Source organism: Aeromonas sp. A600620, assembly GCF_029479985.1.
Lineage (GTDB): Bacteria > Pseudomonadota > Gammaproteobacteria > Enterobacterales > Aeromonadaceae > Aeromonas > Aeromonas veronii_A.
The window spans coordinates 402335-457909 of sequence record NZ_JAAKXB010000002.1 but is presented as its reverse complement, the minus strand read 5'-3'; the positions used below and the strand labels follow the sequence as shown (position 1 = coordinate 457909).

Below are 55575 nucleotides of genomic sequence, written 5' to 3'. Positions count from 1 at the left end.
GATCTTGTTGACCACGTCCATACCGGCAGTCACTTCACCGAATACGCAGTAGCCGAAACCCTGGGTGGTAGCGGATTTGAAGTCGAGGAAGTCGTTGTTGTTCACGTTGATGAAGAACTGGGCGCTGGCAGAGTGCGGCTCCATGGTGCGGGCCATGGCGATGGTGCCGATCTTGTTGGAGAGACCGTTGGCCGCTTCGTTCTTGATGGGAGCGCGAGTGTCTTTCTCTTCAAAGCCCGGGGCATAGCCGCCGCCCTGGATCATGAAGCCGTCGATGACGCGGTGGAAAATGGTGTTGTCGTAGTGACCGTCACGGCAGTATTGCAGGAAGTTGGCCACGGTTTCCGGGGCTTTTTCAGCGTTCAGGGTGAGGGTGATGTCGCCGTGATTGGTGTGCAGAGTGACCATGATATGTCCTTTCATTTGATGCGGACGACGAAGTGCCCGCAGGTGTATGGCATAAAGTGGTGGCAATTCTAGCCCATCAGGGGCTGGCGGCATAGTCTCTCTGGCGCCGTAACCGTGCTGGCAGGCGGGATTGGCTACGTTTTCTGCCTCGTTTTCTGCCCCTGAACGGGGTATTATGACCAACCATTTTACTCACAGGCAGTGGTTAGAAGATGCTGAAGATATACAACACACTCACTCGTCAAAAAGAAGAATTCAAACCTATCCACCCGGGCAAGGTGGGCATGTATGTGTGTGGTGTCACCATCTACGATCACTGTCATATCGGCCACGGCCGCACCTTCGTCGCCTTTGATGTGGTCGCTCGCTACCTGCGTTACGCCGGTTATGACCTCACCTACGTGCGCAACATCACCGACGTGGATGACAAGATCATCAAGCGTGCCGCTGAAACCCGCGTCACCTGCGACGAGCTGACCGAGCGTCTGATTGGCGACATGCACGCCGACTTCGACGCCCTCGGCATGGTGCGCCCGGATATCGAACCGCGTGCCACCCAGCACATCGAAGAGATCATCGAGCTGGTGCAATCCCTGCTGGATAAAGAGCACGCCTATGTGGCCGATAACGGCGACGTGATGTTTATCGTCGAATCCTACGCCGACTACGGCAAGCTCTCCGGTCAGGATCTGGAGCAACTGCAAGCCGGTGCCCGCGTTGACGTGGTCGATGCCAAGCGCAACCCGCTCGACTTCGTGCTGTGGAAGATGTCCAAACCGGGCGAGCCGACCTGGGAAAGCCCCTGGGGTCCGGGCCGTCCTGGCTGGCACATCGAGTGCTCCGCCATGAACTCCAAGCACCTTGGCAACCACTTCGACATCCACGGCGGCGGCTCCGATCTGCAGTTCCCGCACCACGAGAACGAGATCGCCCAGTCCTGCTGCGCCCACGGTGGCGACTACGTCAACACCTGGATGCACAGCGGCATGGTGATGGTGGATAAAGAGAAGATGTCCAAATCCCTTGGCAACTTCTTCACCATCCGCGATGTGCTGGCCCACTACGACGCCGAAACCGTCCGTTACTTCCTGATGTCTGGCCACTACCGCAGCCAGCTCAACTACTCGGAAGATAACCTGAAGCAAGCCCGCGCCGCGCTGGAGCGCATGTACACCGCTCTGCGCGATCTGCCGGTAGCCGCTGCTGCCGGTGGTGACGAGCAGGTGGCTCGCTTCGTTGATGCGATGGACGACGACTTCAACACCCCGGAAGCCTACTCCGCCCTGTTCGATCTGGTGCGCGAGATCAACCGCCAGAAGGGCGAGGACATGGCCGTTGCCGCCGCGCTGGGCGCCCGTCTGCGCGAGCTGGGCGCCGTGCTCGGCATCCTGCAGCAAGACCCTGAGGCTTTCTTGAAGGGTGATGAAGCGGACGAAGAGGTTGCCGAGATCGAGCGCCTGATCGCCGAGCGCAATCAGGCCCGTGCCGACAAGAACTGGGCTGCGGCGGATGCCGCCCGCAACCGTCTCACCGAGATGGGCATAGTGCTGGAAGACAGCGCCGGCAAGACCAGCTGGCGCCGTGCCTAAGGGCCGCCGGTTGACGATCTGACGCAGAGCGCAGCCCTTGGGCTGCGCTCTTTTTTTCAGGGCCCGGCGCGTTGTCCAAGGCGCGGCCCATGCAAGCGAACATAAGGAAGATGGCATCATGAAGATATCCAGCTGGCCCGTGCTGGCACTGGCCCTCTCTGCGGCGGCCCTGATCGCCCCGGCCCATGCGGGCACCACCACCAGCGGCAAACTCGATCCGGCCGCCAGTGCCCGCGCCAAGGCCAAGGTGGCCCAGTTTCTCGACTGGGAGCGCCAAGTCAAACCGAGTGGCCTCTATCAGAGCGATCTCGGCGGCGCGCTGCCCACTATCGTCTCCCCCGAGCTGCTCTGCCTGCTCAATGCCGCCTCCAAGGCGCGCGAAATAGCCACCCGCGAGGCCCCCGACGAGAAGCCCCCCTTTGTCGAGGGCAACCCCTTCCTGCCCAACGCCTGGGATAACCTGCTGGGCTCGGAGATCCTCTCGTCGCGCGCCATCGCCGGCAGTCGGGATCGCAGCGAGGTCAAGGTGCGCTTCACCTTTGGCGAGCCGGGCACCCCGCTCGACGCCCCCAGCGGCACCTACCGTTTTGTCAGCACCTATCTGGTACAGGACGGGCCGCAAGGCGCCCGCATCACCGATATCGACGCCGGCGGCAGTTGCGACTTCTGCCAATCCGGCAGCCTGCGCGCCGCCCTCTATGAGACGCTCACCGCCTATCCCGCCGCAGGAGGAGAGCAGTGCAAGGGGTTGGGGAAATAGTTTTTTAGTTGGGATAGCAGTGTGTTTGGGGAATAGAAATAAAAACCGCAGCTTAAGGCTGCGGTTTTTTTGTGGTTTGCAGGGGGAACCAATACCGTGCCCGCCCGTGTTTTCATTTATCAGCAGTGCAAGGCGCTGACAAAAATATGTTTATAGAAAATATGACGAAATCATGCTGATTCAGTCAATTTATGATAGCAAGACCGCGGCGAATATTAAGTAAATAGACATCTTTTGTATTCGTTTTATGGCTTAGTTTACTAAGTATTTTTTGCTGTGTTTCGGGCGTCCAAAATATTTTAAGGCAACATCTCGTTCTAGTTATCGCAGTATAAAATATATTGTGTGAAATGTATTCCTCATTTGAGTCAGTAATTACTATTTTCACAGAATTGTATTCCAGTCCTTGGGCTTTGTGGATTGAAACAGCATAGGCCACTTGAAAAGGAACGGTTGTATTCAATGAATCATCGTCATCATCAATACTATTGGGGAAATCATAAACCTTGAATCGTACTGTCGACTCAGAAACCCATTTAAGATCATTGACTTTCAATACATCAAATGCACTTAGTGACCTGTCTAGTTTCACATCAAACTGAATCCAGCCAAGATCTTGAGCAATGCCTACGATCCATCCTTTTAGGTTGTTGAAAATTACTGGACGAAATCTCTCTGTGTCAGAAAATAGTATAGGGTCTCCTACTTTATAAGTGGACTCTTGCCAAATATGTGCTGTATTAATATTTCTGCTTTGAAGAAATCTGTTAACATTATTTATGCCATATAAACCATCATAATTAAGGCACAAGATAATTTCATCATCAGATTGTTTTTCAAATAGAGAATTGTTTAATAATGCTGAATACCCATTCTTAGCTATTACTTCTGCTATATCATCTTCATTTTTCCTGACCTCTTCCCAAAAGTATAGTAATTCTTTGTTTTTTGTTCTATATGGCGTGGTGAGCTCAAATATCGAACTTCTATTTATAAAGTGTCTAATAATCCCGAACCAATTTCCGAATTGTATAGACTCAATCTGAAAAACGTCACCTACTAATACTATTAACTTGAAAGAAGTTTTTTCTAGAACTTGTAAAAAATCGGAGTTACTGACCGTACTACACTCATCAATTATCAGTAGGTCATACTCTTTGTTAATTCTGCTTTTTGATATCTGACTGTTAATTGTGCGAAAATCGGAATTTTGCGCTGTTATTTTTCGCTGCAAGTTATCTATTGCTGGGTTGGTGTGTGCTAGAAATAATTTTTCGTTACTATTAAAGCAGCGAGCAATATGATCTAACATTGTTAATTTACCTGTGCCTGCTGCACCATAAATCAGAGCTACACATGAGAATTCAAATAGTTTCTTGAGTGCATCAGATTTCATTGGATCATCTATTCCTCGAGGTGCTTCATTGATCCATGCCTCGACATACTTCGTATAACCATCAATTCCATTAGCGGCTTTATTTTGGAGGAAATTAATTATTGACACAGTGTCATCTTCATACCCTCGGAAAAATATATTTTTTTTATCAAGTACCATGTGGCGTTCTTGGTGTTTGAAATAAACTTTTTTGTTATGTATTTTTATTAGCTCATCTAAATCTCCGAATATGGAACATTCACTTTCTGGTGTGTATAAAATTCCATTATTTTCTACATTGTTTCTGACCTGTCTTGCTAAAAGCTCATGTTTTCTGTCAGATGTATCTAAACTCTCAACTAGATCCCAATAACGAGGGTTGTGCCCGGGAAGGGAGGAGCAAAATGGCATGTCATCAAATGGGATACAACCAAACTTAAGTTTTAAGTTAGATAAACGATAGCATCTATCTCGGTGCGACTGTAACTTTATTATATTGTTGTTCATGCGGTACATAAGATAGCGGATGACACAATGTCCGGCAGATAAAGACGTTATTATTTTCCGCGAAACATCCAATATTTTGAATATATGAGGGGTTGGAGTGTTCTGAGTAACTATGTTTTTTATTGTGGTATAGACGTGATCTGGCAGAGTTACAATATCAAGTAAGCTATCACCCCTACTTGTTAGAACATTCATTAAGAGTTTGTATTCATCAGAGCTAGGTTTAACATGTGAATCTATACCAAAAATAGCTGAAAAATTATTGATTTCACATGGTCTAATAGATACTTCCCAATGCCTAATGATTGTTATTGGCATTGTTTGATCAATTACATTTATTGAGTCGCGCTGCAATTTCAACATCACCGCGTGATTATCGGAAAGTTCTAGTTCTGTAAATGCAATAATTCTCTCGGATTTATTTGCTCTGTTAATTGCTCTATAAAATGTAACTTCATAAAGGACAATGCCATTACAAAAAAATGGCACTATTTTATGAATGTAATAACGACCAGAGATGAGTTTAACATTGTCATTTACAGGTTTAAAATGGATTCTTTCCGCTATTTTATCATGATACTCACGTAGTGAGGGGTCAAGGTTGATTGGGAATTTTTCTAGATTTGTTAAGGTGTTGATCCCTAAGCTAGTTTTGATGATATGTCTAGTTTTATGAAGGTATTCATAATACTTGATCATTAAACGTTCTGAATTATCGCTATCTAGTGTATAGTGGGATGCAACCTTTTGAATAAGTTTATGGAATTTACCAAGGAAATTTAACTTTCCTTGGCTTTTAATAAATTCTAGGGCAGGGGTGATGCTGTCATAATTAAACTGGGTGTCTAGTGAGTTTTTGTGTAATCCTACTGCTACTCCCTCAATTAAATTGCGTAATTGAGATAGTATATTTTGTGATAAAAGCCCTCTTTGCTCTGTAAGTAGGTCAATATTAGTGCATATAGCTTGGTTTGTGCTAGTTATTTGATCGCGAACGGTAGTCATGCTAAAAACACTCCTTGTTAAAGCTGTAGGTTCGATTAGCGAAGCGTAATCGGACGTTCGAGAAATAAGATGTTATTACGGTGAAGTACTCACAGTCGGGCATTCGATATAAAGCCGTTTCCCGATAGAGATGTCTGCCACTTGCAGCTGTACCCGCCATGATTTTTTCACCTATGCAATCATCCTGATGAAGTCTGTTGCATAGGTGCGACAATCTGCTCTCGCCATGGGATGGGCGAGGGGTTGGCTGTGAGCTAACAACCCGTCCGATCTTTGCCCCGAATAGGCTGGGGAGTGTTACCGCGGTGCAATGCGCTGCGCTTGGTGCACCCTACGCCTGTTAACCGGCCTCGGTGTCGCGGGTTGGGTGTTGCCCCCTGTTGTTTGCCGGGGTGATCCCGTTTGTCCCATACCGTAGGGTGCAATGAACGAAGTGAATTGCACCTCAATTCGACGCGGGGTTGCTTGTGGCAACAGGCTTTGCAGATTGCGCCATGGGGTTCACCTGTAAGGGGAGCGGTTAGCACGGACGATTACGCTGCGCTAATCGACCCTACCGACCCTGCTGGTGAAGTCATGCCAACGGGGTTGATGATCCCTCACCCTCTCCCGCAGAGAGAAGGGACGGTTACCTTGGTGCAATGCGCTGCGCTTATTGCACCCTACCGCTCACCCGCAGGGTAGAGGGGACGGTTACCTTGGCGCAGGGGCGGGAGACCGGCTGGTCTCCGTGAAAGACGCTACCGCCCCTGACTGTCGCTGCCACATTGCGCCGTTGACCTTGGTTTGGGAAAAGGGGCCAACAGGCGCCGCCAAATATCTTACGGATTCATTGAGCGCTTAACTATGGCGGCCATCACGCAACTATCAGAAACCAGAGGTTTTTTTGCGCTGGCACAAGCTTTTGTTAATTACTGATTGATTAATTGCAGGGCAAAGCTTACGCGGTTGGTCGTCTTGGGCAATCCGTTGCTATCACCTTGATTCAAAATGGCGATCACAGACTTTTTGCGCCGTATGCCTAGACTGGGTTGGCCGCGGTCGCTGAACCGCCGCCTCTGGATCAGCAGACAGGGTATAACTGAGCTGGCTCACCCCTATGCGTCACTGATGGAGGAGTCGGCCATGTCCGCTACCCGTATCTGGATTAAAAACCCCCTTGCCACTTTTACCCCCGAAGCTGTCGATGGCCGCGGCGGGCTGGTGATTGAAAACGGCCTGATAAGCGAGGTGCTGGCGGCAGGCCAGCAGCCTGCCCGGCCGTGTGATCAGCTGTTTGATGCCCGCGACCATTTGGTGCTGCCGGGCCTTATCAACACCCACCACCACTTCTACCAGACCCTGACCCGCGCCTGGGGGCCGGTGGTCAATCAGCCGCTCTTCCCTTGGCTCAAGACTCTCTATCCGGTCTGGGCCAGATTGACGCCCGACGCGCTGGCGCTGGCGAGCAAGGTGGCGATGGCGGAGCTGCTGCTCTCGGGTTGCACCACGGCGGCCGATCACCACTACCTCTTCCCGCGCGGGATGGAGGAGTCCATCGATATTCAGGTGGCGGCGGTGCGTGAGCTGGGGATGCGCGCCATGCTGACCCGCGGCTCCATGAGCCTTGGCGAGGATGAGGGGGGCTTGCCGCCGCGCCACACGGTGCAGGGGCAGCAGCAGATCCTCGATGACAGTCTGCGGCTGGTGCGCCAGTATCACGAGCGCGGCGCCGGGGCGCAGATCCAGATTGCGCTGGCCCCTTGCTCCCCCTTCTCGGTGACCGAGGAGATCATGGTGGAAAGCGCCAGACTCGCGGCCGAGCTCGATGTGCGGCTGCACACCCATCTGGCGGAGACGCTGGATGAGGAGGCGTTCTGCCTTGCACGCTTTGGCCTGCGCACCGTCGATTATCTCGAAAAGGTGGGCTGGCTTGGCGATCGCACCTGGCTGGCCCACGGCATCCACTTCAATCCGGACGAGATTGCGCGGCTGGGGGCGGCAGGCACCGGGGTGTGCCACTGTCCGGTCTCCAATATGCGGCTCGCCTCCGGCATCTGCCCGACCCTGGATCTGGAGGCGGCCGGTGCGCCGGTGGGGCTCGGGGTGGATGGCTCGGCCTCCAACGATGCCTCGAACCTGATGCAGGAGGCCCGTCAGGCGCTCTATCTGCAGCGGCTGCGCTACGGCGCCGAGCGCATCACTCCGCGCAAGGTGCTGGAGTGGGCGACCGTAGGCTCGGCCCGGCTGCTCGGGCGCGGCGATCTCGGTGAGCTGCTGCCCGGCAAGCAGGCAGATCTGGCGCTGTTCAAGCTCGATGATCTGCGCTTTAGCGGCAGTCACGACCCCATCGCGGCCCTCATCTTGTGCGGCGCCGAGCGGGCCGATCGGGTGATGGTGGGTGGCAAGTGGCGGGTGGTGGATGGTGCCATCGAGGGGCTGGATATCGAGCAGCTTATTGCCCGTCACAAGGTGGCCGCCGCCGCGCTGGTGCATGGCTAGCCGACTCTGGTGCCACTCCCTGGCTGTATGGAGTTGGTATTCACCTGACAGTTGTCCACAAAAGGGAGTGGTCATATGGCTTCAAACCGGATAACAAAACAGTGCCCCCTACTGTGTTATCTGGAGTCACCGTAGACCTGCAACGAGAAAAACTCAGCCTGCCAGAGCTCGCCAAAGAGCTCAATGACGAGTAACTTCGCCTGTTCGAGCGTCTCAGCCCAGAGTTTCGAGAACGTCAGATTGAGGTCCACTACACCGGAGAACTGGTGGCTGTCGGCACCTTCTTCGTCGGCGCGATCCAAGGGGTTGGCAGGTGTATCTGCAAACCGTGCTGGACTGCTACAGCCGCCACGCCTGGGGACGGCTCTACACCAGCAAGCTGCCGGTGACCTCGGTCTATGTGCTCAATGAAACGGTACAGTCGTTTTTCGAGGCCCACGAGGCACGGGTCTATACCATCCTGTCGGATAACGGGCGCGAGTTCTGTGGGCGCCCAGACCATCATCCCTACGAGCTGTTCCTGCAACTGGAGGGGATTGAGCACCGGACAACCAAGGTACGCAGGCCGCAGAGCAACGGCTTTATCGAACGGCTGCATCGCACACTGCTGGATGAACACTTCCGTATCAAGGGGAGGACGACTTGGTATGAGTCGGTAGAGCAGATGCAGACAGACCTGGGTAGCTACCTGGCGCACTACAACACCCAGCGGCCGCATCAGGGCAGGATGATGGAGGGACTGACGCCCTACAGCATGTTCAAGAAGGGTCTGAAATTGATACCGAAGGAAGTGCGCTCTAAAGTAGCGTAAACAAGACACCGGCTTGAGGCCGGTGTCAGGTGATAACTAGATCTGTACAGCAGCTTAATAGACTTAATTTAAATGACTAACGGCCACTTCATTATTAACTCTACAGTCATTTTTTTTGATAATAAAGTAGCCAGCCAATTTTTTACCAACTCGTTGGGATGGCTTTTCCACTAGCTTATGTAAAACCCAAGATAAAAATATGCACCCACCAGTCACAATCAACAGTGAAACCCAAGCTTTCATGCCAAGATCGAGTAAGATTCTAAGCGCTACATAGCCAGCGACACCATGTATCACATAAAGTGGGTAGCTTATATCTGCCAGGAAATCGAAGAACTTGTTTGACCTGAAAAAATCCTGATACGTAAATGCAAAAATGAAGGTCAGCAATGCAAATGCATAGCTCCATGCTACCGTTATTCCGGCAGCTGCGGGGCCAATATACCATTGCAAACAGAAAAGGCAAAAAATCACTCCAATTAAAAGATATGCTTTGTCTCTTTCAATACGACCACGTTGGACATAGTGAAACACCACCCCAATGAACATATATATAATATATTGCGACACTGTCATAAAGGTCATTGCCAATTGCCACAACCTTGCATCCGTATTACCCCAACCGGGAATATACTTATTAATAACAATCGATGCTATGAAGATAAATATCGGGGCTAAAAAAACCATGGTTGATTGCTTTCGAAATAGCACAATCAATAACGCACAGACAAAATAAAACTTCATTTCTATCTCTAGCGTCCACACTATTCCATCAATACCTCTTGACCATAAGACATCTCTAATACCAGGTATGTAATGAATCAATACCTCTTGAGTAGTGAATGGCCACTCCCTTGAAAAATAATGCGAGCTAATTAAAATGGCAACCAACGTAATACTAAAACCTACAATATATGTTGGCACAATTCGCAGCATTCGATTGATAGTAAAACCAAACCAACTTGTTTTTTGCAAAGAAAATGGAATTACGAAGCCACTAATGATAAAAAATAATGCTACACCATATGCCCCCCAATTAAATAATGAAAATGCGTTTAATAATGAAACATAAATAGGAATTGCATGCGTTTCAAAGGGAAGCATTGGCGCATTTGTTAACACCTCTACAGCTGCACGGCTTGACCAAAAAACGCCATAGTAATGTGAAATAACTACAGCTAATGCAGCAAAGCCTCTTAGAGTGTTTGCGAAATCAATCCTATTGCTTTTCTGGTTTTGCATATGGTTGACGTAGATAGTGAAAGATTGACAAATTGTAACATGAACTCAAGCACAGTCTGTAGTGGTCAACTAAATCCTGACTCTTGATTAGGCGGATCCTCGGCTTTTGCTGGCGTGACCCCGTAATTGTGTTGATGTGGATGCCGCCAGTTGTAGTAATCGGCGTTGTTGCCCAAATCCCCCAGCAAGTCATGACTTCCCCAGCCCCTGGTGACCGCAACACTCGGGGTTTTCTGACAGGTAGACCCAGGGTATTGAGTTTGTTTATGGCGCTTACATACGCCATGACTTCTCCCACTTGGCCGTTTAGTTACGCAGACTGATTTTCCCCGCCAACAACTGCTTGAACCGATACATCACCGTCTCGGCCAGCGAGCGACGGTGATACCCCGATATCTTCTTCCAGTCCGCTAGCCCTTCCTTGCGCATCACAACACAGCATCATTTCTCGGGTGTCCCTTTTCCATAACGCCGTGCTTTCGCTAGTCAGGATACAGGCTGTCGCCCCCTGTGCGCTAGATAAGCTGATGGCTGGCTTTACTGTCGTCGGCGCCATCCGCATAAACATGTCCCAGCGAGACTTCCGCCGCCACGATATCGTGGCTCACCGGATCTACCGCCAGATGCAACTTGCGCCACACTCGCCGTTTTTCGGCGCAGTGTTTGCTGACCTTTCACTCACCTTCACCAAACACCTTCAGCCCGGTTGAGTCGATAACCAAGTCGGTAACGCGTCCCCTTGGGGGGAGCGATAAGCCACTTTCACCATACGGGCTCGCTTGCAGACACAGCTATAGTCCGGTGCGCACAACGCCAGATTCCTCAACTCGAGCAGGGAGTCGAGTAGTCCCCGAGTGGCCCGCGGGGTGAAGTTGAAAATTCCCTTGAGCATCAGGAAGGTACAGATGGTCTGGTTGGTGTAGAACTGGCTGCGGCCTTGCCGTCCGTGATAGTCGTGGTGAAACCAGTTGCTCATGGCCTCGGCATCAACCCAGAAAGTGGGTGAACCACGGTGAATCAAAGACTTGTTGTATTTAGGCCAGTTGGTGATGGGGTGCAGCGAAATGCCCATGATGCAAACTTGAAGAGGATGGTGATGAGCAGATCACCGAGTCCTCAGCTAGTTCCATTCAAGCTGCATCGATTTGGGCAACAACGCCTAGCAATCCATCAGGTAATAGCTGATATCCAGCTTCGCTTCCCGCAGGTTCAGGTATCCCGTTGCTGGGAGCCACTGTGACTTCAAGCTTCTGAACAGCAACTCCATCGGGACGTTATCCCAGCAGTTACCACCATGATTCATGCTCCAGGCCATGCGATAGCGCCACTGTCGTTGCCGAAATGCCCGACTGCCCTATTGGCTGCCCTGGTCGGAGTGAAACAGCACACCCTGATTGACAAGCCCGCTGCTGATAGGGCATCTCCAGAGCTTTGATGGCCAGATCTACATCAGGCTTACCAGAGATCGTCCAGCCCACAACTCGCTGGGTATGCAGGTCGAGCATCACAACCAGATAATGCCAACTAGCCCCTGCCCAAACCTAGGTGATATAGCCACACCTGATTGAGTTGCTGGACATCAAATTTGCGGGCCAGCAGATCGGGAATATCCGGTCGTGCAGACCGGGCACCTTATAACGGTGTGCGCCCGGCTGTTTGGATGCCAACCCGGATTCCTTCATCAGGTTACGGACTTTGAATCGGCCAATCTGATACCCCAGCGTTCGCATCATCGACATCAAGGCGCGACTGCCTGCGGAATCCCGGCTCTCTTTGAACAAACGGCGCAACTAACGGCACTGTTGCATGCACTCACGGTTAATTACTCTCCTACGAACCAGATAATCATAAAAACAGAACGAGGGAGCATCGCAAGCGCAGCAGACCAAAGTGATGAGGGCTTTCCTCCAAGTCCTGTCAGGGATATCTAACGGGCTAAATGATCTGAGAGTAGTAACCAAAGCGAAAACAGGGACCGTAGAGCAGGACGGAGCCTCTCAGACCACCAGTAAGAGAACATTGAGCACAACACTGCGCTTTCATGGCCATGAATACCCGGTTGGAGAATGGAATAACTTACCAAGCAAGGAGTGGTGGAAGTAATCGGCCATACCCTAACCCACGCGGTAAATTCCTCGGCTATATACAGACCCGATAAAAGCCTGCCTTCAGCAGGCTTTGTTGTTATGAAGCTGTGGACTCAGCACAATCGCTGTCGCCACTTTGTCGCCATTTAGGCAAAACAAAAAGGCCGCTATTGCTAGCGGCCTTTTGTAACTATTTGATTTTAATGGTGCCCGAGGCCGGAATCGAACCGGCACGACGCGAACGCCGAGGGATTTTAAATGCCTGCGCCCAGCCTTTAAAATCAAATAGTTAAATAAATACAGTCACTTATAGACACGTCATTATGCGGAAAAATGCGGTGTTCTGCGAGCTGTGTGGATCAAATGTGGACACTAGCGCAGGTTGTTTACCGTCAGCGGATTGAGCCGCAACGCATCTTCAAGGTGGTCTGGGGCAAAGTGGGCATAGCGCATTGTCATGGTGATGGTCGAATGCCCGAGTATCTTTTGCAGCACCAGAATGTTACCACCGTTCATCATAAAATGGCTGGCAAAGGTGTGACGCAGCACATGGGTACTCTGCCCTGCTGGTAGCTGGATCCCCGCCTTGTGGATGGCGGATTCAAAGTGGTGGTAGCACTCACTGAACAACTTGCCCCGGCGCTTGGGGATGATGTCGATCAGCTCTTGGTTGATGGGCACGGTTCGGCGCTTTCCGCCTTTGGTGTGAGTGAAGGTCAACCGGTTCTGTGACACCTGCGACTGGGTCAGGTCCTGGATTTCTCCCCAACGCGCCCCTGTGGCCAAACAGAGTCGCACAACAATGCCAAGATCTGGATTACTGGCTGCGTCACAGGCATCAAGTAACGCCTTAATCTCATCAGGGTATAAGAACGCCAGCTCTGATTCGGAAACCCGGTAAAGCCGCATCCCGGCCAACGGATTCTCTGCCGTCCACTCACCCAACCGCTTTAGTTCATTGAACACTGCTCGCAGGTAAGCGTGATCGCGGTTCACCGTCGATGCGCTCACCCCCTTCCCTTCTTGCGTTGCCGCCCGCCGATCGCTAACAGCACCAGAGAGACGCGCCTCCCGATACTTGGCAAAATCATTACCGGTGAATTCGCTGGCCAGCGGATTACCCAGGCTTTCGCAGATCAGCAACAGCTTGGAGCGCCGCTGCTCACCATCACGCAAACTCTGGCCATGCAGGCCATACCAACGTTCGACCAAATCAGACAAACGCCGGGTATCTGCTGCAGGTTCAACGGTTTGCTCATCATTCCCCTGCCAAGGCTTCTCGGCGAACTGCTCAAGCTGCCACAGCTCCCACGCTGCCGCCTCGCCTTTGGTGGCAAATCGCTTGCGCCTACGCGGCCCATTGCGACCAACTGGGCGAATATCAGCAAGCCAGGGAAGCGGCTTGCCATCATCAAGTTTGCGGACGGTCATCAGATGTAGGCAAAACGTTTAGATTACTTGCCTGCTGGGAAAAACCGTAAGAGTGTGAACAAGAGGCCACATCCGGTAAACACGGCACCAAATAGCCAAAGATACATTTTGTTAAATCGAGCTTCCAAGTCGACTTTGGTCGCAAATTTCTCATCAAGCTTCGATAACTTTTCCAAGGCTGTTAGCTGGTTGGTTTTCATCCCTTCCAACAGAACTCGAATATCTTGAACTGTGGTTTCGATAGATCTCACAGAGCCTTTTAATTCAGTAATATCACGCTTGATAAACTCAACATCAGACTCAAGTTTCGCTACACGAGACTCCATGCCACCACCTCCGTTATCGCCCCCTCCACTTTTGAAATGAGTCTCACTAGCATCCTCAAAGGAAACCCTTTTGAGAGGGGGAGCACTAGTTCTCATAGCTCACCTCCATCAGGAGAAGAGGAATCATCCATATCTGACTTTGTTACCCAGTCAATGATCTCATCAACCATAAACTGATGTACACCTGAACACTTAGGACACACCATGGGGATAGTGTAAAGCATAAAACCCATCCCAGTTCTTGTCTCAATGATATGAACGTAAGGCTCGCTAGGTTCGACTGTTTGCCAATTAACAGGATTGTCTGTACCAACCTCATTCCCTAGGGCATGGGGTGCAGGATCAGGAACTTTTACTAATGGACCATCATGAAGTTCAGCCTGTTCATCATCGATTTCTGTTGGTGTCAGGCGTGTGGTAGGCATTCTGAGCCCTTCATTACCACAAAATGGGCATTTAACCGTGATTTTCTTTGCGCCGAAGTATCGACGTACATCCTTCGATTTTACCAGAGGACCCTCATAGATATGAGGTGAAGAACTACTGGTTGTTGCCATTGAACATTACCTTTAAAAAACAAAGAAGATAGCTCCAATGTTAAGGTGCATTGCTTTCCATTAGATACAACGCAGCCTCACTCGAAACCATTTGACTTGGTAGATTGATACAGTAACAACCTTTTCTATTGTATCAAAGTACGACTTAACTCTATCTAGATGAGCCAATGGGACTCGCTGTGCACCTCTGTCCATTTTCTGGACTCAATCACCCCAGCCAAGCCAAGCCAAGCCGTACATCACTCACCAACAGTCTTTCGCTATGTACATAAACAGAGCGCACTGGCGCCAAATGTACATCATTATGTGATAGATAGTGCATCAAATTCCTATCGTTTCCTAAAAATCCGGTGTTCTACCATCACGCCGATGATCTCGATGTGTTGCCGGTCGGAGTGCATGGAAGGGTAATCGTCATTTAGTGGGACAAGCTCAAACACCTCTTGCCCGTTTTCATCGATTCCGCGGGGTCGGAACTTCTTGAAAGTAGCACCTTCACTACCGTTCTTGGCAACGACATAATCGCCAGGGCGAGGTGACTCATCAGGGTCAACGATCACCAAATCCCCTTCATTGAAGAGCGGTGTCATAGAATTGCCGCGTAGCCAGAGACCAAACCCGCGAGGGCCAATATCGATACTCGCAGACACATACTCGACATTGCCATCAAACCCGCTGGCCTGTTCGCACATCTCGCGCCAGTGGCCAGCCTGTACATAACTCAGGATCGGCACTCGCCGTCCGACTGGGATCTCCGTCGGTTCGACATTGCTAAATCTCACATCATCTTCATTCCCCCCAGAAGCCGTCTTGCTCAAAGGCTCGCCTGAGAAGGCAATAAGGCTCTTGCTCTTTGCCCATTCGTCAAAAAGCTTATTCACATATTCCGAAACATCGCGTTCCGCAACATCGTGGGAATTGCCAACTCTAGCAGCCTGGTGAGCCTCATCCGTCAAGACAACTGAAGGATTCGGGGACCCCTTTCCTGTCGAAAGCCAGTGAGCAGAGACACCAAACACTTTCGCAAGGGCAATTAGATAATCACCACTCGGCGAATGCTCGCCACTTTCCCATTGAGAGACCGACGCCCGACTAGCGCCAACCAGCTCACCTAGTTTTTGCTGGGTAAGCCCATGTTTTTTCCTGAGTTCTTTGATGCGTTCACTTTTCATGTTTAGCACTCTAAACAAAATGAAGTTAAAAGTGCTTGCGCGCAATGTTAAGCGATCTTACCATCATCAATGGCAAGCACTTTTAACATTGTTAAGCAGTCTGACTGCGGGAGGTTCTGTGAAAAAGAATGATGTCCTTGAGTATTTCGGGGGTGTGAGCAAAGCAGCTAACGCTCTTGGGATTACCAGGTCTGCAGTGTCCCAATGGGACGAGATCATCCCGGAAAGTAGCGCTTACAAAATTGAGTCGCTGACCGGCGGCAAGCTGAAAGCCGAACCATCAGCACAATCATCACATCCGGCGCAGTAAGGAGATAGCTATGACGATAGAAAACCATCCTGTCGAGCCCATCACCGAGGTACTGCGTGAACTGGCAGCCATCAAGCAAGGGCTGGCCTTGCAAGCCCTGCCGGCCATTCCGCTCGATGCCTTTTTGGACATGCTGCTCGACGTCTACAAGTTCAAGCTCCCCAAGCGCACCGCCCAGGACATGATTGCCGATGGCCGCATTCCCATCATTCCCAAGCTACGCGCCGGCGATCAGCCCTGGGTCAATCTGGTGCGCTGGCGCGATATGGCCAGCGAGCCGGAGCAGTATTTCAAGCTGGTCAATGAGAACTCCGGACGGCGGTTGGCAAGCCGTGCGCTGACCAAGAAGCCCACGTCCCGCTCTGTGGCTTGATCACACAGTAGCGACTGCGAACAGGAGCTGAAAGTGTCTAACTGTCAACAAAACATACACCGCCATTTCGCCAGTGCCTGCGACCGCTTCAAGCAGGTGCACAACCTTGCCGACCTGGCTGCGCAGATCGGCATGAGTGCCGATGTGCTGCGCAACAAGTTCAACCCGGCTCAGGCGCGGCACAAGTTGACTGCGACTGACCTTATCGACCTTTACCGCGTCACCGGTGACGACACCTTGTTCGACGGGTTGCTGTTTGATTGCCAATTGACGGCCGTGCGCTTGCCGGCGGCTGCGGCTGCTGCACCAGAAGCACGTGCCCAGCAGGCACTCAATGCGGGGGCCCAGATCCTGGGCGTCACCGCTCAGGCGACCACGCTGCTTGCCGGTGACCGCGTCACCAAATCCAACCGAAACACCGTCGTCACCGGCATCTGGGCTGGCATTGAGCACCTTGTGCTGCTGGCTACCGAGGTCGAAGACCGCTTTCACGCCGTCCCTGGTCTTGCGTGTGCCGCTGATATGGCGCGTGCAGCACTGGGCGCATAGGAGAAGCCATGAGACTGATTTGCCCCCACTGTGGTGCCCGCGCCAGCACTCGCACATCCATCCGGATGAGCCCGCTTTGCGGCATCGCCACTTATCAATGCAGCAATGTGGATTGCGGCCACACCTTCAAGGCGGGGTTCGAAATCATCGCAACCATCAGCCCCAGTGCCATGCCCAATCCGGCCATTGTGCTGCCCATCGTCCCGCGCAGGGTGAAAGAGGTGGCCCAGTGACCCCCTCACTGGCCGCCAAATTCTGCGCACAGGTGAAGGAGAAACCAGCATGCAACACACCCAACTAGAGCCCCGCAACATCGCCGGTCTGACCGCCGAGGAGCAGGTGCTGATGAATACCGCAGGCATTGCGCTGTTGCGGGAGCACCTCAACCGAGCGGGTTCAAACCTCGACGGTGATTGGCTTAATGCGCCCAAGACCAAGCGCGTCGCCATTTGCACCATCGCCCGCCAGCCGTGGGATTCGCTGATGATGGCGACCCTCTCTGCCCTGCCCTATCAGCAGCGTGAGGCGATCCGCCTTGCGGTGATTGCGCTGGATTATCAGCCGCTGTTTCACAGCGGGTGTGACCCCAAGGTGTGGCACCCGTCGGTGAAGGTGATGCCAGCAGAACTGGCCGAGCGGAAGAAGAGAGAACAGGCCAAGCGCCAGCAACTGGATCATGCGGTGCATGTCGCTGGCCAGATTGGCCAAGAAGGCCCGCGACCTATCGGGCACTAAAAAGCCCGCTTAACGGAGCTGCAACTCCAAGCGGGCCTTTATCAACAACGTATGAGGAAGTCGACATGGCAACTTTAGCGATCCCCTGCGCACTGCGCAACCTTCGCATCCAGCAACGCAAGCTGACGGGCCGCTATGGCGCCCGTCTTAGCCAGCACCCTGACGGGGTGGCGCTGCTCGAGCGTTCCACCGCACTGGCTTGGGCTTCTCTGTTCAGCCGCATCAACCCCTGCACACCTCAACAAGGAGCCTGACCATGACCGCACAACCGACCCAAATCAATCTGCTCAACCACCATGCCGCCAAGCGACTTCGCCAGTTGCGGGAACAGTTGAAGCTGAGCCGCCCGAAGTTTGCCGACCTGCTGGGTATTCCACCCACCACGCTCAAGAACTACGAGCTGGGTTACCGCGAGATTGGCGGCGGTTTGTTCCTGCTGATTGCCAACCACCCGGAGCTGAAACGGCACATCGACTGGCTGCTGACTGGCATCGCCACACCGGAGGTGCAGGCATGAGCAAAATCTTCCACCCCATATCCGAACAAGAGGCGTTGGCAGAGTTGCCGCGCCTTCAGCAACGGCTGACCGCCAAAGCTCGCCCTGCTTCTTTTACCTATCGGGGGTCAGAGGGCAAATCCCTGTTAGTCCAGGCGCAGCAGTCATTGCGCTGGCATCAGTTGTTTCACCACCTCAACCGGAGGGCCCGCCCATGAGTGATGCCATCAAGATTGCCAGCCAGGCGCCCAAGGTGATCGAGGGTCTGCTGGCCGAGATGTTTGCCGCACGCGCCGAGGATAACCGCATCGCCCTGGGCGCACTCTACTCGGGGAATGAATACATCCAGGTGCAACTGGTGGTGACCAGCAAGCCTGCGGATCTGCTCGATGACGATTTGGTGATGGGGGATGAGGCATGAGTACCACGCTGTTCACCCTGGCCAGCCTGAAAGAGTGGCTAGCCCAGAACGAATCGAAACTGCTGCCGACAGCCCCGCTTTGCTGTGGTGGTGAACTCGGTATCTCGATCCGCATCGAGGCGGGCCATATCGCCATCGATGCGCCGGACTTTCAGGCAATAGATGAGGCATGCGATGAGCAACTTCGATCTGTTTGAGCTGGACGCCCAACAAGAGCAGAGCGAAGCCGGCCCTGCACATATGCAACCCACCACACCGGTCAGCCAGCTGACCACCCACTGGTTTGCCGCCCGCGCCGAGTTTATCGCTGCGGGCAGCGATGCCAGAGGCAACCGGGATCAGGTAGCCGAGCTGCTGGCGCTGGGCGCAATGCGCACCGTCTACTGGTTGGCCGCTGCAAATCTGGAGTTGGCACTAGCCCGGGAAATTGCCGAGTGGTGGGCCGAGTGCGCACCACTGCATGGACAGGGGGAGATCATCAAATGAGCCATGGACTGCAATGGGAGCTCACGCTCCTGCAAGATCGCTGGCAAGCCACCTACCGGGAAGACGCGGCACGGCTGCGCCTTTATCAGCGAGAGCTGGCCCATGCGCGCCGGCTACCTGCCCGCCCCCGCGCCAGCATCAAGCAGTTGCTGCGCCAGTGTGCGGCCGCTCGCCGATTAAAAGAGCAAGCCCTCATGAGCGTTCGCGGCTACCAATCCCACATCAAACAGCTATCCGGTTATCTCTCTGCATGACCAGCAAGACCAAACGCCTGCCGCTGTCGAAAAGAACACTGCGGCAGCGCATCGATACCCTTTGCAACTCTCTGCCCGGCGTCAACTTTGACGCCGCTTTTGCTGGTGACCGCGGCCAGTACGACCTGATCTGGGCCATGCAACTGCTCGATGGGCTCTCCACCGAGTTGACCAAGAACCTGTTGAAGCAGTACATCCGCCGCCGCAAGGATTGCAGCTTTACCCATTGCCGCTCTGCCAACATCTGGTTGAGGGAGCGAACCAAGTGGGTGCGGATGCAGCTCCAGACCATCCCGGTCGACCCGAAACAGATGCGCGATGAAGACGGCCGCAAGAAAGTGGCCCACCAGTTCGCCAACCAGACCGCGGCCATTTACAAGAACATCGAGCAGGGCATCAAAGAGGGCGCTAAGCCGGATCTGCTGCAGACCTGGGAGCTGATGCGCCAGCCTGCCGACCAGTGGGGGTTTATCGGCGATCTGCCGAAGTTCAAAACCGACGAGATGCGGGATAACTGGATCCTGAGCGTGCTGGTGCGCCTGCTCTCAGCCAAGTGGTGGGAGAAGCGCGTCAACCGCTGCTGGGACAGGCTACAAGAGCACATCAATATCCTGCTCGGCAAAGTGCGCAAGGGCGTATCTGCTTATGTATCGAACGCCACCATGAAGGTGGTGCGCGAACGCAAGCGGGCCATGATGCGCTGGCTGGCCGAGTCGGAAGTGGTGAACGAGCGTTATGACCTGGTCGTGTCGATGAAGGATTGCTGGGAGGCCAGCAACGCCAACCCGGTGAACCGCCGCAACGAAATGATGGTGCGTGCGCGGGGGTTCAATGACTATGCCGAGGAGCAGGGTCATGTGGGGGTCTTCTTCACCTGGACCGCCCCGAGCCGCTTTCATGCCTGGACACAAAAGCACAACGGCAAAGCGGTAGAGAACAAACGATATCAAGGGGCCACGCCGCGGGAGACCTGCGCCTATCTAGCCAAACTATGGAGCCGAGCCAGGGCAGCCCTCAAACGGTGGAACGCCCCCGTTTATGGATTTCGTGTTTGCGAGGCTCACCATGACGGCACCCCGCACTGGCACCTGCTGCTATTTATGCGCCCGGAAGATCGCAACCGGGTGATCGGTATCCTGCAACGCTATGCCCTGACCGATGACCATGACGAGCTGGTACGGGATATCAAGGGCGCCCCACCCTTTACCGACTTTACTCCCCGATTCGACTGGAAAGAGATAGACCCGGCCAAGGGGGATGCAGCCGGCTATCTCGCCAAATACATTGCCAAGAACATCGACGGCGCCTACCTGGACGATGACGAGGAGGCCGGTACCGCCGCCGATGAGGGTGCCCTGCATGCCGTGGCCTGGGCCAGTTGGTGGGGTATTCGCACCTTCCAGCAGATCGGCGGCGCCCCGGTAGGGGTATGGCGCGAGCTGCGCCGCATCAGCAACGCCAAGAAGCATGCCGATCTGGTGGGCCCACCCAAGCCAGTACTGCAAGACCCGCGCTTTGAGGCAGCCCGATTTGCCGCTGATAACGGCATTTTCCGCTGCTACCTGCACGCCATGGGCGGCGCACTGGCGACCCGTGCCGAACACCCCATCAAGCTGGCCCACCTCATCGAGGAGCAGGCCAACAGCTATGGCGAAGACATCAAGCGACTGATGGGCATCACCTCCGCTCGCCTTGGCATCAAAACCCGCCTGCAAGGGTGGGAAGTGGTGCCTGCAGGTACCTATGTTGCTAATAGAGCCGCCGAGGCTGCAGCGAGGGGGGTTGGGGTTAAGCCGGGCGACAGCCCGGCACCTTGGAGCTCTGACAATAACTGTACGCGGCCCGATCCTGATGCCTTCGCAGACCAGATCATGAGGGAACAATGGGGGTTATCGCCCTTCTCCATTGACCGATTACGGGCTGGTGCCAATGTCACGGTGGACGGTTTCACCCTCTGGTTGGAGAACGGCCAGGTGCAGTCGAGTCGCTTGACCCCATCGGGCAATGACGACCCACTTATCGAGTTAGAATGGCTACGGGCCATGGTTGGTGTACCAGAGCCGGACGAACAGCCCGACACCATTACCTCCGATGATGAGCATTGGCCGACACTGGTGATGGATTGCTACGAGCTGTTCAACACTTGCGGATTTGCAGCATGCCATCAGTGGATCTCCGCGCTGCCCAATCCATATCGATGCGAACTCTGGAGAGTGCTTGATAAATTAGACTGGGCAGAGCGGCACGAAGTGGAAAACCCGTGGTTTAACGAACTGATGAGCGAGGTAGAGTTTGACTGACCTATTTTCCAAGCAGGAAGCACTGCAGGGCGAACGGCTCACCACATCCCATACCTACATACCATTGACGGTGTTGCAGTTCCAAACACTGGAGAGCCAGTTAAACCGGATGGGGCCCCAGATCGATGGTACCCCAGCATGGTCGCCTGAGCAGATGCTTGAATAGCTACAACAACTACGGCCGCATATCAGAGGGGTGGCCATAGATAGCCATGATGCACCAGGTATACAAGTTGGAACAGGTGGGAATCCCTCCCCTACCCCAAGCAATTCCCGGCCGCCAGCAAGCCCCCAAGCAGAAGGCTAAACGCCCCCATCCCAGTCGATGCTCCCTCTGCTTTCCGCCGATAGCCACCCCGTGTGCAAGTGCCGCGTTGTGGATGGCCTGGTGCCGTTGAACATCGACCAGAGCGGCACCATCCGTTGTGTCAGGACTGGCCGCACCCTCTGGATAGCTCCGGGTAACACGGCCGATCGCGCCAATCCGGGGGCGGCTGAACGGCTCAACTCTACTTACAAACCAGCCCTTCATCAGGTTGTGTTTGATTAAGGTCAACATACAGACGTGTCTAAAAGACCCGGGGCGATTCACGATGAGACCAAGACAATCCATCCACCAGAATAATAACATCATGTTATGAAAATGATTTTTCAGTGTTAGTTATGAATGTGGGGCAGGGTGATACGGAAGGTTCTATTATCAAGTGAGTAATCCGGTCTATCTAATTACTGTTAAACGTCAAGAGGAACTGGCCACCTCTTCTTTTGGCCAAAGTTTGGATGAGTAGAGCGATGAAAAACATTTTACTGGCCGTGTTATTGACCCTATGTGGAATTTCCACGCATGCCTCAGAATATTGCCTAGAGCGATTTAATGAGGACATTCGAAAAGCGAACGTTGAACTCTCAGATAAGTTGACTCGACTGGATGCCCTACAAACCATTCTCGTGAATGTTCAAAAAGACAAGGATATCACGAGCAAAGAAATGGCAGATATTGTACATCGTGACCCATCGTTAAGCATACCCACAAACCGAGATAGAATGAAATATCTGTCTGAGCAATACGATGTCCTTGATCGCAACGAGACAGAGGCAAAGAGTGAATCCTTTCAAATTCAGGATCGAGTCTTTTCCCTCAAAAATACTATCCCTGCAAACTTGGCTGGACAGTTACGAGGATGCGTTGAGGTGGTAAAACCCGCTAACACTTTAGTTAATACCGTAATCCAGGCTATAGCAATTCTATCAACAGGTGGCGCGTCGCTTTCACTACCTCCCAAAGCTCTATATGTAGATATGGGACAAGTTCTAAACGGTTACCCGCTGGGCGGTCCACAGTCAGTCGTTAACGAAACTCGTCAGGCAGTTTTAAACGCGCTTGGTATCGGTGGTGAGAACAATGACATAGGGAAAATTATCAAAGATCCTGGTCGGATCATTCGTTGTTTGTTTGGTTGTTAGCAACCCACCTAAACAAATAGTCCCTATCGGCAGACACAAAAACAGTGTCATTGTTTAGTCGCAGGAAAATAACACTAACAATGAATATATGACGATGTCGATTACATTGGGTATAAGACTAGGGGCACTATTGCGCCCCTAGTCCTTTCAGTACCAACTGCCGCCCCTCTGGCGTCAGCGAGCTCATCAGGCTCAGCACCAGCTGGTTGGTGGTCTTGGCCGAAGGGCTTAAAATGTGGGCGAGCGACAAGGTGGCCACATTCAGCGTCAGTCCTTTGGCAAAGATAGATTCGAATAACTCACTTAACCACCGGTAGCTCGCCGAGCGCGGTGGTATAGCGGGGGCTTAGCTGCTCCCGCTTCATCATCCACTCTCGAGTACCCCGTCCGCGGGCCGCGAAGTAAACTTTCCCCAGTCGCCCCTGGTTGATCTTGTCGATGACCTGCATCAGCGCCTCGCTGCGCTGGGATTGCTGCTGTGCGACGAACAGGTCGCCCTGCTGCATGCTGGCGGGGGTGAAGTCGGCCAGCATGACGCCCCCTTTCTGGTATCGCTGCTCGTCGCGCCAGATGCGGGGGAGCAGTTCGGGGATCAGGGCCAGCAGCGCCCGGGTGTCATGGGTGGGCATCGCCAACTTGGTGCTTACCTGGTTGCCGTAATAGGGTTCCCGGTCGCTGAACGGGCTGGTGCGAATGAACAGGGTCACGTGCCGGCAGCACACCCTCTCCCCCCGCAGCTTCTCGGCGGCCCGCTCCATGTAGCCGGCCAGTGCCTGGTGCATGGGGCCTATCTGGGTGATGCGCTCCCCAAACGAACGCGAGCAGATGATCTGTTGCTTGGCCTGAACCTCTTGCTCCAGTTCGGCACAGGGAATACCACGCAGCTCCTGAACCGTGCGCTCGACCACCACGCCATAGCGGCGCCGCAGCGCCTTGGGGTCTGCGGCAACCAGTTCGGCCACAGTCTTGATGCCCTGAGCCTCCAGCTTGGCGGTGAGCCGTCGGCCAATGCCCCATATCTCATCCACCGGGGTGATCGCCATCAGCCGGGCGCGCCGCACTTCATCCCGCAGATCAACCACACCGCCAGTGGCGGGCCACTTCTTGGCGGCGTAGTTGGCGAGCTTGGCGAGCGTCTTGGTGGGGCCGATGCCGACCCCCACGGTCAGCCCCGTCCACTGCTGCACCCGCTCGCGAATCTGGCGGCCATAGGCCATCAGGTCGCCCGCCCAGGACTCGCTCAGTTCGATGAAGGCCTCGTCGATGCTGTAGACCTCCACCGCTGGGGCCATCCCCTCCAGAATGGTCATCACCCGGTTCGACATGTCGCCATAGAGGGCGTAGTTGCTGGAGAACCAGACCCCGCCCATGGCCTCGAAGAACTGGCGGATCTGGAAGTACGGCACCCCCATCTTGATGCCGAGCGCCTTGGCCTCCGCCGAACGGGCCACCACGCAGCCATCGTTGTTGGAGAGCACCACGATGGGCCGCCCCTTCAAATCAGGACGAAACAGCCGTTCGCAACTGGCGTAGAAGTTGTTCACATCGACCAGAGCGACGGCGCAGCGCTTGTTCATGGGGTATCCACCTGATGCACGACAAAAGACACCACCCCGAAGATTTCCAGCTCCTGCCCCTCACTGAAATGGATAGGCCGATATGCCGGGTTGCCAGGGAGCAAGGCGACTATGGGCTCAAGCTGCAGCTCCTTCACCGTGAACTCGCCATCAACTGCGGCGACCACCACGCTACCGTGCCTGGCCTTGCGGCTACGGTCGACGACCAGCAGGTCACCATCGCGGATCCCGTGGTCGACCATGCTGTCACCGGCCGCCCGCACGAAGTAGGTGGCCGCTGGATGGGCCACGCACAACTGGTTAAGGTCGATGGTCTGCTCGGTGTAGTCCTGCGCCGGCGACGGAAAACCGCAGGCCACCGGGGAGAGAAACAGGGGTAGCTCCAACAAGGGAGCATCGGGAGCGGGTTGAGCAAACATGCTGGCAATCTCTGCATTACTGTATGAATGCACAGTATAGCAAGCCACCAAAAGCGGATCACCGTTTGACGTTTGGCGTTTGGCGTTTGGCGTTTGGCTCAATATCTACGAAAGTTCTTGGTCAATGAAACTCTGCATGAGCTACCGCCACCCACCGCGACAGTGACCGGCAGCTCCTGCTCACTCGCCTATTACGCTAACACTCATTAACATGACGGTAATGTAACCAGTCCTGCTAACACGATTAACAGATCAGATAGGGCCTAAAATAATGCCGAATTCTCAACAACATACTACAAGGTAAGTTATAGGTATCAGCTTTTTACTATTCGTCTACGATGAAAGATGATGCTTTCAAAACGCTCTTGGCATCGTTTTCAGACTGAGGAATGATGTCTTGCATGAGAATCATATCGAAGCTGTTCAGTATTGACGAACTTACGCGACTTTTTATTAAATTAAAATCTCCAACATAATCATTGCAGGGAGAATGTCTACCAATAGACTGTTCAAATAAAGAATCACTCTGTCTACGCCATTCTTGGGGACCAGTGATTTTTTTCAGAGCTCCCTCAGGAACACGTTTTCCTGAGCCTGTGACGTAGAACGCTTCACGCTGAATGTACGAACTAACGTTATAATTGCATCGTCTAGTATCTACTGGATGTGTTAAAGTTGAACTACTACCATGTTGCGCCATAAATGCTTTGATGTGGGCTGTAAATACATATACAAACTTATCGGCACTGCCATTAGGATAACTAATGGAATACGATTTCTCTATAGTTTTCAATATGGTATCGCTATCTTCACGTGTTTGCGATTGTGCATTAGCCGTGACTATCAGCAGCATTATTAATGACATTTTTGCCTTCATAATTACTTTCCTATGCTGACCATCGAGAATTAACACCACATCAAGGTACTACTAGCATAGTGTGCCATACTTCAGTTACGAGCATTAGTTACATAGATCTCAGTTTTATACAAAAATTTATACGGTGATACCCCAGTTCTGCGTTGTTGACTAAATCCGAACTGGGCAACCGTTTTCCCAAGCGGCTTCTTCAACTCAGCTCACCTGCAGTCTCACAAGCGTGCCATGCGTTGTCATTCTCTCCATCGCATTAATCCCTTCCAATGCCTCACACACCTGAGCATTGTAATTCCTCAGGCTAGATATCGAGCCTGAGGAATTGTTTGAAACGATACATCGCTGTCTCGGCCATCGAACGCTGATATATCCTATCCTTTGAGACCCCCTTGTCACCAATCTGACGACTGAGAGTATCGCGCTGTTGATAGCATCCTGAATGAGTTCGCACAGATGCAGTACTTCATAAGTGGCGTAGTACTGCTCGAGCCCCAAGCCATGCCCCGCCATTAGTGGGAATTTATACAGACCGACACCTCCGGAAAACGATGTGATGTCTGCACATACAGAGTGCTATTTTCCTACATTGCCGCAAACTAATCCTCGGTAGCAATATACCCAACTTGAATCAACTTAATGCCATCATTTTTTCGTCTGGGATGTCTACTAACACGCTGATTGAACCTGAAAGGATCTGATGGAAAGTGAAGGATCGCAAAAAGGATCCAAAATGCCGCACGCGGCCAGTGCTGGCGCGGGGAGCAGATAGCCGCCGCCAGTCGTTCACCTGCATGATTTTCAACACATAAAGCGCGCAGGCGAGGCGGGGTCCCGATTGCGCGCGCTGGGTGTTGAGGGACCTTTCGAGGCTCCGCTCATGCTCGCAGGTGCGCGTGAAGGATCTCGGGAGTGTGATGGGCGAAGGGTTGGCCGACGATGGCCTGTAACACGACTGGTGGGCTCTGGCTGGATGGGATCCCAACCAAAACAAAACCCCCTGGGTAGGGGGCTTTGAATTAAATCATGGAGGAATTTGGAGGAATTCCAATTTGAAGATAGCCAAGGTTTTCAGCTTTGCACTGTCAGATCTGACAGTCGATAAGAAGTGAATCGGATTATCTCCTCCCCTGCCCACTCGTTGAACTGCGCAAAGTTCGCCTTCATGCTGTCGATCTCGTTGACGTCAAACACCTGGGCCGCCTTGGTCACATCCCCAAACCCGCCCGTGTTGTTCGGTACCACCCCCATCAGTTGCGGCGGTACCCGATGGGCCGCCAGCTGGTCATCCCGGCTAACCCCTTTGATGGAAAGGAAATCATCCTTGGCCGCAATCTCGGCCACCGGGATCAGCTTCACCGAATCCGCCTTGCCACCCGGGGTGTAGAGCAGCAGGTTGCGGAAGTTACCCGGCCCCTTGCTGTTTTGCAGCGCCGTCTTGAGCGCGGTGATGTCGCCCTCGTTCTGCAGGGCATCGCTGATGTGCAGGATGAACCCCGCATGGCTGCCGTTCTCGTAGTAACGACGGCGAAACAGGGTGGCCGACTCGTTGAGCAGTGCCGAGTTCAGGCTGGCCACGTAGTCAGGGATGCCATAAATCTCCTGATTAACGTCCGCCTCCATCACATGCCCCACATCACCGGCGGGCAACTCCACCTCATCCCCAGGCCTTGGCACCCACCAATAGCGGTCAAGGTCGAGGGAGCGACGAGTGTACTTGGCCGGCATCTGGTCATAGCGCAACGTGCCACCCAGCCGGTTGCGCACCCGCTGCAGGTGAGCGTTTCCGAAGATTTCGTAGTCCATCACCAGCCCGGTGAAGGCGGCCAGGCTCAGTTTGGGATGAGGGATGAAACAGCCGCGCAAGATATTGCGCTTCACCTGGATGGCCGAGGCGTGATGCACCGCTGCCCGATAGACCCGCGCCAGCCCGTGCAGGCTCAGGGGATGCTCATACCAGCGGCCGTTGTGCATCGACTCCAGGTAATCGAACACCTCCCGCTGGGACAACACCGGGATAGCCTCCCCAAACGTAAACGCCTGCACACCGGCAGGCGAGTTGATCTGCTCACTCATCAGTAAATCTCCATAAAGCCGGAATTGGTGCCGGTCTGCCCCTCAAGGGGCTCGTGTAACAGGGCTTGCATGGTTGCCCAGGCAATATCGGCGTGGCTGGTCTCATCGGAGCGGCTGGCCTCGAAGGTGGGCAGCTTGCCACTTTGGGTCACGGCGCGGCGGATGCTCATGAACGCCTGGGCCAAGTCGGTCCAGCCGCTGTCGAACTCCAGCCGCCCCTTGTTCATCACATCCTGTGCCTTCATCACCATCCGCATCTTCACGTTGGGGTTGTACTGGATGGCGGTCACTGCCGGGTAAAACTGCTTCACCAGCTGATAGACCCCCTCCCCGATCCCGGTGGTATCGATGCCGATATAGGCGACGTTGTAGCGATCGCAGATGGCGCGAATGGATTTGGCCTGGGCGTCAAAGTCCATCCCCTGCCAGCGGTGGCGCTCCAACACCCGAAACTTGCCGCCGGGCACCAGTGGCGGGGCCAACACCGCGCAGCCGGCACTGTCACCTTTGCCCCCCTTGGCCGGGTCATAGCCGATCCACACAGCCCGGTTGGCCAGCGGCCGTAAGGTGTGGGGCTTGTAGTCCTCCCACACCAGCCAGCTGTCGACCATGCAGCGCTGCAGCGTCGCCAGCGGAAACAGACTCTCGGTGTCATCCATGAATTCGCACATCAGCAGGTTGCGGTACTCATCCTCGGAATACTCACTGCGCAGCTGATCCAGGTCGAACAGGTTGCAACCGCCGCGCACCGCATCTTCCACAGTGACAATCTGCCGCCACTGGCCATCGGCGCACAGCTTGCCGGCAGACAGATTGGCGTGGCTCAGGTCAATCTCGACCCGGTCTGCCTTGGCCTTGCCGCGGTTAAAGTTGGCGCCAGACCAGAACCCATAAGCGGGATGGGAAAGGCTGGAAGGGGTGGAGATGTAGGTCTGGCGCCACTTCTTGTGCATTGCCATGCCGGACGCCACCTTGCGAAACTCCAGAAAGCCGTGGATCCAGAAATACTCATCCATGTAGATGTTGCCGTGGTAGCTCTGGGCGGTGCGGGCATTGGTACCAAGGAAGTAAAGGTGCGCCCCGTTCGGCAGCACCATGGGGTCACCTTTGAGCTCAACCCCCTCCTCCTTGGCGAACTGGATGATGTACTGCTTGAACATGTGGGCCTGCGCCTTGCTGGCTGACAGGAAAATCTGGTTGCGCCCGGTCACCAGGGCATCAATGAACGCCTCGAAGGCAAAGAAGTAAGTCGCCCCGATCTGGCGCGACTTGAGCAGGTCGCGGATCCGGTACTCCTGTCCGGCCTGATACCAGACCCGCTGGTAATCGAACATGGTCGACTCAAACCGCTCGATGAGCCGCTCTTGCTGCTCGGGCTCCACCACGTTGCGCTCGGGCGCCTTCTTCGGCCCCTTGTTGCGGTTGGCCACCTTGGGGTTGAGGTCGGCCTCGTTACCGCCGTTGCTGTACTTGTTGACCCGGGCGATACGCTCGAGCTGGCGGCCCAGCAGGTCAATCTCCTTGAAGTCACCGCCGCTCTTGGTCTCCTTCATCACCAGCTGGATCATGCGCGCCTCGATGGCGCTATCCACCCGGTCTATCGGTTTGATGTCCTCCCAGCCGTCACGTTTCTTCCAGGTCGAGACGGTACCCTCCGGCGTCTGCAACAACTCAGCAATGGCGCGCAGCGGGTACCCCTGAAAGAACAGGTACATGGCCTGCCGTCTGGGGTCGAGATGGGGAAAGATGATGGGTGCTGTTGTCATGGCGCCAGTCTACCCAGCCGCTACTACCCCAAACGCCCCACTGCCAGTGTGTAGCGCCACCACACACTGGCCCCGGATTGCACGATCCCGCCGCTCACCCAGACCATAACCGCGACATCACTACCCAATAACCAAAGGGATCCCAGCACATGCCTAAGTCCAAATTCTTCCGTGTTGCGGTTGAGGGGGGCACCACCGACGGTCGCGCCATCACCCGCGAATGGATTGAGCAGATGGCCCAGCGCTACAACCAGGCCACCTATGGCGCACGGGTCAATATGGAGCATATCCGGGGCCTCGACCCCAACGGCTTGTTCAAGATGTACGGCGACATCACCGCCGCCAAGACCGAAGAGGTCACCATCGAAGGGGAACAGCGGTTGGCCCTGTTCGTCCAGATTGACCCGACCCCTGAGCTGATCGCGCTGAACAAGAAGCGCCAGAAGGTCTACACCTCCATCGAGATCCACCCCAACCTGAACGACAAAGGGGCGTACATGATGGGGCTGGCCGTGACCGACAGCCCGGCAAGCCTTGGCACTGAAATGCTGCAGTTCTGCAGCAAGGCCGCAGTCAACCCGCTGGCCGACCGCAAATACCATCCGGAATGCCTGTTTACCGAAGCCCTCGAAACCGTCATCGAGTTTGAAGATGAGCAAGAGAAAGGCCCGGGCCTGCTGGAACGGATCAGCGCCATTTTCACCAGTCACAAGCAGCAATCGACCGCCGATTTCAGCGAGGTGCATCAGGCCGTCGAAGCCGTCGCCAAAGAGGTGACCAGCCTCGATACCGACCTGCAAACCAAGTTCAACGAACTGACAGCCCGGCAAACGGCGACTGCCAACGCCCTGGCCGACCTGACCACCCAGCTCGAGCGCCAGGAGGATTTCAGCCACAAGCGCCAGCCTGCCACCGGTGACGATGGCACCACGCCAACCAAAACCGATTTTTAAGGGACCCCGATAATGCGCAACGATACCCGTCAGCAATTCGAGCAGTACACCAGCCAACTGGCGAGCCTGAATGCCGTCAGCTCGGCCATGGTGCAATTCAGTGTCGAGCCCAGCATCCAGCAAAAGCTGGAAACCAAAATGCAGGAGTCCGTCGACTTCCTCGGCATGATCAACATCGTGCCGGTGGATGAACTCAAAGGGGAAAAGGTCGGCATCGGCATCAATGGCACCATCGCCTCTCGCACCGATACCAGTGGCGGCAAGGCCCGCGTCCCGTTCGACCCGACCGGACTGCAAAACACCAAATACGAATGCGAAAAGACCAACTACGACACCAGCATCGGTTACGCCAAGCTTGATGCCTGGGCCAAGTTCAAAGACTTCCAGATCCGCATTCGCGATGCCATCGTCAAGCGCCAGGGCCTGGACCGCATCATGATCGGCTGGAACGGCAAACTTGCCGCGAAAGACACCGATCGCGTCCAGTTCCCCATGCTGCAGGATGTCAACATCGGCTGGATTGAGCACACCCGCAATGATGCTCCCGCCCAGGTGATGAGCGAAGGGGATGCGGGCACCGGCCATATCTACATCTACCAGCCCAAGAGTGAAGCCGACACCAAAGAGGGTGATTACGGCAACCTCGACGCCCTGGTGTTCGATCTGGTCAACAGCAAGATCAAACCCTGGTACCAGGACGACACCGATCTGGTGGTGATCTGCGGTCGCAAGCTGCTGGCCGACAAATACTTCCCCATCCTCAACGAGACCCGGGACAACCAGAACAAGCTGGCCGGTCAGGTGCTGGTGAGCCAGAAGCAGATCGGCGGCCTGCTGGCGATCCGCGTCCCCTTCGTCCCGGAAGACACCCTGATCGTCACCCGCCTCGACAACCTCTCCATCTACTGGCAGATCGGCGGCCGCCGTCGCCACCTAGAAGAGCAGCCGAGCCTCGACCGCATCGTCAACTGGGAATCCTCCAACGATGCCTACGTGGTCGAGGATTACGACTGCATCGCCGTCGCAGAAAACATCACGCTGGGCGCCAAACCTGCGCCTGCAGGCGGTTAAGGAGCCACGATGACACCTGCACAACGACACACCGCCCGCATCATGGCCGCCCTGCAAGGGGCGGCCAATCCCGAGCAGGATCGCGCCGCCGCCAACCAGTACGAACTCCAGCTGATGCAGCTGGCCGAGCACCGCCGCACCCTCAAGGGCATTCAGAGCCTCGAGCGCAAGATTGACGCCAAACGCACCATGCTGGCCACCTACACACCGTGGATTGATGGCCTGCTGGCCGCCGATCGCGGTGGTCAGGATGACGTCATGGTGACAGTGATGCTTTGGCACCTCGACACCGGCGATCTGGCAGGTGCCCTGCCGATGGCTGATTACGTGATCCGCCACGGCCTCAATACCCCGGACCAGTACGAACGCACCGCCCCCACCCTTATCGCCGAAGAGGTGGCCGACACCGCCATCAAGCTGCAAGAGGCGGGCAATGGTCCGTCCCTGCCATTGCTCAGCAGCTACATGAACATGCTGGCTGACTGCGACATCTTCGACCAGGTGCGCGCCAAGTTGCACAAGGCGGTGGGCCGCTCCTGTTATGCCGAAGGGCTCAAGGAGCAAGCGGCCGACCACTACCGCCGCGCCATCGAACTGCACGACAAGGTGGGCATCAAGCGAGAGCTGGAAGATCTGCTGCGCGAGATCAAAAAAGAGAAAGCCGCCTCCGGCCAGCCGGCCAACGAACCGGCACCGCAGCCAGACGCTGAGCCCCAATCCGAATCACAGCCACCCGAACAGCCTGACCCCGCCCCCGGCGAGACCAGCTAACCGAGCGAACCCCGCACCCTGGGCGGCTCGGGCCTGACGAATGCCAGCGGCATACCAGACGGCCCGACCACCGCCCAACATGGGGCGCCACCTCAAATCAGGAGCACCATGAGCACCGGATTTTTAGCCACCAACCCGACCCCGACCGCCACAGAAGAGGGCGAGATCACCAGCGCCCCCTTCTGGCCGGCGATCTCGCTCTGCGCGCTGCGCGACACCGTCCGGCTCGATGGCACCGTCACCACCGCCCGCATCACCCATGCGGTGATCGACGCCATCACCAGCGTCAACCGGGATCTGGCCCAGTGGCGCAGCGCCAGAGAAAGTGAAGGTCACGCCACCCTGGCAGCCGTGCCCGCCGAGCCCATCAACGGCGAATCGGTACACCTGCACAGCTACCGGCGCGCCGTCTACGCCATGACCCGCGCCAACCTGCTCGAGCGCTACACCGACTACAGCGCCACCGGTGACGGCATCAAAGGGGCCGATGCCAAAGAGATAAGTTCGGATGACCTCTACCGCGATGCCCGCTTTGCCATCCGCGACATCATCGGCACCACCCACACCACGGTGGAGCTGATCTGATGCAACTGCGCAGCCTGCAGGGCGACACCCTCGATCTCATCCTGTTTCGTCACTACGGCTACACCGCGGGCATCACCGAGCAGGTGCTCAACCTTAACCCCGGGCTGGCCGCGCTCGGCCCCATCCTGCCAACCGGCACCCTCATCAACATGCCAGCGGCCCCCACTCAGGCCGAACAGCCGCTGATCCAGCTATGGGACTGACTGTCATGCGACACAAGAGAACACCGACATGAGCCGCCTCGACGACGAACTCGAACGACTGGCCAACATCAGCGAGCAACAACTGGCTGCCCGCATCCATGCCGCCCGCATTGCGGGCACTGGCCCCCACTACTGCATCGACTGCGACGACCCGATCCCGCAGGAGCGCCGCGAGGCGATCCGGGGCTGCGAGCGCTGCGCCGACTGCCAGACCATCCACGAATTCCAACTCGCCCGCCACTGCGGCAGCAAACGATAGGAGAGCACGATGCCAGAACCGATTTCCTCCAGCGCCGCAACCAGCACCCTCACCGGTCTGGCCTTGCTGTTCACCCTGCCCGGGGTGGATCCCTCCGTCGTGCTCGGCGCACTCACCGGCGCGGTGCTGTTTATCTCGGCCGCCGAAGAGCAGGGGCGCCTGCGCCGGATTGCCCTGTTTGTCGCCTCGTTTGTCAGCGGCCTGCTGCTGGCCGGCTTTACCTGCCAACTGCTGGAGGTACTGCTGCCCGCCAGCGTCCAGGTCAGCAATGCGATCGGCTCGCTGATCGCCTCCGCCATGATGGTGCGCCTGCTGCAGCTCATCATGCGCAATCAGGATCGGCTACTTGAAGCCTTGTTTAACAAAAGGGGGCAACCATGATCCCGACCACTCCGACCGGTGTGTTTATCTACACCGCCCTTTACGCCCTGGTCTGCGCCGCCATCTTCCTGCGGGTCATGCTGTTTGACCGCAAAGGTGGCGAGTATCGCGCCCTGCCCGCCTGGATGGCGTGGCTGCTCTGCGTGCTGTCAGGCTCCATTCCACTGCGCTTTTTGTTTGGCGGCATTCCGGTGCCAGATCCGGCCTCCTTCGGGCTTGCCCTCTTCCTACTGTGCGCCGTGCTCAACACCCGCGGCTCGGTGCACCACCTGCTGCCCCGGGGCAAACCGTCCAACACCGACCATGCCCGGGATATTTACCGGAGGTACCAGCCATGAGCCTGAAAAAAGGGGATACCGGCACCGCCGTGGCCGACCTGCAACGCCGCCTCACCGCCGCCGGTTATCAGCTGGCAGTAGATGGCTGGTTTGGTGAGGCAACCGAGCAGGCGCTGATAGCCTTCCAGCGGGATTACATGATCGCCGCCATCGGTCAGGCGGGCCCGCGCACTCTGGCCGCCCTGCTCGGCAGTGAACGCGGCAACCAGCTGACCATCAATCACATGCAGGCCGGTGCCGATCTGCTGGCGGTGCCGCTGGCCACCATGGCCACCGTCGCCCAGGTCGAGAGCATCGGTGAAGGATTCACCCAGGCTATGCGCCCGGTGGTGCTGTTCGAGCGGCATGTGTTCTACAAGCAGCTCACCAAACATCTGGGCAAGGCGGCCGCCGACCAGTTGGCCGCCCATTACCCCAACCTGGTCAGCCCCAAGCGCGGCGGCTATGCGGGCGGCGCAGCCGAGTGGGAACGACTGCAACTGGCCATCAGCCTGCATCGGGATGCCGCCATCGAGTCGGCCAGCTGGGGCATGTTCCAGATCATGGGTTACCACTGGCAACCGCTGGGCTTTGCCTCTGCCAGCGACTGGCAGAACGCCATGCAGCGCAGCGAAGTCGAACACCTCACCGCCCTGTGCCGCTTTATCCAGCAAGACCCCGCCATGCACAAAGCGCTGCAGGGGCGAAAGTGGGCGGACTTCGCCCGCCGCTACAACGGCCCGGCGTATAAGGAAAACGACTACGACACCAAGCTGGCCAAGTGGTTTGCGTACTTTACCAAGGTCTATAAGGTGCAGGAGGTAGCCAATGTGGCGTGAACTGCTGGGCTCGCCCCTCAGCTGGTTGCTGCTGGCGTTGGCTGTCGCCCTTAGTGGCTGGGGCTGGTCAGCCCGCTCGGCGGCCAAGACCAAAGGGGACGTCACCACCCTGCAAACCAGTCTCAAGGCAGCCGAAGAGAAAACCAGAGAGGCCGAGCGACGCGAGCAGCTTAAAGAGACAGCCATCGCCACCCTCACCTGGGAACTGACCACCCAGGCACAAGCGGCGCAGCTGCTGCAGGGCCAGCTCGACCAGCTGGCGCAGGCTGCCGCCACCCGCGCCGACACCATCAAGAGGCTCAAACGTGAAAATGCCGAACTCAGCACTTGGGCTGATCGCCCTCTGCCTGACCCTGTTATCAGGCTGCTCCAGCGCCCCGCCCTCACCGGCTCCGCAGATTATCAGGCTCACCTGTCCAGCCCCGAGCCCCTGCCGGCTGCCGCCGGCGGCACCACGCAATAACGGCGACTTGCTCGACCAGCTGAGCCAGACCGAGGCCGCCTGGGCCAGTTGCGCCGCCAAGGTCGATAGCCTCATCTCCTGCCAGACACGACAACAAGGAAGGGAAGATGGAAAAGCCAAAACAGATCCGTGAGGTGCTGACCCGCTGCGTACCGCACCTCAAAACCAACCCGGACAAGCTGCACATCTTTATCGCCCCGGGCAATATCGAAAGCACCGGCGCCCGCTCCCTCTCGTTCGAGTGGCAATACCCCCTCACCATCGGTATTGAAGACTTTGCCGGCCACCCGGATCAGATCATGGTGCCGCTGCTGGCCTGGCTGCGCCAACATCAGCCCGAGCTGATGACCAACGACGAGTTGCGCAAGGATGGCATCACCTTCGAGGCCGAATACCTCGCCAACGACCTGATGGATCTCATCATCACCGTCAAGCTGACCGAGCGGGTCAAGGTATGGCAGAACGAACAGGGGATAGGCTGGGAGCATCTGCCAGAACCGCCGGAAGACCCTTATGACGGCATCACCTGGGAGCTCTTTATCAACAGGGAACCGCAGCCATGGCCACCGACGACCTGAACCGGCTGGTCAGCTGGGCCGATGCTCTGCTGGTCAGCATGACACCGGCCGCCCGCCGGCAACTGATGGGGGAAATGGCCCGCAGCCTGCGCGCCAGTCAGAGCAAACGGATCAGGGCCAACATCCAGCCGGATGGCAGCCCTATGACCCCGCGCAAGCCGCTCAGGAAGCTGGCAAAAAAACGCGGTACCACTCGCCGCAAGATGTTTCAGCATCTGGTCAGCCCCCGCTGGCTCAAGGCAACCAGCACCGAGCATCAGGCCGTGGTCGAGTTTGTCGGCTCGGCCAATCGCCTCGCCACCATTCACCAATACGGCCTCAAAGATCGCATCAAGGACCGCGAGATCAGCTATCCGGCACGGGAGCTGCTGGGACTCACTACGGAGGAGGTGGAGCAGTTGGAGGAGTTATTACTTGCCCAACTGTCCCATTCAAACAACATCGGACGTTGATAGCAGAAAAAAGGACCTCTATGATGCCCTATTCCGTCTATGCCACAAGGAGGATAAATGGACAGAAAAGAAAGGTTACAACCCATTGAACAGGGGACTAATAAGCTCGGAGATGCCCCAATACTTTATGAAAGTAGCATCTCACCAATGCAAATCTGGCAAGGTGTACTGCTGTTCTTACCGCTGATTTATGCCGCGATCTATGTCATTGGAATGTTCTATCACTTTGGGTATCTTGGAGAGTTCCAGTTAAACCCCTACGACTTCCAACAACCAACTGATCTCACACTTCTACGCGGTTTTACTTCGTTAGCAGGCATCCTATCGCTAACTAATTTTAAGTATGCAATATTCCTTTTTGCTGCTTTTGTGGGACTGCTCGTTTTTCTGTTGTATGCAAGGCAAGTAAGGGAGTACTTCACTAAATTTTTCCGTCGACTGAAGGGCTTAGACAAAGCCAGCAAAGCAATAAAAGACACCTTGACTGAAGCTCCAGTAACGACTCAGCTATTAGACAAAAGTACAGAGTTGTATGCACGAATAGTGACACTGGCAGTGCCATTTCTCATTCTGTTTATTTTGGCGATAGTCTCTCTGCAAGATGGAATCGCTGATGCCAAAAAAGATAAGATAGACCTCTCGCAGCCAGATAACGCAAGAACCATCACCACCTCGTCACGTTTGGGTGATAGACCCAACCTGCGCATTATTTGCAATACTACCCACTGTGCTTACTGGAACACGACAGGTACTCTGATCCTGCGCCATGACCAGGTAGATCAGACTCTGATCCTCCCCCCCAAAGAGCCTAAGAAGTCATGATAACCCGACACAGGGCTGCAGCCCTGTGTTTGCCCCCAGCCGAAAAAGACATCCCCTGCACTGACGGATATCGCTACCCTGACCTAGTGTTGGCGCGCCGCCGACCGGATGATGGAGGCGCCCTCAGCATCTCCCCCCTGCTTGAGGTCGCTGAACACCGTGACGCAGGCCACTACTACTCCATCATCAACTAGTACACCAACCCCCTGAACCAGGCCCGCAAGATCCTGGCCGACCGCCCCCGCCATATCCAACCCAACACCCAAGGCGACAGCGACTGGCTCAAGCAGATACCCCACCTGCGCCGACAGCCGAAAGCGATCGGCTGATAATGTGACCGGTCACGCATTACTCATGCGTGACCGTACTTTCGTCTACGGCTTCCGCATCAATTGGGGTTGATTGGTTGCGCGATACTGCGCGATACTATGCAGGTAACGGCATGTATCTGACAGGTATGGCAGGCCGGTAGCGCAGAATAGTAAAGTGAATCGGTCGATAATAATAAATAGGGCAAGACATGGCGAATGTACTAGATGTAGCGAAGTTGTTTATACGGTTGGGGGACGACGAAGATGGCATCTCCAATCTTAAGCTTCAAAAGCTCGTTTATTATGCTCAAGGCTACTATTTAGCATTGTACGATAAGCCGCTGTTTGACGATAATATTGAAGCTTGGGCGCATGGCCCCGTTGTACCTATTCTTTATCATAAATTCAAAGATTTCGGCAGCAACTCGATTGATGACAATCCAAAGTTCAGCCCGCATACATGCCTGACCAAACCAGAAATTGCTCATATTGAAGAAATTTATAATGTCTTCGGGCAATTCAGCGCTTGGAAGCTTCGTAATATGACGCATGAAGAATCGCCTTGGATTAAGCATGAAGCTTTCGCTGATGTTATCCCACAAAAAGAACTTAAAGAATACTTCGATACTCGCGTTAGTTAATATCCATGGCCAAAAGAATAATAAAGTTACCTAAAGAAAAAACGGACGGTAAGATATCGGCGCAAGATCCATCAGTTAACTATGATGAACACCCGCCAATTTTTTCCCTTGAACGTCTTCAATCCGGTAACTTTTGTTTACAAACGCTAGACCAAGAAGGAAAGGCTAACTTTGCAGAGGCCATCTTTCGTAGAAAAGGAATGATGTGGAAAGATATTAAGCAAATGCCAAAGCATGGCTTGGGCTTTGAAAAAATATCTAAAACCGCAATACATGCTGCTATTCCAAATTTCATCACACCAGATGTAGACCATTTTTTAGCTTTTAGGTATCACGGAAAAAGAGCCATGGTTGGATACCGAAAAAATGACATATTTTATGTTCTCTGGTTTGACAGTGTTTTTACTCTTTATTCCCATTAGCGCGATGGTCAAATAGGCACTGACGCCAATCGCGAACGCTGTGTTTCTTCTGCCCGCTAAATTAGCGCACAACCAACCCGCCTGACAGCATCACCACCGCCGCCAGTGTGCCAGCGCCGTGCACACTGGCCTCCCCTCGCCTTACCCGCCATTGCCCAAAACAATGGCCCCATGCAACCGACCCCAACCGAACTCAAGCGCCTGATCGACAACCTGATCCGCATTGGCACCGTCACCGCCGTGCGCTCAGGGGAATGTCGAGTCAAAACCGGCAACATCACCACCAACTGGCGGCCCTATACCACAGAACGGGCCGGGGCTAACCGTACCCGCCACCGCCTGAGCCTGGGCGAGCAGGTGATCCTGCTCTCCGTCAGCGGCGATCTGCGCAATGCCTATATCGTCGGCCGCCTCAATGCTGACCAGTTCCCCGAACCGTTGGCCGAAGATGACAACCCGGATCTCGACCGTACCGAATACAGCGACGGCGCCATCATCGAATACAACCCGGCAACCGGGGCACTCAACGCCACCGGTATCAAGTCCGCCACTATCTCGGCATCGGTAACCGTCAAGCTGATCACCCCGCTGGTCGAATGCACCAAGGCGCTCAAGGTTGGCACCACCATCAGCGCGGGGGGCAAGATTACTGCCCCCACCGCAACCATCGGCGGCATAGAAGTCACTACCCACAAACATAAAGACACCATGCCGGGCAGCGGTACATCAGGGGGCCCGGTATGAACTGGCTCGGCATGAATTCCGCCCATGGCCGCGCCATCAGCGCCACCGACCACATCATCCAGTCGGTGCGCGACATCCTTATCACCCCGGTGGGTTCGCGGGTGATGCGCCGCGACTACGGTAGCGAGCTCTTTTACCTCATCGACATGCCCCAGCATCAGGCCACCCGCCTGCGCCTGATGGCCGCCACCGTACAAGCCCTTATCAACTGGGAACCGCGCATCACCGTCACCCGCGTCGATGTACTGGGCGGCGGCATGGATGGTGCCCTCACCATCGAGCTCACCTGGCAGCGCAAAGATGGCGGCGTGCTGGAGTCTACGACCATCCCCATTCCGACAGGAGCCGCCCAGTGAGCAATGTAGACCTGACCCAGCTCCCGCCACCGGAAGTCGAGGAAACCCTCGACTTTGAGGCCATCCTGGCCAAGCGCAAAGCCATCCTGATCAGCTACTACCCGGCAGACCAGCAGGCGGCTATCGCTGCCACGCTGGAACTGGAATCCGAACCGCTCAACAAGCTGCTACAGGAGAATGCATACAACGAAATGATCCTGCGGGCCCGCATCAACGATGCCGCCAAGCAGACCCTGCTCGCCTTTGCCAGTGGCACCACCCTGGACCATGTGGCCGGTGAGTACGAACTCGAACGCCTGCTGGTCACCCCAGGCAATCCATCAGCAACCCCGCCCATCGAGCCGGTGTATGAATCTGATGACCGCCTGCGCATGCGCTGCCAAATGGCCTATGAGGGCATGGCCACGGCGGGCCCGGTCAATGCCTACAAGTTTCACGCCCTCTCGGCCAGTGCCGAGGTGGCGGATGTCGCCGTCGACAGTCCCACCCCGGGTACTGTCAGAGTGACCATCCTCTCACCGGCAGGCCAGCCGAGCGCCGACACCCTCAATCTGGTCGAGCAGGCACTCTCTGCCGAAGACGTGCGCCCGCTCTGCGATCTGGTGGCGGTCGAACCGGCCCAGATCAAACCCTTTGCCGTTGATGCCACCCTCAACGCCATCGGCCTGGGTAAAGAGCAGGCCATTGCCGCCGCGAAAGATGCCATGACCAAGACGGCAGCCGCTTACTACCGGGTCGGGACCACCGTCCCGCTTTCCGCCATCTATGCCGCCCTGCACCAACCGGGGATCGACAGCGTCACCCTGCGCGCGCCGCTGACCGATGTCACCTGCAGCGCGCAGCAGGCCGCCAAACTCACCGCCCTCCACCTCGACTAAGGACACCACCATGGCAAACGCCCTCTATGACAAAGGCCGCGAGAAGTTTCTCACCGGCACCATCAATGCCAGTGCCGACACCCTCAAGTGTGCCCTGCTCAAAAGCACCTATTCGCCGACCCTCGCCAGCGACGAGTTCTACAGCGGGATCTCGGCCCATGTAGTCGGCACACCGCAAACCCTCACCAGCAAAACCGTGGCTGCTGGCGTGCTCGATGCGGCCGATGTCACCTTCACCGCCGTGCCAACCGCCAACGTGAACTACTGCGCCATCTACAAAGACACCGGCAACGCCGCGACCAGCCCGCTGATCGCCCTGTTCGATACGGCGGCGGGCCTGCCGGTCAGCACCAACGGCGGCGACATCATCATCGCCTGGGATAACGGCCCCAATAAGATCTTCAAGCTCTGATGGCAACCCTCTATCCCGTCTGGCGCGGGTCACTCACCTATCACGACGGCACCCTGTCACATGACGGGGCAGCTCTCTATCGGGGCACAGTGCAAGGCCCGGATGATCCGGTGCCCGACGCCATTGCCGGGGTCAGAGTTGGCTTGACAGTGGCAGGGATAGAAGCAGGCCAAGTCGGGATGGCATCGCTCATTCAACGCGCCAAGCCAACCGGGATCAGCCAGTTTGCAGCCGGGGCCAACAAGCTGACCAGCCGCACCAAAGCCATCGCTATCAGCGATGGCGCACAGGGCGCTCCGGCAACGACCATCCGGGCCACGGTTGCAACAATGGGCGACCTGCTCGCCATGGGGGCGGCTGACATGTCAACACAGATAACCCTTGTCGGGCTTGATGCGGGGATGGTCGGCACGGCGGGAGTCAGAACCCGGCTCGGTACTGGCGGATTACAACCTGATGCCATCAAGGTGCCGACCATTCAGCAACGGCTGGCTCCTGCAGGATTCGCTCTCGGCGTCATCGGCAGCCACAAAGCCAAGGTACGACAGACCATCGGGGATCTGGCTGACGGTCAGCAAGGTGCGCTATTGCTGAAAACCAAACTGGCGCAGGCGGCAACCGCCTTTACCGGCGCCATGGGCACACCGATCGCCAAGTACGCCCAGATCATCTACCCTATAGCGCCAGCCCTGCCAACAGCAACCCAGCCAGCCCTGACCATCACCCTGGCACACGATGGACTAGCGCCCCCATTGGTAGGCCCGTTCACCACCATCACTCGCTTGGCGAGCCAAGGGGTCGATGCCGGTGGCATGGGGTCGCACAAGGTGCATCGCCTGCCACTGGCAACCCCGGCAACCCGGGATCTGCTGCCCCCCTCTGCAACCCGGCTGGAGCACCTGACCGCCGCCGCGCTGGCCTACAACCTGACACCAGAAGTCATTACCTCCACCCGCTTTGCCGACACCTGCCCGGCGCCACTGCTGCCCTGGCTGGCATGGGCCCGCTCGGTGGACTGGTGGGAACTGGCGGAATCGGAAGACCAGCAGCGGGCGCTGATCAAAGCCTCGTTCAGGTTGCATCAGCGCAAGGGAACCCCATGGGCCATCAAGGAAGCGCTGAACGTGCTGGGCTTTGGTGACAGCACCATCATCGAGCGCGCCACCGGCCGCCGCTATGACGGCACCCTCAGCTACAACGGCAACGAACCCCATGGCGACCCGACCCGCTGGGCAGTCTATCGGGTCATCCTGACTCGCCCGGTCACCACCGAACAGGCCAACCGCATCAAGCGCCTGTTGGCAGAGATGGCCCCAGCCCGCTGCCACCTCTCTGCGCTCGATTACACCCGGGCGCCCGTTACCTACAACGGCGCCGCAACCTACAACGGCAACTACAACCACGGAGCCTCGTGATATGGCGAATTTACAAGAGGTCGTCAGCTGGGAGGCTGGCATCTACCAACTCGAAACCGGTGATCCGGTGCTGGGCGGCCCGGGCGGCATCTCCAACAAGCAAGCACAAGCGCTTGCCAATCGTACCGCCTACCTGAAAAAACACGTCGATGATATCGAAGGGGGCAACACGGCGGCGGGCAAGGCCAACAAGCTCAGCACCGCCCGCAATATCGCCCTGGCTGGTGATGTGACCGGTCAGGCGGCATTTGATGGCAGCGGCAACATCACCATCACCGCCACCTATAAAAACTCGGGGGTGGTGGCGGGCACCTATCGCTCGGTCACCGTCGATGCCAAGGGCAACATCACCGCCGGCAGCAACCCCACCACCCTGGCGGGCTATGGCATCACCGATGCGGTTCCCATCGCACAAAAAGGCGCAGCCAATGGGGTGGCGACGCTCGATGGCAGTGGCAAGGTCCCCGTCAATCAGATCCCGGCCACGGCCATCACCGACACCTTTGTGGTCAACACCCAGGCCGCCATGCTGGCCCTGACCGCCGAAGTCGGGGATATAGCCGTACGTACCGACCTCAACAAGAGCTTCATCCTGCGGATTGCGGGCGCCGCCACTCTGGCCAACTGGCAAGAACTGCTCACCCCGACCGACTCGGTGCAATCGGTGGATGGCATGACCGGGGCGGTAACCATCGCCACCGCCAGTGAAGCCGTGAAGGGTAAGGCACAGATCGCCACCCAGGCAGAGGTGAACGCCGGTACCGATGACGCCAAATTCGTCACTGCCTTGAAACTGGCAAAGATGGGCATTCAAAAACAGATTGCAACCTTCAAACAGGTGGGCGTGACCCACTGGGTGGTTCCAACCGGCGTGTATAAAGTCCTGGTCACAGTGGTCGGAGCCGGCGGCGGTGGGGGGGGAGCCAACTCATCGACCAATTACAACGCCAGTGGTGGCGGGGGTGGCGCAGGGGGATATGCCAAAAAGTTGGTCAATGTGTCACCTGGAGACAGCATTCCTATCACTGTCGGAAGCGGTGGAATAGGGGCAACAAATGGATTGAATATCGCTTTACCGGGACAAACCAGCTCGTTTGGGTCGTTTTGTAGTGCAACCGGCGGTAACCCGGGGAACTCCGCCATAGGCGGAACAACCTCTTCGATGTGTGGAGCTGGAGGCAGCGGCGGGTTAGGTTCTGGCGGCGATATTGATGGCTATGGTGGCCATGGTTCTGCCGGAATTGCTGCAACACCGACCACGGCAGGAGGCTCGGTGGGACGGGGACTAGGAGGGGCAACTATCACTTCATTAGGTAGCGGTGGCAATGGTGGCGCAACAGTCACAGGAAATCAGGTTTCCGCCGGTCAAAATGGGTTAAACGGTATGGTCATTGTGGAGTGGTAAATTATGTGGGCACGAATCGAAAAGAATGTCGTCATGGAAACCACCGAGGTTGACCCCTCTGGCCGCTATTATGAAGCGCTTGACTGGATAGCATGCAGCGATGATGTGATGCCTGGATGGGTCGTCTCAGGTAACAACATCACACCACCCTCAGTAACGGAAGTCTCTCCTGAAGATAGCGCGCAAGCGCGCCTGTCAGACTGCCTCACGTTGGCAAATCAGACCATTGCTACCCTTCAGCCCGCAGTCGATGGCGGCTATGCCAAGCCAGAGCACACCCAGTTGCTGGCCGACTGGCAGCGTTACCGCTACGAGCTGACGCTGGTGTCGGAGCAAGCCGGCTGGCCAGAGTCGCCGCAGTGGCCAACCGAACCGGACAAAATCATCTAACGAAACACCCCGCCTTGTGCGGGGTGTTTCGTTACTGCCGTCCGTTACCCCGTTGTCACCGCCCATCCAGTGTATCCACGCCAGATACACTGGCCGCCGCTCGCCTGCGATCCCCTGCCCCTGCATCCTGACCCTGTTCACATCACCTGCATTACCTACGCAAAGAATGCTCCGTCCGGACAACAGGAGAACCTATGGCACTGGACCAATTCCACCACGGCGTGCGCGTCGTCGAAGCGACCGAGGGTACCCGTACCATCCGCACCGTCGCCACGGCGGTGATCGGCATGGTCTGCACCAGCGAAGACGCCGACGCCACCTACTTCCCCCTCGACAAGCCTGTGCTGATCGCCAACCTGCCAGCGGCCATCGCCAAAGCAGGCAGCGAGGGGAATCTCAAGCGCTCGCTGCAAACCATCTATGACACCGTCAACACCATCGTTATCGCCGTGCGCGTGGCCAAGGGGGCGGACGCGGCAGCCCTGACCAGCAACATCATCGGCACCATCAAGCCCGATGGCAGCTATACCGGCCTCAAGGCACTTGAGCGGGCCACCCCGGCCACCGGCGTCAAGCCGCGCATCCTCTGCGTGCCGGACAACTGCACCCTGCCGGTATCCACTGCGCTGGCGGGCATGGCCAAGAAGCTGCGCGCCTTTGCCTACGTGCCGACCATCGCCGAGACCGTCGAAGCCGCGCTGGCCTACCGTGAAAACTTCTCCAGCCGTGAGTTGATGCTGGTGCATGCCGACTGGATCGCGTGGGACGTTGCCACCAATGCCAGCATCAAGCTCGATGCCTGCCTCAAGGCTGCCGCCATGCGGGCACTGATCGACAAAGAGATTGGCTGGCACAAGACCCTGTCGAACGTCGGCGTGACCGGGGTCGATGGCATGACCAAAAACCTGTTCTGGGATCTGCAAGACCCCGACACCGAGGTCGGCCTGCTCAACGCCAACGAGGTCACCGCACTGATCCGCTCTGACGGCTTTCGCTACTGGGGCAACCGCACCTGCTCAGATGATCCCCTGTTCGCCTTCGAGAACTACACCCGCACCGCCCAGATTCTGGCTGACACCATGGCCGAGGCGCACATGTGGGCCAACGACAAGCCGCTGCACCCGTCCCTGGTCAAAGACATCGTCGAAGGGATCAAGGCCAAGGGCCGCGAGCTGGTGAACGGCGGATATTTGCTCGGGTTTGACTGCTGGTACAACGAGGAGCTCAACGACAAGGACACCCTCAAGGCGGGCAAGCTGCGCATTGATTACAACTACACCCCGGTGCCGCCGCTTGAAGACCTCGGTTTCATCCAGCGCATCACCGATTCCTACCTCATCGACTTCGGCGCCCGCGTCGCGGCCGCAGCATAAGGAGCCACCATGGCACTGCCAAGAAAAGTCAAACAGCTCAACATGTTCACCGACGGCACTAACTGGGTGGGTGAAGCGGAAGACTTCACCTTTGCAAAACTCTCCCGCAAGTTCGAAGCCTATCGCGGCGGCGGCATGGGCGGCGCCGTCAACATCGACATGGGGCTGGATGACAGCGCTCTCGATACCTCTTTCACCATGGGCGGCTACAGCGCCGAGATCCTGGGCAAGATGGGCAATGGCAAGATCGACGGCATCGCCCTTCGCTTTGCCGGTTCCATCCAACGTGATGATGTCGTCGGTGTACAGGCCGTAGAAGTATTCACCCGAGGCCGCTTCAAAGAGATCGACTGGGGCACCGCCAAGGTCGGCGATAACAGCCAGGCCAAGGTCACCATGGTTAACACCTACTACAAAGTGACCATTGACGGGGCCGTCATCCACGAAATCGACTTGCTCAACATGATCGAGATCGGCCCCGATGGCGTCGACCGCATGGCCGAGCACCGCAAAGCCATCGGCCTCTAACCCATTCACCCATCCAACGGGTGGCACACTGCCGCCCTCACCACATCAACAACAGGAACCTACACCATGGAACAGAAAGAAATCACCCTCGACACCCCGATCCAGCGCGGCGAGAGCACCCTCAATAGTCTGACCATCCGCAGCCCCAAAAAGGCAGGCCACCTGCGCGGGCTCAACACCATGGACATCGTCCAGATGAACGTCGATACCCTCATCAAACTGCTGCCCCGCATCACTGACCTGACCGAAAAAGAAGTGAACGACATGGATCCGGCTGACCTGCTCAAAGCCGGAGTCGTGGTGGTCGGTTTTTTGATGGGCTCGCAGCAGGAGGCTTACCTCACTGCATAGATGACCTGATGGCCGAGATTGCCATCATCGCCCACTGGCCGCCGTCCGAGATGGCGGCCATGGAGATCAGCGAGCTGATGGGCTGGCACCAACGCCTCGTTGAGACTCACAACCGCATCAACGGGGCAGAACAACAATGAACCCTCTCAAACTTCAAATCCTGCTTAACGGGATCGACAAGCTCACCGCCCCCCTCAAGGCAGCCAGCGGCCAGAGCCGCATCACCGCCAAAGACCTGGTCGACACGAAGAAGCGCATCAAGGAGCTGGAAGCCCAGAGCGGCCAGATTGATGGCTATCGAACCCTCGGCCAGCAGATTGGCGCGACCCGCGCGCAGCTGACCCAAGCCCAGCGCGACGCCCAACAGATGGCCCAGCAGTTTGCCAAGGTCGAGCAACCGACCAAGGCCATGACCCGCGCCATGGAGCAAGCCAAGCAGAAGGTGCGCGACCTCTCCCAGCAAGAGCGGGAAATGGTCGCCCGTCACGGTAGCCTGAAACAGGCCATGGGCGAGGCAGGCATCAACACCAAACAGCTGGGCCAGCACCAGCGCCAGCTCAAGAGCGATCTTGCTGCCGCCAACAGCCAGCTCGACCAGCAACGGGCCAAGCTGGGGCAACTGGCCGACCAACAAAAGCGCCTCAACCAGATCAAAGCCAACTACGACAAAACCATGTCGATGCGCGGCACTCTGGCGGGCTATGGCGCTGCGGGCATGGCCACCGGGGCCGCCGCCATCTACAAGGGCACCAATATCGCGGGCAAGGCGATGGGCTTTGATGTCGATATGTCCAAGGTGCAGGCGATCACCCGGTTGAGCAAAGAGAGCAGCGAACTGGCCGCCCTACGGACCCAGGCGCGGGAGCTCGGCGCCAATACCGCCTTCACGGCGGGTGAAGCGGCGCAGGGCCAGGGCTTTCTGGCCATGGCCGGTTTCACCCCCAAGGCAATCCGTGACGCCATGCCCGGGGTGCTCGATATCGCCAAGGCGGGCGGCGTCGAGATTGCTGCTGCCGCCGATATCGGCTCCAACATCCTGACCGGCTTCAAGCTGCCGGCGAACCAGATGACCCGCTTGGGGGATGTGATGGTCGGCACCTTCACCCGCGCCAACGTCGACTTGCAGATGCTGGGAGAAACCATGAAATACGTGGGGCCGGTAGCCGCAGGGCTCGGGGTCGACCTTGAAACCGCCTCCGCCATGGCAGGCAAGCTGGGGGATGCGGGTATTCAGGGCAGCATGGGCGGTACCGCCATCCGCGCCATTCTCGGCCGCTTGGCCTCCCCGCCCAAGGCGGCGAATGATGCGTTGGCTGCCCTCAACGTCAAGACCGCCGATGCGACGGGCAACCTGCGCTCGTTGCCAGATATCCTGGACGAACTCTACAAGAAAACCAGCAAGATGGGGGACGCTACCCGTTCGGGCTACTTCAAGGCCATCGCGGGCGAAGAGGCATTTGCCGCCCTGACCGTGCTGACCGAGCAGGCCGGTTCCGGCAAGCTGCAGGAGCTGATCGCCACGTTGAAACAAACCCAGGGGGAAGCGGGCAAGGTCGCCAAGGTGATGGCCGATAACGCCATCGGCGACCTGGACAACCTTACCTCCGCCTGGGACGACATAGGCATCCAGATGATGGAGACCGAGAACGGCCCACTGCGTGGCATTATCCAGCGCGTCACCGAAATCATCCAGGTCACCGGCGACTGGATGCGGGCCAACCCAGAGCTGACCTCGACCCTGACCCGTATCGCGGCGGTCACCGCCGTAACGGCTGCTGCTGGCGGGTCGCTGCTGCTGATTGTGGCCGGTCTGCTGGGGCCACTGGCTGCCATCAAGATGGGGCTTTCGACCCTGCTGGTTTATGGCGGCCCGCTGCTGACCTTCATCAAGGCGCTGACCATGGGCATGGTCAGGCTCGGGATTGCCATGCTCACCACCCCGATCGGCTGGTTCATCATGGGGATTGTGGCAATCGCGGCCGGGGCCTACCTGCTCTACAAACATTGGGATGGGGTCACCAAGTGGTTCAGCGACCTATGGGCCCAGTGCAAGGCCCCTGCTCTCGCCTTCTGGGAACTCCTGAAAGAGCTCTTCTCATGGACCCCCATCGGCATACTGATCATGCACTGGGACGAAATCTGGGCCTTCTTCGATACCCTGCCAGCAGGGGCCGCCAACAAGGGTAAGGCCATCATCGACGGCCTGATTGGCGGCATCAGTGCCAAGTGGGAGAGTTTGAAGAACAAGATCAAAGCCCTCACCGACCTGCTGCCGGATTGGATGCAGGGGGGCGGCTCGGTCACCGCCAACGTCAATCCGTCCGGCTACCTCACCGGCAACTACAACACCCCGGCCATGGCGGGCGGTTCGGGATACGGCCCGCGCATCGTCACCCCGGTGCGACCAGTGGCCCGAGGCAACAGCACCACCCAGATCCACGCCCCGATCAGTATCACCCAGCAGCCGGGACAATCAGCCACCGATGTGGCGCAAGAGGTGCGCCGCGAACTGGACCGACGCGAACGGCAGGCAGCCGCCAGTGGCCGCGCCTCCCTGACCGACCGCAACTAAGGAGCAACCACCATGATGATGACCCTGGGCTGGTTCGTGTTTATGCGCTCGACCGTGGCCCCGCAATCTCAACAAGACGAAAAATCATGGCGCCACCCGGGCAATAACCGGGTCGGCGCCCGCCCCTCATATCAGTACCTCGGGCCAGATGACGAGCTCAGTCACTTAAGCGGGGTACTCTATCCAGAGCTCACCGGCGGCCCAGTCTCCCTCGATATGCTCAATAGCATGGGTGACAGCGGCCAAGCCTTCCCCTTAATCCAAGGCGATGGCGTGATGCGCGGCTCGTTCGTGATAGAGGGGATCAGCACCACCCGCAGCGAGTTCTTCCAGGATGGCAGCGCCAGAAAAATCGAGTTCAGCATCAAGCTCAAGCGGGTCGATGACAACGACAGTTCCCTCGGCAACACCCTGCTCGGTCGCACTGCGGGCAACCTGCTCGGTCGCTTGGGCGTTGGCAAGCTGCTGAACACGGTGGGCGGCAAACTCGGGGGGCTGCTCTGATGGGAGCATTCGACCTGTTCGGTACCCGCTTGACTGAAAACCTTGGCATCACCAGCCAGCTGGATGCCCTGAGCCAACAACATCCGGCGCCCGCCTATCAGGTGCGGGTCGATGGCAGCGATGTCTCGGGCACTCTGCGCCCACGCTTGATGCACATGACCATCACCGATAACCGGGGCTTTTCGGCCGACACCATCGAGATCGCCCTCGATGACAGCGACGGCAAGCTGGCCATGCCGCGCCGTGGGGCCACCCTCCAAGCCAGCATCGGGTGGCAAGGCGGCCCCCTGGTCGATAAAGGCACCTTCAAAATTGACGAGGTGGAGCATGGCGGCGCGCCGGATGTGCTCACCATCAGGGGCAAGTCGGCAGACCTGCGCGGGGGCATGAACAAACTGCGCGAGCGCAGTTGGCACTTTGAGACCATCGGCGCCATCGTTGAGCAGCTTGCCGCCCGCTATGGCCTGACACCGAGCGTTGGCGACGCCTTCAAGGGGATGGTGATCGACCACATCGACCAGACCAACGAGAGCGATCTGGCCTTTCTTACCCGCTTGGCCACCGAACAAGATGCCATCGCCACCGTCAAATCTGGCCGCCTGATGTTCATCAAGGCGGGCAACGGCACCACCGCCAGCGGTAAGCCACTGCCGGCTGTCACCATCACCCGCCAGGACGGCGATCAGCACCAGTTCTCGGTGGCCGACCGCGACGCCTACACCGGCGTCATCGCTTACTGGCAAGACAACAAAGCCGCCGAGAAGAAGAAAATCGAGGTGAAGCGCAAGCAAAAGACCAAACCGAAAGAGGAACGACCGCTACCACCGGGGGTGGTAGTCAACAAGAAGGAGAACGAGCTGCTGGTTGGCGACAGTGAGAACGTCAAGGAGCTGCGCCACGTTTACGCCAGCCAGAGCAACGCAATGAGGGCCGCGCGGGCTGAATGGGAAAAGCTGCAGCGAGGCGTGGCTGAGTTTCAGATCACCCTGGCCAAAGGCCGACCCGAGCTCTACCCGGAACAACCCACCACGGTCAGGGGATTCAAACCGCAAATCGACGAGGCCGAATGGCTACTCACCCAGGTCGTTCACGACCTCACCGACCAGGGCTACACCAACCGCTTGCAACTCGAAGTGAAACTGGCAGAGCTGCCGGAATAAATCTGTGTGGATCAAATGTGGACACTGAAGAAAAAGAAAAAGGCCACTATATCTAGTGGCCTTCTGTAACTCTTTGATTTTAATGGTGCCCGAGGCCGGAATCGAACCGGCACGACGCGAACGTCGAGGGATTTTAAATCCCTTGTGTCTACCGATTTCACCACTCGGGCACCGCAATCGGTATCAAGCTCGCGTGGCGGGCTTGTCAATATGGAGGCACGTTCCGGAGTCGAACCGGACTAAACGGATTTGCAATCCGCTGCATAACCGCTTTGCTAACGCGCCATGCAAAAGAGAGTTGGCTCTCTATTGTCTGAATTTGGAGCGGGAAACGAGACTCGAACTCGCGACCCCGACCTTGGCAAGGTCGTGCTCTACCAACTGAGCTATTCCCGCATTGGTCTGGCTGACTGCCTGACTACGAGGACGCATTCTAGCGATGTTCCTCGCCCAGTCAACCAGAAATATTTAATTACCTGATCGTTCGGGCATTTTTTGCCCTTTTTGAACAGTTTTAGCGCCTTTGGCCGTTTCCTGCCTCAAATCAGCGGAAACCTCACCTTGCGGCGCAAGTGACTCACAGGTTGGCGTGGTGGGTCAAATCGCCCCAGGCAGCCTTCATGTACTGGAACATCGACCAGAAGGTGAGCACGGTGGCAACATAGAGCATCACATAGGCGAGCCACACCATCCAGACGTTGTATTGCCAAATCAGACCGGTGAGCGACACCATCTGGATCATGGTCTTCCACTTGCCAATCCAGCTAACCGCCACCGAGGAGCGTTTGCCGAGCTCGGCCATCCATTCGCGCAGGGCGGAGATGATGATCTCGCGGCCAATCATGGTCATGGCGGGGATGGTCACCCAGATGGTGTTGTAGTGTTCGACGATAACCACCAGTGCGGCGGCAACCATGATCTTGTCGGCAACCGGGTCAAGGAAGGCGCCAAAGGCGGTGGACTGATTGAGCTTGCGAGCCAGATAGCCATCAAACCAGTCGGTGGCAGCGGCCAGAATAAAGATGATGGCGGCAGCCAGATAGGACCATTGATAAGGCAGATAGAACAGGATGACGAAGACGGGAATGAGCAAAATCCGGAAAAACGTCAACAGGTTAGGTATGTTTGTCATTATTTTCAGCCACTTCTTGTACGTCGCTACATAGTGCGCCAAAGCCGATTTGCGATGCAACCGCACTGGCGCCCGTCTTGGTCTTTTTAATCCATCAATCTTCTCAAAATGCGAAGGCCATTATGGCATTTACGGCCCCCCCGCGTCACGGCTCTTGTGCATCAAGGAGTTAGCGATTTTGCCATGCCGCTAACCCTGCTCAGGCGCTGTGCAAGCCATCGTGGATGGTCTGGGCCAGCTCCTGACTGATGCCGGGAACCTTGGCCAGTTCATCCACGCTCGCCTTTTTGACCTCCTGCAGGCCGCCCAGATATTTGAGCAGCGCCTGCCGCCGCTTTGGCCCCACCCCCGGAATATCCTCCAGACTGCTGCTGGTGCGGGCCTTGGCCCGTCTGGCCCGGTGGCCGGTAATGGCAAAACGGTGAGATTCATCGCGAATATGCTGAATAAGGTGCAAAGCGGGCATATCTGCCGGCAAATGCAGCTCTTCGTGGCTCTCCCCCATGATGAGTGTTTCCAACCCTGCCTTGCGGGTGACCCCCTTGGCAATCCCCACCAGCAGCGGATATTTGCCGCCGAGAAACTCCAGCTGACGGGCCAGGATCTCTTCGGCGCGGCGCAACTGGCCGAGGCCGCCGTCGATAAACAGCACGTCCGGCACCTTGTCCGGCTCCTGCTGCTTGCCAAAGCGGCGCTCCAGCGCCTGCTCCATCGCCGCGTAGTCATCACCACCGGTGATGCCGTCGATGTTGAAACGACGATATTCCGATGAGAGCGGCCCCTCCCGGTTGAACACCACGCAAGAGGCCACGGTGCGCTCCCCCATGGTGTGGGAGATATCGAAACACTCCATGCGGGCGATGGGGCGCTCCAGCTCCAGCAGCTCTTCCAGCTGGTCGTAGCGGGCGGTGATGGTGCTCTTGTGAGCCAGCCGCGAGCGCAGCGCCGTCTCGGCGTTGATGGAAGCGAGCTTGATAAAGCGGGCCCGCTCGGCGCGGGTACGGCTCACCACCCGCACCTTGTAGCCTGCGGTCTGGCTCAGAGTCTCGGCGATGACGCTCTCGTCCTCAAGGGCCACATCGAGCAGCACCTCGCTCGGGATCTGCCGCCCCCCCTGCCCCGACAGATAGAACTGCAGCAGGAAGGATTGCACCACCTCGTCAAGCTGGGTATCAGCAGGCACTTTCGGGAAGTAGCTGCGCGAGCCGAGCACCTTGCCCTGACGGATAAAGAGTACGTGAATGCAGGCCGCACCTTGCTGGAAGGCGACCCCCACCACATCCAGCTCGTCCAGTACGTTGCCGCTCACCGACTGCTGCTCGGTGACCCGGCGCAGCGCCAGGATCTGATCCCGGTAGCGGGCCGCCTCTTCAAAACGCAGATCGCCGCTGGCGGACTCCATCTTGCCAACCAGCTCTCCAATCACCTGCTGGTTCTTGCCCGCCAGAAACAGCTTGGCCAGCTCCACCTGCTGGGCATATTCGGCCTCGCTCACCAACCCGGGTACGCAAGGGCCAGCGCAACGCTTGAGCTGATAGAGCAGGCAGGGACGGGTGCGGTTGGCATAGACCGCATCTTCGCACTGACGCACCGGGAAAATTTTCTGCATCAGATGCAAACTCTCACGCACCGCGCCGCCAGAGGGGTATGGGCCGAAGTACTCCCCCTTCACCTTGCGGGCACCGCGATGCACGCCGATGCGTGGATGCTGGTGCGCGGTGATGATGATCCAGGGGTAGGATTTGTCGTCCCGCAGCAGCACGTTGTAACGGGGTTGGTACTGCTTGATGAGGTTGTGCTCGAGGATCAGCGCCTCGGTCTCGGTGTGGGTAACGGTGACCTGGATATCGGCGATCTGGCGCACCAGGGTGCGAGTCTTGATGCTGTCGACGTTGGTGCGAAAGTAGGAGGCGAGCCGCTTTTTCAGATCCTTGGCCTTGCCCACGTAGATCACGGTGCCACCGCTGTCATACATGCGGTAGACGCCACTTTGATGGGTGACGGCGCTCAGAAACGCCTTGCTATCGAAGAGAGGTTCGGGAGAGAGGGTCATCAGCTACTCGGCTCACACAAAGGCAAAAATTGACGGGCAGAGCATACTGCCCTCGCCGCCTGAAAAGCAAAAGGGCAGAAAAGCAAAAAGGCGGCACTCGCCGCCTTTGTGACCACACGCCACCCGATTAGAGGGTATCGGCATCCAGCATGCCATAGCGAATGGCCAGATGGGTCAGTTCCACGTCACCGTTAATCCCCAGCTTGCTGAACAAACGATAGCGGTAGCTGTTGACCGTCTTCGGGCTCAGGTTGAGCTGCTCGGAGATATCGGTCACCTTCTGCCCCTTGGTGATCATCATCATGATCTGCAGCTCGCGCTCGGAGAGGGACTTGAAGGGATTCTCGTCAGCGGAGGCAAACTGGCTGAGGGCCATCTGCTGGGCAATCTCCGGGGAGATGTAGCGCTGACCGGAGTGCACCAACCGGATCGCCTGGATCATCTCGTCAGGAGCTGCCCCCTTGGTCAGGTAACCGGCGGCGCCCGCCTGCATCACCTTGGTGGGGAACGGATTTTCTGAATGAATGGTCAGCACTATGATGCGCACATCGGGGCGGATCCGCAGAATTTTGCGGGTCGCTTCCAGACCACCAATACCCGGCATGTTCATGTCCATCAGGATCACGTCCGGATGGTGTTGGCGACAGAAAGTGACTGCTGTCTCGCCGCTCTGTGCTTCGCCCACCACCTTGATCCCGCGCACATCTTCAAGAATGCGTCTTATCCCTGTACGCACCAGTTCATGATCATCGACCAGGAATACATTTATCACCCAAACACCCCGTTTTATCTCGTTTTAGCCGCCCGGTTAGGGTTAACAGGGCGTCTTGCATCATAACCAAACTCGTCGCTTTGGCAAACCATGCACGCCAAAAGTTTGAGAAAACCCATGTTTAGCGTTTAAAATCAAATAATTATATAAATTTTCAAAACAAAAAACGGTGCCTTGCGACACCGTTTTTCATTACTTGAGTGTTGTGGTCATTACTGGGCCAAGAAGGCGCGCACCTTCTCCAGATCGGCCTGAGTATCCACCCCGACCGGCGGCGCTTCAAGGGCCTGGGCGACGTGGATCTTCTCCCCATACCAGAGCACCCGCAGCTGCTCCAGTGCCTCGACCTGCTCCAGCACGCTCGGTGCCCAGTCTACATAACGCTGGATAAATCCGGCGCGATAGGCGTAGATACCGATATGACGCTGGTAGTGGTCGCCAATCTGCTCATGGCTCTTGGCAAAGCGATCCCGATCCCAGGGAATGCAGGCGCGACTGAAGTAGAGGGCGTAGCCATCCTTGTCAGTCACCACTTTCACTGCGTTCGGATTGAACGCCTCTTCGGCATCCTTGATCGGCACCGACAGGGTCGCCATCGGCGCCGTGGCGGCGGC

Annotated in this window: 62 protein-coding genes, 3 tRNA genes and 4 pseudogenes (2 of these 69 only partly in view); 47 read left to right on the top strand and 22 right to left on the bottom strand. The window is 56.6% G+C overall.

Translation table 11 applies throughout. From position 1 onward, the window contains the following. On the bottom strand, nt 1–408 hold the 5' portion of the coding sequence (locus G5533_RS04815; RefSeq protein WP_005337417.1) for a peptidylprolyl isomerase. The gene continues 90 nt to the left of window position 1, outside the view; the window shows 408 of its 498 coding nt (coding positions 1–408); it begins with the start codon at nt 406–408; its stop codon lies off the left edge, out of view. Between the two features lie 212 nt (nt 409–620). Between G5533_RS04815 and cysS the strand changes: the two genes are divergently transcribed. Further along, nucleotides 621–1997: a cysteine--tRNA ligase gene (gene cysS, locus G5533_RS04810; protein WP_216953310.1), complete on the top strand. Its 1377-nt coding sequence runs from the start codon at nt 621–623 to the stop codon at nt 1995–1997. 118 nt (nt 1998–2115) lie between these two features. Further along, a complete protein-coding gene (locus G5533_RS04805; protein ID WP_127006522.1) occupies nt 2116–2757 on the top strand; it encodes a hypothetical protein in 642 nt (213 codons plus the stop codon). 184 nt (nt 2758–2941) lie between these two features. Here G5533_RS04805 and G5533_RS04800 read toward each other — a convergent pair whose 3' ends face one another. Continuing rightward, nucleotides 2942–5644 (bottom strand): AAA family ATPase, encoded by a 2703-nt coding sequence (locus tag G5533_RS04800; RefSeq protein ID WP_441254565.1) that lies wholly within the window; start codon nt 5642–5644, stop codon nt 2942–2944. A gap of 1125 nt (nt 5645–6769) precedes the next feature. Between G5533_RS04800 and G5533_RS04795 the strand changes: the two genes are divergently transcribed. Both G5533_RS04795 and G5533_RS04790 read left to right on the top strand, forming a co-directional pair. Then, entirely contained in the window at nt 6770–8125 is a 1356-nt protein-coding gene (locus G5533_RS04795) for an 8-oxoguanine deaminase (RefSeq protein ID WP_441254564.1), read from the top strand. Between the two features lie 176 nt (nt 8126–8301). Next, nucleotides 8302–8936, top strand: a pseudogene (locus G5533_RS04790) (integrase core domain-containing protein); the annotation flags it as partial. Nucleotides 8937–8999: 63 nt separating this feature from the next. Here the strand turns inward: G5533_RS04790 and G5533_RS04785 are convergent. The 7 genes and pseudogenes from G5533_RS04785 to G5533_RS04755 all read right to left on the bottom strand — a co-directional run bounded on the left by G5533_RS04785 (nt 9000) and on the right by G5533_RS04755 (nt 15751). Next, entirely contained in the window at nt 9000–10178 is a 1179-nt protein-coding gene (locus G5533_RS04785) for an acyltransferase family protein (protein ID WP_216953306.1), read from the bottom strand. 220 nt (nt 10179–10398) lie between these two features. Continuing rightward, nucleotides 10399–11250 (bottom strand): annotated as a pseudogene (locus G5533_RS04780) (IS5 family transposase); the annotation flags it as partial. A 93-nt stretch (nt 11251–11343) separates the two neighbouring features. Then, nucleotides 11344–12079, bottom strand: a pseudogene (locus G5533_RS04775) (IS3 family transposase); the annotation flags it as partial. 558 nt (nt 12080–12637) lie between these two features. Next, nucleotides 12638–13696 (bottom strand): phage integrase, encoded by a 1059-nt coding sequence (locus G5533_RS04770; protein ID WP_216989557.1) that lies wholly within the window; start codon nt 13694–13696, stop codon nt 12638–12640. A gap of 23 nt (nt 13697–13719) precedes the next feature. After that, entirely contained in the window at nt 13720–14118 is a 399-nt protein-coding gene (locus G5533_RS04765; protein ID WP_216989558.1) for a hypothetical protein, read from the bottom strand. Further along, nucleotides 14115–14579 carry a hypothetical protein gene (locus G5533_RS04760; protein ID WP_216989559.1) on the bottom strand — a complete coding sequence of 155 codons (465 nt, stop codon included), beginning with the start codon at nt 14577–14579 and terminating at the stop codon, nt 14115–14117. Before G5533_RS04760 ends, G5533_RS04765 begins: the two co-directional genes overlap by 4 nt. Nucleotides 14580–14908: 329 nt before the next feature. Beyond that, nucleotides 14909–15751, bottom strand: coding sequence for a helix-turn-helix domain-containing protein (locus tag G5533_RS04755; protein WP_441254563.1), 843 nt, complete (start codon nt 15749–15751; stop codon nt 14909–14911). Between the two features lie 118 nt (nt 15752–15869). Here G5533_RS04755 and G5533_RS04750 point away from each other — a divergent pair, with 118 nt between their 5' ends. The 13 genes from G5533_RS04750 to G5533_RS04690 all read left to right on the top strand — a co-directional run bounded on the left by G5533_RS04750 (nt 15870) and on the right by G5533_RS04690 (nt 23139). Further along, complete coding sequence (locus G5533_RS04750; protein ID WP_254204159.1) at nt 15870–16061, top strand: Cro/CI family transcriptional regulator; 192 nt, start codon at nt 15870–15872, stop codon at nt 16059–16061. 10 nt (nt 16062–16071) lie between these two features. Continuing rightward, nucleotides 16072–16434, top strand: a complete 363-nt coding sequence (locus tag G5533_RS04745; protein ID WP_216988477.1) for a hypothetical protein — start codon at nt 16072–16074, stop codon at nt 16432–16434. Nucleotides 16435–16467: 33 nt separating this feature from the next. Then, nucleotides 16468–16983: a phage regulatory CII family protein gene (locus tag G5533_RS04740; RefSeq protein WP_216988478.1), complete on the top strand. Its 516-nt coding sequence runs from the start codon at nt 16468–16470 to the stop codon at nt 16981–16983. Between the two features lie 8 nt (nt 16984–16991). After that, complete coding sequence (locus G5533_RS04735; protein WP_005351998.1) at nt 16992–17216, top strand: ogr/Delta-like zinc finger family protein; 225 nt, start codon at nt 16992–16994, stop codon at nt 17214–17216. A gap of 49 nt (nt 17217–17265) precedes the next feature. Next, the gene (locus tag G5533_RS04730; protein ID WP_216988479.1) at nt 17266–17718 is read left to right on the top strand and encodes a hypothetical protein; all 453 of its coding nucleotides are present in this window, start codon (nt 17266–17268) and stop codon (nt 17716–17718) included. A 65-nt stretch (nt 17719–17783) separates the two neighbouring features. After that, nucleotides 17784–17972 carry a hypothetical protein gene (locus tag G5533_RS04725; RefSeq protein WP_058056131.1) on the top strand — a complete coding sequence of 63 codons (189 nt, stop codon included), beginning with the start codon at nt 17784–17786 and terminating at the stop codon, nt 17970–17972. A gap of 2 nt (nt 17973–17974) precedes the next feature. Then, nucleotides 17975–18235 (top strand): helix-turn-helix domain-containing protein, encoded by a 261-nt coding sequence (locus G5533_RS04720; protein ID WP_071911267.1) that lies wholly within the window; start codon nt 17975–17977, stop codon nt 18233–18235. Between the two features lie 193 nt (nt 18236–18428). Next, nucleotides 18429–18635: a hypothetical protein gene (locus G5533_RS04715; protein ID WP_216988480.1), complete on the top strand. Its 207-nt coding sequence runs from the start codon at nt 18429–18431 to the stop codon at nt 18633–18635. Then, entirely contained in the window at nt 18632–18832 is a 201-nt protein-coding gene (locus G5533_RS04710; protein WP_216988481.1) for a hypothetical protein, read from the top strand. Before G5533_RS04715 ends, G5533_RS04710 begins: the two co-directional genes overlap by 4 nt. Then, nucleotides 18810–19121 carry a hypothetical protein gene (locus G5533_RS04705; protein ID WP_206901623.1) on the top strand — a complete coding sequence of 104 codons (312 nt, stop codon included), beginning with the start codon at nt 18810–18812 and terminating at the stop codon, nt 19119–19121. The genes G5533_RS04710 and G5533_RS04705 overlap by 23 nt, the downstream gene beginning before the upstream one ends. After that, nucleotides 19118–19375 carry a hypothetical protein gene (locus G5533_RS04700; protein WP_216988483.1) on the top strand — a complete coding sequence of 86 codons (258 nt, stop codon included), beginning with the start codon at nt 19118–19120 and terminating at the stop codon, nt 19373–19375. Before G5533_RS04705 ends, G5533_RS04700 begins: the two co-directional genes overlap by 4 nt. Beyond that, complete coding sequence (locus G5533_RS04695) at nt 19372–21675, top strand: replication endonuclease (protein ID WP_441254562.1); 2304 nt, start codon at nt 19372–19374, stop codon at nt 21673–21675. Before G5533_RS04700 ends, G5533_RS04695 begins: the two co-directional genes overlap by 4 nt. A gap of 792 nt (nt 21676–22467) precedes the next feature. Further along, complete coding sequence (locus G5533_RS04690) at nt 22468–23139, top strand: hypothetical protein (RefSeq protein ID WP_421313011.1); 672 nt, start codon at nt 22468–22470, stop codon at nt 23137–23139. Between the two features lie 127 nt (nt 23140–23266). Here the strand turns inward: G5533_RS04690 and G5533_RS04685 are convergent. From G5533_RS04685 to G5533_RS04660, 6 genes and pseudogenes are all read right to left on the bottom strand, one after another. After that, nucleotides 23267–23420 (bottom strand): annotated as a pseudogene (locus G5533_RS04685) (transcriptional regulator); the annotation flags it as partial. 18 nt (nt 23421–23438) lie between these two features. Further along, nucleotides 23439–24716, bottom strand: a complete 1278-nt coding sequence (umuC, locus tag G5533_RS04680; protein WP_421313012.1) for a translesion error-prone DNA polymerase V subunit UmuC — start codon at nt 24714–24716, stop codon at nt 23439–23441. Beyond that, nucleotides 24713–25135: a translesion error-prone DNA polymerase V autoproteolytic subunit gene (gene umuD / locus G5533_RS04675; protein WP_441254560.1), complete on the bottom strand. Its 423-nt coding sequence runs from the start codon at nt 25133–25135 to the stop codon at nt 24713–24715. The genes umuC and umuD overlap by 4 nt, the downstream gene beginning before the upstream one ends. Before the next feature lie 325 nt (nt 25136–25460). Continuing rightward, nucleotides 25461–26012: a hypothetical protein gene (locus G5533_RS04670; RefSeq protein WP_421313014.1), complete on the bottom strand. Its 552-nt coding sequence runs from the start codon at nt 26010–26012 to the stop codon at nt 25461–25463. Between the two features lie 1065 nt (nt 26013–27077). Beyond that, nucleotides 27078–28082: a phage portal protein gene (locus G5533_RS04665; protein ID WP_013723865.1), complete on the bottom strand. Its 1005-nt coding sequence runs from the start codon at nt 28080–28082 to the stop codon at nt 27078–27080. After that, complete coding sequence (locus G5533_RS04660; RefSeq protein WP_058056121.1) at nt 28082–29848, bottom strand: terminase ATPase subunit family protein; 1767 nt, start codon at nt 29846–29848, stop codon at nt 28082–28084. The genes G5533_RS04665 and G5533_RS04660 overlap by 1 nt, the downstream gene beginning before the upstream one ends. A 149-nt stretch (nt 29849–29997) precedes the next feature. Here G5533_RS04660 and G5533_RS04655 point away from each other — a divergent pair, with 149 nt between their 5' ends. The 30 genes from G5533_RS04655 (at nt 29998) to G5533_RS04510 (ending at nt 51004) form a co-directional block, all read left to right on the top strand. Then, nucleotides 29998–30801 carry a GPO family capsid scaffolding protein gene (locus tag G5533_RS04655; RefSeq protein WP_441254559.1) on the top strand — a complete coding sequence of 268 codons (804 nt, stop codon included), beginning with the start codon at nt 29998–30000 and terminating at the stop codon, nt 30799–30801. Nucleotides 30802–30813: 12 nt separating this feature from the next. Continuing rightward, nucleotides 30814–31872 carry a phage major capsid protein, P2 family gene (locus G5533_RS04650; RefSeq protein WP_013723868.1) on the top strand — a complete coding sequence of 353 codons (1059 nt, stop codon included), beginning with the start codon at nt 30814–30816 and terminating at the stop codon, nt 31870–31872. Nucleotides 31873–31881: 9 nt separating this feature from the next. After that, complete coding sequence (gene gpM / locus G5533_RS04645; protein ID WP_429069638.1) at nt 31882–32643, top strand: phage terminase small subunit; 762 nt, start codon at nt 31882–31884, stop codon at nt 32641–32643. A 108-nt stretch (nt 32644–32751) separates the two neighbouring features. Beyond that, nucleotides 32752–33228 carry a head completion/stabilization protein gene (locus G5533_RS04640; protein WP_429069641.1) on the top strand — a complete coding sequence of 159 codons (477 nt, stop codon included), beginning with the start codon at nt 32752–32754 and terminating at the stop codon, nt 33226–33228. After that, entirely contained in the window at nt 33228–33431 is a 204-nt protein-coding gene (locus tag G5533_RS04635; RefSeq protein WP_005352059.1) for a tail protein X, read from the top strand. The genes G5533_RS04640 and G5533_RS04635 overlap by 1 nt, the downstream gene beginning before the upstream one ends. A gap of 28 nt (nt 33432–33459) precedes the next feature. Then, a complete protein-coding gene (locus tag G5533_RS04630) occupies nt 33460–33690 on the top strand; it encodes a TraR/DksA C4-type zinc finger protein (protein ID WP_019445413.1) in 231 nt (76 codons plus the stop codon). 9 nt (nt 33691–33699) lie between these two features. Continuing rightward, nucleotides 33700–34071, top strand: coding sequence for a putative holin (locus G5533_RS04625; protein WP_005352066.1), 372 nt, complete (start codon nt 33700–33702; stop codon nt 34069–34071). Then, nucleotides 34068–34409 carry a phage holin family protein gene (locus G5533_RS04620; RefSeq protein WP_441254558.1) on the top strand — a complete coding sequence of 114 codons (342 nt, stop codon included), beginning with the start codon at nt 34068–34070 and terminating at the stop codon, nt 34407–34409. The genes G5533_RS04625 and G5533_RS04620 overlap by 4 nt, the downstream gene beginning before the upstream one ends. After that, nucleotides 34406–35227: an N-acetylmuramidase domain-containing protein gene (locus G5533_RS04615; protein WP_441254557.1), complete on the top strand. Its 822-nt coding sequence runs from the start codon at nt 34406–34408 to the stop codon at nt 35225–35227. The genes G5533_RS04620 and G5533_RS04615 overlap by 4 nt, the downstream gene beginning before the upstream one ends. Further along, nucleotides 35217–35690 (top strand): phage lysis regulatory protein LysB, encoded by a 474-nt coding sequence (locus G5533_RS04610; RefSeq protein ID WP_441254556.1) that lies wholly within the window; start codon nt 35217–35219, stop codon nt 35688–35690. Before G5533_RS04615 ends, G5533_RS04610 begins: the two co-directional genes overlap by 11 nt. Then, a complete protein-coding gene (gene lysC / locus G5533_RS04605) occupies nt 35575–35823 on the top strand; it encodes an Rz1-like lysis system protein LysC (RefSeq protein WP_421167927.1) in 249 nt (82 codons plus the stop codon). The genes G5533_RS04610 and lysC overlap by 116 nt, the downstream gene beginning before the upstream one ends. Next, nucleotides 35798–36268, top strand: a complete 471-nt coding sequence (locus tag G5533_RS04600) for a phage tail protein (protein WP_201889356.1) — start codon at nt 35798–35800, stop codon at nt 36266–36268. The genes lysC and G5533_RS04600 overlap by 26 nt, the downstream gene beginning before the upstream one ends. Next, the gene (locus G5533_RS04595) at nt 36250–36720 is read left to right on the top strand and encodes a phage virion morphogenesis protein (protein ID WP_441254554.1); all 471 of its coding nucleotides are present in this window, start codon (nt 36250–36252) and stop codon (nt 36718–36720) included. Before G5533_RS04600 ends, G5533_RS04595 begins: the two co-directional genes overlap by 19 nt. A 57-nt stretch (nt 36721–36777) precedes the next feature. Continuing rightward, nucleotides 36778–37542: a hypothetical protein gene (locus G5533_RS04590; RefSeq protein ID WP_201889358.1), complete on the top strand. Its 765-nt coding sequence runs from the start codon at nt 36778–36780 to the stop codon at nt 37540–37542. 520 nt (nt 37543–38062) lie between these two features. Further along, nucleotides 38063–38494 carry a Panacea domain-containing protein gene (locus G5533_RS04585; protein ID WP_201889359.1) on the top strand — a complete coding sequence of 144 codons (432 nt, stop codon included), beginning with the start codon at nt 38063–38065 and terminating at the stop codon, nt 38492–38494. Nucleotides 38495–38499: 5 nt separating this feature from the next. Then, on the top strand, nt 38500–38916 hold the full coding sequence (locus G5533_RS04580; RefSeq protein ID WP_201889360.1) for a hypothetical protein: 417 nt from the start codon (nt 38500–38502) through the stop codon (nt 38914–38916). Nucleotides 38917–39087: 171 nt separating this feature from the next. Continuing rightward, nucleotides 39088–39660, top strand: a complete 573-nt coding sequence (locus tag G5533_RS04575; RefSeq protein WP_323918537.1) for a phage baseplate assembly protein V — start codon at nt 39088–39090, stop codon at nt 39658–39660. Further along, nucleotides 39657–40016 carry a GPW/gp25 family protein gene (locus tag G5533_RS04570; protein ID WP_441254553.1) on the top strand — a complete coding sequence of 120 codons (360 nt, stop codon included), beginning with the start codon at nt 39657–39659 and terminating at the stop codon, nt 40014–40016. The genes G5533_RS04575 and G5533_RS04570 overlap by 4 nt, the downstream gene beginning before the upstream one ends. Continuing rightward, nucleotides 40013–40894: a baseplate assembly protein gene (locus tag G5533_RS04565; protein WP_441254552.1), complete on the top strand. Its 882-nt coding sequence runs from the start codon at nt 40013–40015 to the stop codon at nt 40892–40894. The genes G5533_RS04570 and G5533_RS04565 overlap by 4 nt, the downstream gene beginning before the upstream one ends. A gap of 10 nt (nt 40895–40904) precedes the next feature. After that, a complete protein-coding gene (locus tag G5533_RS04560; protein WP_216989356.1) occupies nt 40905–41306 on the top strand; it encodes a hypothetical protein in 402 nt (133 codons plus the stop codon). After that, complete coding sequence (locus G5533_RS04555) at nt 41306–42721, top strand: phage tail protein I (protein ID WP_441254551.1); 1416 nt, start codon at nt 41306–41308, stop codon at nt 42719–42721. The genes G5533_RS04560 and G5533_RS04555 overlap by 1 nt, the downstream gene beginning before the upstream one ends. A 1-nt stretch (nt 42722) precedes the next feature. Continuing rightward, a complete protein-coding gene (locus G5533_RS04550) occupies nt 42723–44126 on the top strand; it encodes a glycine-rich domain-containing protein (RefSeq protein ID WP_429054217.1) in 1404 nt (467 codons plus the stop codon). A gap of 33 nt (nt 44127–44159) precedes the next feature. Next, complete coding sequence (locus tag G5533_RS04545) at nt 44160–44516, top strand: tail fiber assembly protein (protein ID WP_421352297.1); 357 nt, start codon at nt 44160–44162, stop codon at nt 44514–44516. 194 nt (nt 44517–44710) lie between these two features. After that, complete coding sequence (locus G5533_RS04540) at nt 44711–45889, top strand: phage tail sheath protein (protein ID WP_216989354.1); 1179 nt, start codon at nt 44711–44713, stop codon at nt 45887–45889. Nucleotides 45890–45898: 9 nt separating this feature from the next. After that, entirely contained in the window at nt 45899–46417 is a 519-nt protein-coding gene (locus tag G5533_RS04535) for a phage major tail tube protein (protein WP_108541146.1), read from the top strand. 66 nt (nt 46418–46483) lie between these two features. Then, a complete protein-coding gene (locus G5533_RS04530; RefSeq protein WP_108541147.1) occupies nt 46484–46768 on the top strand; it encodes a phage tail assembly protein in 285 nt (94 codons plus the stop codon). 8 nt (nt 46769–46776) lie between these two features. Further along, complete coding sequence (locus G5533_RS04525; protein ID WP_108541148.1) at nt 46777–46908, top strand: GpE family phage tail protein; 132 nt, start codon at nt 46777–46779, stop codon at nt 46906–46908. Continuing rightward, entirely contained in the window at nt 46905–49340 is a 2436-nt protein-coding gene (locus G5533_RS04520) for a phage tail tape measure protein (RefSeq protein WP_441254550.1), read from the top strand. The genes G5533_RS04525 and G5533_RS04520 overlap by 4 nt, the downstream gene beginning before the upstream one ends. A gap of 12 nt (nt 49341–49352) precedes the next feature. Beyond that, a complete protein-coding gene (locus G5533_RS04515) occupies nt 49353–49844 on the top strand; it encodes a phage tail protein (protein WP_108541149.1) in 492 nt (163 codons plus the stop codon). Continuing rightward, nucleotides 49844–51004 (top strand): phage late control D family protein, encoded by a 1161-nt coding sequence (locus tag G5533_RS04510; protein ID WP_441254549.1) that lies wholly within the window; start codon nt 49844–49846, stop codon nt 51002–51004. The genes G5533_RS04515 and G5533_RS04510 overlap by 1 nt, the downstream gene beginning before the upstream one ends. A gap of 83 nt (nt 51005–51087) precedes the next feature. On the opposite strand, the gene G5533_RS04505 is transcribed toward G5533_RS04510, so the two are convergent. The 7 genes from G5533_RS04505 to kdsB all read right to left on the bottom strand — a co-directional run. Next, a tRNA-Leu gene (locus tag G5533_RS04505) sits at nt 51088–51174 on the bottom strand. Between the two features lie 41 nt (nt 51175–51215). After that, nucleotides 51216–51289, bottom strand: a tRNA-Cys gene (locus tag G5533_RS04500). Nucleotides 51290–51324: 35 nt separating this feature from the next. Continuing rightward, a tRNA-Gly gene (locus G5533_RS04495) sits at nt 51325–51400 on the bottom strand. Nucleotides 51401–51581: 181 nt separating this feature from the next. Beyond that, nucleotides 51582–52136, bottom strand: coding sequence for a CDP-diacylglycerol--glycerol-3-phosphate 3-phosphatidyltransferase (pgsA, locus tag G5533_RS04490; RefSeq protein WP_031227442.1), 555 nt, complete (start codon nt 52134–52136; stop codon nt 51582–51584). A 199-nt stretch (nt 52137–52335) separates the two neighbouring features. After that, nucleotides 52336–54189 (bottom strand): excinuclease ABC subunit UvrC, encoded by a 1854-nt coding sequence (gene uvrC, locus G5533_RS04485; protein WP_005359709.1) that lies wholly within the window; start codon nt 54187–54189, stop codon nt 52336–52338. A gap of 127 nt (nt 54190–54316) precedes the next feature. Beyond that, nucleotides 54317–54961 carry a UvrY/SirA/GacA family response regulator transcription factor gene (gene uvrY, locus G5533_RS04480; RefSeq protein WP_005337448.1) on the bottom strand — a complete coding sequence of 215 codons (645 nt, stop codon included), beginning with the start codon at nt 54959–54961 and terminating at the stop codon, nt 54317–54319. Between the two features lie 212 nt (nt 54962–55173). Beyond that, nucleotides 55174–55575 carry the 3' portion of a 3-deoxy-manno-octulosonate cytidylyltransferase gene (kdsB, locus tag G5533_RS04475; protein ID WP_421254884.1) on the bottom strand. Its footprint extends 348 nt past the window's final position, so the window shows 402 of its 750 coding nt (coding positions 349–750); its start codon lies beyond the right edge, outside the window; the stop codon is at nt 55174–55176.

Excerpts from the sequence above, each read along its gene's own strand:
- cysS (WP_216953310.1), top strand. The coding sequence starts at position 621 with ATGCTGAAGATATACAACACACTCACTCGTCAAAAAGAAGAATTCAAA.
- G5533_RS04795 (WP_441254564.1), top strand. The coding sequence starts at position 6,770 with ATGTCCGCTACCCGTATCTGGATTAAAAACCCCCTTGCCACTTTTACC.
- G5533_RS04610 (WP_441254556.1), top strand. The coding sequence starts at position 35,217 with ATGTGGCGTGAACTGCTGGGCTCGCCCCTCAGCTGGTTGCTGCTGGCG.
- G5533_RS04690 (WP_421313011.1), top strand. The coding sequence starts at position 22,468 with ATGAAAAACATTTTACTGGCCGTGTTATTGACCCTATGTGGAATTTCC.
- G5533_RS04590 (WP_201889358.1), top strand. The coding sequence starts at position 36,778 with ATGGACAGAAAAGAAAGGTTACAACCCATTGAACAGGGGACTAATAAG.
- G5533_RS04655 (WP_441254559.1), top strand. The coding sequence starts at position 29,998 with ATGCCTAAGTCCAAATTCTTCCGTGTTGCGGTTGAGGGGGGCACCACC.
- G5533_RS04660 (WP_058056121.1), bottom strand. The coding sequence starts at position 29,848 with ATGACAACAGCACCCATCATCTTTCCCCATCTCGACCCCAGACGGCAG.
- G5533_RS04580 (WP_201889360.1), top strand. The coding sequence starts at position 38,500 with ATGGCCAAAAGAATAATAAAGTTACCTAAAGAAAAAACGGACGGTAAG.
- umuC (WP_421313012.1), bottom strand. The coding sequence starts at position 24,716 with ATGAACAAGCGCTGCGCCGTCGCTCTGGTCGATGTGAACAACTTCTAC.
- G5533_RS04800 (WP_441254565.1), bottom strand. The coding sequence starts at position 5,644 with ATGACTACCGTTCGCGATCAAATAACTAGCACAAACCAAGCTATATGC.
- G5533_RS04735 (WP_005351998.1), top strand. The coding sequence starts at position 16,992 with ATGAGACTGATTTGCCCCCACTGTGGTGCCCGCGCCAGCACTCGCACA.
- G5533_RS04595 (WP_441254554.1), top strand. The coding sequence starts at position 36,250 with ATGGCCACCGACGACCTGAACCGGCTGGTCAGCTGGGCCGATGCTCTG.
- gpM (WP_429069638.1), top strand. The coding sequence starts at position 31,882 with ATGACACCTGCACAACGACACACCGCCCGCATCATGGCCGCCCTGCAA.
- G5533_RS04510 (WP_441254549.1), top strand. The coding sequence starts at position 49,844 with ATGGGAGCATTCGACCTGTTCGGTACCCGCTTGACTGAAAACCTTGGC.
- pgsA (WP_031227442.1), bottom strand. The coding sequence starts at position 52,136 with ATGACAAACATACCTAACCTGTTGACGTTTTTCCGGATTTTGCTCATT.
- uvrC (WP_005359709.1), bottom strand. The coding sequence starts at position 54,189 with ATGACCCTCTCTCCCGAACCTCTCTTCGATAGCAAGGCGTTTCTGAGC.
- G5533_RS04535 (WP_108541146.1), top strand. The coding sequence starts at position 45,899 with ATGGCACTGCCAAGAAAAGTCAAACAGCTCAACATGTTCACCGACGGC.
- G5533_RS04755 (WP_441254563.1), bottom strand. The coding sequence starts at position 15,751 with ATGAAAAGTGAACGCATCAAAGAACTCAGGAAAAAACATGGGCTTACC.
- G5533_RS04560 (WP_216989356.1), top strand. The coding sequence starts at position 40,905 with ATGGCAAACGCCCTCTATGACAAAGGCCGCGAGAAGTTTCTCACCGGC.
- G5533_RS04665 (WP_013723865.1), bottom strand. The coding sequence starts at position 28,082 with ATGAGTGAGCAGATCAACTCGCCTGCCGGTGTGCAGGCGTTTACGTTT.
- G5533_RS04525 (WP_108541148.1), top strand. The coding sequence starts at position 46,777 with ATGGCCGAGATTGCCATCATCGCCCACTGGCCGCCGTCCGAGATGGCG.
- G5533_RS04710 (WP_216988481.1), top strand. The coding sequence starts at position 18,632 with ATGAGTACCACGCTGTTCACCCTGGCCAGCCTGAAAGAGTGGCTAGCC.
- G5533_RS04670 (WP_421313014.1), bottom strand. The coding sequence starts at position 26,012 with ATGAAGGCAAAAATGTCATTAATAATGCTGCTGATAGTCACGGCTAAT.
- G5533_RS04705 (WP_206901623.1), top strand. The coding sequence starts at position 18,810 with ATGAGCAACTTCGATCTGTTTGAGCTGGACGCCCAACAAGAGCAGAGC.
- G5533_RS04770 (WP_216989557.1), bottom strand. The coding sequence starts at position 13,696 with ATGACCGTCCGCAAACTTGATGATGGCAAGCCGCTTCCCTGGCTTGCT.
- G5533_RS04585 (WP_201889359.1), top strand. The coding sequence starts at position 38,063 with ATGGCGAATGTACTAGATGTAGCGAAGTTGTTTATACGGTTGGGGGAC.
- G5533_RS04615 (WP_441254557.1), top strand. The coding sequence starts at position 34,406 with ATGAGCCTGAAAAAAGGGGATACCGGCACCGCCGTGGCCGACCTGCAA.
- G5533_RS04530 (WP_108541147.1), top strand. The coding sequence starts at position 46,484 with ATGGAACAGAAAGAAATCACCCTCGACACCCCGATCCAGCGCGGCGAG.
- G5533_RS04805 (WP_127006522.1), top strand. The coding sequence starts at position 2,116 with ATGAAGATATCCAGCTGGCCCGTGCTGGCACTGGCCCTCTCTGCGGCG.
- G5533_RS04720 (WP_071911267.1), top strand. The coding sequence starts at position 17,975 with ATGACCGCACAACCGACCCAAATCAATCTGCTCAACCACCATGCCGCC.
- G5533_RS04520 (WP_441254550.1), top strand. The coding sequence starts at position 46,905 with ATGAACCCTCTCAAACTTCAAATCCTGCTTAACGGGATCGACAAGCTC.
- G5533_RS04540 (WP_216989354.1), top strand. The coding sequence starts at position 44,711 with ATGGCACTGGACCAATTCCACCACGGCGTGCGCGTCGTCGAAGCGACC.
- G5533_RS04625 (WP_005352066.1), top strand. The coding sequence starts at position 33,700 with ATGCCAGAACCGATTTCCTCCAGCGCCGCAACCAGCACCCTCACCGGT.
- G5533_RS04570 (WP_441254553.1), top strand. The coding sequence starts at position 39,657 with ATGAACTGGCTCGGCATGAATTCCGCCCATGGCCGCGCCATCAGCGCC.
- G5533_RS04635 (WP_005352059.1), top strand. The coding sequence starts at position 33,228 with ATGCAACTGCGCAGCCTGCAGGGCGACACCCTCGATCTCATCCTGTTT.
- G5533_RS04715 (WP_216988480.1), top strand. The coding sequence starts at position 18,429 with ATGAGTGATGCCATCAAGATTGCCAGCCAGGCGCCCAAGGTGATCGAG.
- G5533_RS04765 (WP_216989558.1), bottom strand. The coding sequence starts at position 14,118 with ATGAGAACTAGTGCTCCCCCTCTCAAAAGGGTTTCCTTTGAGGATGCT.
- G5533_RS04630 (WP_019445413.1), top strand. The coding sequence starts at position 33,460 with ATGAGCCGCCTCGACGACGAACTCGAACGACTGGCCAACATCAGCGAG.
- umuD (WP_441254560.1), bottom strand. The coding sequence starts at position 25,135 with ATGTTTGCTCAACCCGCTCCCGATGCTCCCTTGTTGGAGCTACCCCTG.
- G5533_RS04700 (WP_216988483.1), top strand. The coding sequence starts at position 19,118 with ATGAGCCATGGACTGCAATGGGAGCTCACGCTCCTGCAAGATCGCTGG.
- G5533_RS04640 (WP_429069641.1), top strand. The coding sequence starts at position 32,752 with ATGAGCACCGGATTTTTAGCCACCAACCCGACCCCGACCGCCACAGAA.
- G5533_RS04760 (WP_216989559.1), bottom strand. The coding sequence starts at position 14,579 with ATGGCAACAACCAGTAGTTCTTCACCTCATATCTATGAGGGTCCTCTG.
- G5533_RS04515 (WP_108541149.1), top strand. The coding sequence starts at position 49,353 with ATGATGATGACCCTGGGCTGGTTCGTGTTTATGCGCTCGACCGTGGCC.
- G5533_RS04600 (WP_201889356.1), top strand. The coding sequence starts at position 35,798 with ATGGAAAAGCCAAAACAGATCCGTGAGGTGCTGACCCGCTGCGTACCG.
- G5533_RS04545 (WP_421352297.1), top strand. The coding sequence starts at position 44,160 with ATGGAAACCACCGAGGTTGACCCCTCTGGCCGCTATTATGAAGCGCTT.
- G5533_RS04730 (WP_216988479.1), top strand. The coding sequence starts at position 17,266 with ATGCAACACACCCAACTAGAGCCCCGCAACATCGCCGGTCTGACCGCC.
- G5533_RS04745 (WP_216988477.1), top strand. The coding sequence starts at position 16,072 with ATGACGATAGAAAACCATCCTGTCGAGCCCATCACCGAGGTACTGCGT.
- G5533_RS04785 (WP_216953306.1), bottom strand. The coding sequence starts at position 10,178 with ATGCAAAACCAGAAAAGCAATAGGATTGATTTCGCAAACACTCTAAGA.
- G5533_RS04555 (WP_441254551.1), top strand. The coding sequence starts at position 41,306 with ATGGCAACCCTCTATCCCGTCTGGCGCGGGTCACTCACCTATCACGAC.
- G5533_RS04620 (WP_441254558.1), top strand. The coding sequence starts at position 34,068 with ATGATCCCGACCACTCCGACCGGTGTGTTTATCTACACCGCCCTTTAC.
- G5533_RS04695 (WP_441254562.1), top strand. The coding sequence starts at position 19,372 with ATGACCAGCAAGACCAAACGCCTGCCGCTGTCGAAAAGAACACTGCGG.
- G5533_RS04650 (WP_013723868.1), top strand. The coding sequence starts at position 30,814 with ATGCGCAACGATACCCGTCAGCAATTCGAGCAGTACACCAGCCAACTG.
- G5533_RS04550 (WP_429054217.1), top strand. The coding sequence starts at position 42,723 with ATGGCGAATTTACAAGAGGTCGTCAGCTGGGAGGCTGGCATCTACCAA.
- G5533_RS04725 (WP_058056131.1), top strand. The coding sequence starts at position 17,784 with ATGGCAACTTTAGCGATCCCCTGCGCACTGCGCAACCTTCGCATCCAG.
- G5533_RS04575 (WP_323918537.1), top strand. The coding sequence starts at position 39,088 with ATGCAACCGACCCCAACCGAACTCAAGCGCCTGATCGACAACCTGATC.